General features: G+C 69.1%; 57 protein-coding genes and 4 pseudogenes (2 of these 61 only partly in view). 28 read left to right on the forward strand and 33 right to left on the reverse strand.

Annotation, left to right across the window (positions count from 1 at the left end; translation table 11 throughout):
* The 3 genes and pseudogenes from AB0L33_RS29110 to AB0L33_RS29120 form a co-directional block, all read left to right on the forward strand.
* Window positions 1–417 (forward strand): annotated as a pseudogene (locus AB0L33_RS29110) (SpaA isopeptide-forming pilin-related protein) (it extends 608 nt beyond the left edge of the window).
* Between the two features lie 240 nt (window positions 418–657).
* Window positions 658–1,239 carry a M14 family zinc carboxypeptidase gene (locus AB0L33_RS29115; RefSeq protein ID WP_365686172.1) on the forward strand — a complete coding sequence of 194 codons (582 nt, stop codon included), beginning with the start codon at window positions 658–660 and terminating at the stop codon, window positions 1,237–1,239.
* A 2-nt stretch (window positions 1,240–1,241) separates the two neighbouring features.
* Window positions 1,242–1,907 (forward strand): hypothetical protein, encoded by a 666-nt coding sequence (locus AB0L33_RS29120; protein WP_365686174.1) that lies wholly within the window; start codon window positions 1,242–1,244, stop codon window positions 1,905–1,907.
* Window positions 1,908–2,266: 359 nt separating this feature from the next.
* On the opposite strand, the gene AB0L33_RS29125 is transcribed toward AB0L33_RS29120, so the two are convergent.
* Complete coding sequence (locus AB0L33_RS29125) at window positions 2,267–3,151, reverse strand: ETEC_3214 domain-containing protein (RefSeq protein WP_365686176.1); 885 nt, start codon at window positions 3,149–3,151, stop codon at window positions 2,267–2,269.
* A 460-nt stretch (window positions 3,152–3,611) separates the two neighbouring features.
* Here AB0L33_RS29125 and AB0L33_RS29130 point away from each other — a divergent pair, with 460 nt between their 5' ends.
* The 4 genes from AB0L33_RS29130 to AB0L33_RS29145 all read left to right on the forward strand — a co-directional run bounded on the left by AB0L33_RS29130 (window position 3,612) and on the right by AB0L33_RS29145 (window position 6,603).
* Window positions 3,612–3,965, forward strand: coding sequence for a DUF317 domain-containing protein (locus AB0L33_RS29130; protein ID WP_365686177.1), 354 nt, complete (start codon window positions 3,612–3,614; stop codon window positions 3,963–3,965).
* Window positions 3,966–4,041: 76 nt separating this feature from the next.
* On the forward strand, window positions 4,042–4,332 hold the full coding sequence (locus AB0L33_RS29135) for a hypothetical protein (RefSeq protein ID WP_365686179.1): 291 nt from the start codon (window positions 4,042–4,044) through the stop codon (window positions 4,330–4,332).
* Window positions 4,333–4,347: 15 nt separating this feature from the next.
* A complete protein-coding gene (locus AB0L33_RS29140; RefSeq protein WP_365686181.1) occupies window positions 4,348–5,169 on the forward strand; it encodes a DUF317 domain-containing protein in 822 nt (273 codons plus the stop codon).
* Window positions 5,170–5,220: 51 nt separating this feature from the next.
* The gene (locus AB0L33_RS29145) at window positions 5,221–6,603 is read left to right on the forward strand and encodes a transposase (RefSeq protein WP_365686182.1); all 1,383 of its coding nucleotides are present in this window, start codon (window positions 5,221–5,223) and stop codon (window positions 6,601–6,603) included.
* A gap of 332 nt (window positions 6,604–6,935) precedes the next feature.
* Here the strand turns inward: AB0L33_RS29145 and AB0L33_RS29150 are convergent, their stop codons facing one another.
* The 9 genes and pseudogenes from AB0L33_RS29150 to AB0L33_RS29190 form a co-directional block, all read right to left on the reverse strand.
* Window positions 6,936–7,619 (reverse strand): hypothetical protein, encoded by a 684-nt coding sequence (locus tag AB0L33_RS29150; protein ID WP_365686183.1) that lies wholly within the window; start codon window positions 7,617–7,619, stop codon window positions 6,936–6,938.
* A gap of 76 nt (window positions 7,620–7,695) precedes the next feature.
* Window positions 7,696–8,139, reverse strand: coding sequence for a hypothetical protein (locus AB0L33_RS29155; protein WP_365686184.1), 444 nt, complete (start codon window positions 8,137–8,139; stop codon window positions 7,696–7,698).
* A 151-nt stretch (window positions 8,140–8,290) separates the two neighbouring features.
* Window positions 8,291–10,021 carry a relaxase/mobilization nuclease domain-containing protein gene (locus AB0L33_RS29160; RefSeq protein WP_365686186.1) on the reverse strand — a complete coding sequence of 577 codons (1,731 nt, stop codon included), beginning with the start codon at window positions 10,019–10,021 and terminating at the stop codon, window positions 8,291–8,293.
* Entirely contained in the window at window positions 10,018–10,644 is a 627-nt protein-coding gene (locus tag AB0L33_RS29165; protein ID WP_365686187.1) for a hypothetical protein, read from the reverse strand. The genes AB0L33_RS29160 and AB0L33_RS29165 overlap by 4 nt, the downstream gene beginning before the upstream one ends.
* Window positions 10,645–10,946: 302 nt before the next feature.
* Entirely contained in the window at window positions 10,947–11,138 is a 192-nt protein-coding gene (locus AB0L33_RS29170; RefSeq protein ID WP_365686295.1) for a hypothetical protein, read from the reverse strand.
* Between the two features lie 935 nt (window positions 11,139–12,073).
* Window positions 12,074–12,505: pseudogene (locus tag AB0L33_RS29175) on the reverse strand (DUF2637 domain-containing protein); the annotation flags it as partial.
* Window positions 12,502–13,131 carry a WhiB family transcriptional regulator gene (locus AB0L33_RS29180; RefSeq protein WP_365686189.1) on the reverse strand — a complete coding sequence of 210 codons (630 nt, stop codon included), beginning with the start codon at window positions 13,129–13,131 and terminating at the stop codon, window positions 12,502–12,504. The gene AB0L33_RS29180 and the pseudogene AB0L33_RS29175, both read right to left, overlap by 4 nt.
* A gap of 164 nt (window positions 13,132–13,295) precedes the next feature.
* A complete protein-coding gene (locus AB0L33_RS29185) occupies window positions 13,296–14,009 on the reverse strand; it encodes a hypothetical protein (protein WP_365686190.1) in 714 nt (237 codons plus the stop codon).
* Window positions 14,010–14,011: 2 nt separating this feature from the next.
* Window positions 14,012–14,908, reverse strand: a complete 897-nt coding sequence (locus AB0L33_RS29190) for a helix-turn-helix domain-containing protein (RefSeq protein WP_365686192.1) — start codon at window positions 14,906–14,908, stop codon at window positions 14,012–14,014.
* Window positions 14,909–15,610: 702 nt separating this feature from the next.
* Here AB0L33_RS29190 and AB0L33_RS29195 point away from each other — a divergent pair.
* A complete protein-coding gene (locus tag AB0L33_RS29195) occupies window positions 15,611–16,156 on the forward strand; it encodes a hypothetical protein (protein ID WP_365686194.1) in 546 nt (181 codons plus the stop codon).
* 56 nt (window positions 16,157–16,212) lie between these two features.
* Here AB0L33_RS29195 and AB0L33_RS29200 read toward each other — a convergent pair whose 3' ends face one another.
* Window positions 16,213–17,052 carry a helix-turn-helix domain-containing protein gene (locus AB0L33_RS29200; RefSeq protein ID WP_365686195.1) on the reverse strand — a complete coding sequence of 280 codons (840 nt, stop codon included), beginning with the start codon at window positions 17,050–17,052 and terminating at the stop codon, window positions 16,213–16,215.
* Window positions 17,053–17,363: 311 nt separating this feature from the next.
* On the opposite strand from AB0L33_RS29200, the gene AB0L33_RS29205 reads away from it, so the two are divergent.
* Complete coding sequence (locus AB0L33_RS29205; protein WP_365686197.1) at window positions 17,364–17,879, forward strand: regulator component; 516 nt, start codon at window positions 17,364–17,366, stop codon at window positions 17,877–17,879.
* A gap of 297 nt (window positions 17,880–18,176) precedes the next feature.
* Entirely contained in the window at window positions 18,177–19,367 is a 1,191-nt protein-coding gene (locus AB0L33_RS29210) for an MAB_1171c family putative transporter (RefSeq protein ID WP_365686199.1), read from the forward strand.
* 18 nt (window positions 19,368–19,385) lie between these two features.
* Here AB0L33_RS29210 and AB0L33_RS29215 read toward each other — a convergent pair.
* Window positions 19,386–19,565, reverse strand: a pseudogene (locus tag AB0L33_RS29215) (ATP phosphoribosyltransferase); the annotation flags it as partial.
* A 112-nt stretch (window positions 19,566–19,677) separates the two neighbouring features.
* Between AB0L33_RS29215 and AB0L33_RS29220 the strand changes: the two are divergent.
* Both AB0L33_RS29220 and AB0L33_RS29225 read left to right on the forward strand, forming a co-directional pair.
* Entirely contained in the window at window positions 19,678–19,926 is a 249-nt protein-coding gene (locus tag AB0L33_RS29220; RefSeq protein WP_365686201.1) for a hypothetical protein, read from the forward strand.
* Complete coding sequence (locus AB0L33_RS29225) at window positions 19,923–20,147, forward strand: hypothetical protein (RefSeq protein WP_365686202.1); 225 nt, start codon at window positions 19,923–19,925, stop codon at window positions 20,145–20,147. Before AB0L33_RS29220 ends, AB0L33_RS29225 begins: the two co-directional genes overlap by 4 nt.
* Before the next feature lie 90 nt (window positions 20,148–20,237).
* Here AB0L33_RS29225 and AB0L33_RS29230 read toward each other — a convergent pair whose 3' ends face one another.
* Window positions 20,238–20,432, reverse strand: a complete 195-nt coding sequence (locus AB0L33_RS29230; protein WP_365686204.1) for a hypothetical protein — start codon at window positions 20,430–20,432, stop codon at window positions 20,238–20,240.
* Between the two features lie 269 nt (window positions 20,433–20,701).
* On the opposite strand from AB0L33_RS29230, the gene AB0L33_RS29235 reads away from it, so the two are divergent.
* Window positions 20,702–21,424 carry a hypothetical protein gene (locus AB0L33_RS29235; protein WP_365686206.1) on the forward strand — a complete coding sequence of 241 codons (723 nt, stop codon included), beginning with the start codon at window positions 20,702–20,704 and terminating at the stop codon, window positions 21,422–21,424.
* On the opposite strand, the pseudogene AB0L33_RS29240 reads toward AB0L33_RS29235, so the two are convergent.
* Window positions 21,425–21,669 (reverse strand): annotated as a pseudogene (locus AB0L33_RS29240) (hypothetical protein); the annotation flags it as partial.
* A 290-nt stretch (window positions 21,670–21,959) separates the two neighbouring features.
* On the opposite strand from AB0L33_RS29240, the gene AB0L33_RS29245 reads away from it, so the two are divergent.
* From AB0L33_RS29245 to AB0L33_RS29275, 7 genes are all read left to right on the forward strand, one after another.
* Window positions 21,960–23,237, forward strand: coding sequence for a transcriptional regulator (locus tag AB0L33_RS29245; RefSeq protein WP_365686207.1), 1,278 nt, complete (start codon window positions 21,960–21,962; stop codon window positions 23,235–23,237).
* Window positions 23,238–23,562: 325 nt separating this feature from the next.
* Entirely contained in the window at window positions 23,563–23,742 is a 180-nt protein-coding gene (gene fxlA / locus AB0L33_RS29250) for an FxLD family lanthipeptide (RefSeq protein WP_365686209.1), read from the forward strand.
* A 108-nt stretch (window positions 23,743–23,850) separates the two neighbouring features.
* Window positions 23,851–23,982: an FxLD family lanthipeptide gene (locus AB0L33_RS29255; protein ID WP_365686211.1), complete on the forward strand. Its 132-nt coding sequence runs from the start codon at window positions 23,851–23,853 to the stop codon at window positions 23,980–23,982.
* 82 nt (window positions 23,983–24,064) lie between these two features.
* Window positions 24,065–27,163: a lantibiotic dehydratase gene (locus tag AB0L33_RS29260; protein ID WP_365686213.1), complete on the forward strand. Its 3,099-nt coding sequence runs from the start codon at window positions 24,065–24,067 to the stop codon at window positions 27,161–27,163.
* Window positions 27,150–28,406, forward strand: coding sequence for a lanthionine synthetase C family protein (locus tag AB0L33_RS29265; RefSeq protein ID WP_365686214.1), 1,257 nt, complete (start codon window positions 27,150–27,152; stop codon window positions 28,404–28,406). Before AB0L33_RS29260 ends, AB0L33_RS29265 begins: the two co-directional genes overlap by 14 nt.
* Window positions 28,407–28,424: 18 nt before the next feature.
* The gene (fxlM, locus tag AB0L33_RS29270; RefSeq protein WP_365686215.1) at window positions 28,425–30,512 is read left to right on the forward strand and encodes a methyltransferase, FxLD system; all 2,088 of its coding nucleotides are present in this window, start codon (window positions 28,425–28,427) and stop codon (window positions 30,510–30,512) included.
* Window position 30,513: 1 nt separating this feature from the next.
* Window positions 30,514–31,620, forward strand: coding sequence for a hypothetical protein (locus AB0L33_RS29275; RefSeq protein ID WP_365686216.1), 1,107 nt, complete (start codon window positions 30,514–30,516; stop codon window positions 31,618–31,620).
* A 222-nt stretch (window positions 31,621–31,842) separates the two neighbouring features.
* Here the strand turns inward: AB0L33_RS29275 and AB0L33_RS29280 are convergent, their stop codons facing one another.
* The 15 genes from AB0L33_RS29280 to AB0L33_RS29350 all read right to left on the reverse strand — a co-directional run bounded on the left by AB0L33_RS29280 (window position 31,843) and on the right by AB0L33_RS29350 (window position 43,963).
* Window positions 31,843–32,487, reverse strand: coding sequence for a response regulator transcription factor (locus AB0L33_RS29280; RefSeq protein ID WP_365686217.1), 645 nt, complete (start codon window positions 32,485–32,487; stop codon window positions 31,843–31,845).
* 13 nt (window positions 32,488–32,500) lie between these two features.
* A complete protein-coding gene (locus tag AB0L33_RS29285; RefSeq protein WP_365686219.1) occupies window positions 32,501–32,773 on the reverse strand; it encodes a hypothetical protein in 273 nt (90 codons plus the stop codon).
* A complete protein-coding gene (locus AB0L33_RS29290) occupies window positions 32,770–34,107 on the reverse strand; it encodes an aminotransferase class III-fold pyridoxal phosphate-dependent enzyme (protein ID WP_365686220.1) in 1,338 nt (445 codons plus the stop codon). The genes AB0L33_RS29285 and AB0L33_RS29290 overlap by 4 nt, the downstream gene beginning before the upstream one ends.
* Before the next feature lie 183 nt (window positions 34,108–34,290).
* Entirely contained in the window at window positions 34,291–34,758 is a 468-nt protein-coding gene (locus tag AB0L33_RS29295; protein WP_365686222.1) for a DUF6082 family protein, read from the reverse strand.
* A 71-nt stretch (window positions 34,759–34,829) separates the two neighbouring features.
* The gene (locus AB0L33_RS29300; RefSeq protein ID WP_365686223.1) at window positions 34,830–35,405 is read right to left on the reverse strand and encodes a DUF6624 domain-containing protein; all 576 of its coding nucleotides are present in this window, start codon (window positions 35,403–35,405) and stop codon (window positions 34,830–34,832) included.
* On the reverse strand, window positions 35,402–36,037 hold the full coding sequence (locus AB0L33_RS29305) for a hypothetical protein (RefSeq protein WP_365686225.1): 636 nt from the start codon (window positions 36,035–36,037) through the stop codon (window positions 35,402–35,404). Before AB0L33_RS29305 ends, AB0L33_RS29300 begins: the two co-directional genes overlap by 4 nt.
* Window positions 36,034–36,525 (reverse strand): DNA-binding protein, encoded by a 492-nt coding sequence (locus AB0L33_RS29310; RefSeq protein WP_365686227.1) that lies wholly within the window; start codon window positions 36,523–36,525, stop codon window positions 36,034–36,036. Before AB0L33_RS29310 ends, AB0L33_RS29305 begins: the two co-directional genes overlap by 4 nt.
* Before the next feature lie 47 nt (window positions 36,526–36,572).
* Window positions 36,573–37,805: an acyl-CoA dehydrogenase family protein gene (locus tag AB0L33_RS29315; RefSeq protein WP_365686228.1), complete on the reverse strand. Its 1,233-nt coding sequence runs from the start codon at window positions 37,803–37,805 to the stop codon at window positions 36,573–36,575.
* Between the two features lie 34 nt (window positions 37,806–37,839).
* The gene (locus AB0L33_RS29320) at window positions 37,840–38,484 is read right to left on the reverse strand and encodes a GAF domain-containing protein (RefSeq protein ID WP_365686230.1); all 645 of its coding nucleotides are present in this window, start codon (window positions 38,482–38,484) and stop codon (window positions 37,840–37,842) included.
* Entirely contained in the window at window positions 38,484–39,044 is a 561-nt protein-coding gene (locus AB0L33_RS29325; RefSeq protein ID WP_365686297.1) for an ATP/GTP-binding protein, read from the reverse strand. Before AB0L33_RS29325 ends, AB0L33_RS29320 begins: the two co-directional genes overlap by 1 nt.
* A 46-nt stretch (window positions 39,045–39,090) precedes the next feature.
* Window positions 39,091–39,489 carry a DUF742 domain-containing protein gene (locus AB0L33_RS29330; protein WP_365686231.1) on the reverse strand — a complete coding sequence of 133 codons (399 nt, stop codon included), beginning with the start codon at window positions 39,487–39,489 and terminating at the stop codon, window positions 39,091–39,093.
* Window positions 39,486–39,992, reverse strand: coding sequence for a roadblock/LC7 domain-containing protein (locus AB0L33_RS29335; protein WP_365686233.1), 507 nt, complete (start codon window positions 39,990–39,992; stop codon window positions 39,486–39,488). Before AB0L33_RS29335 ends, AB0L33_RS29330 begins: the two co-directional genes overlap by 4 nt.
* Window positions 39,993–40,057: 65 nt before the next feature.
* Window positions 40,058–41,548 (reverse strand): ATP-binding protein, encoded by a 1,491-nt coding sequence (locus AB0L33_RS29340; protein ID WP_365686235.1) that lies wholly within the window; start codon window positions 41,546–41,548, stop codon window positions 40,058–40,060.
* Window positions 41,549–41,574: 26 nt separating this feature from the next.
* A complete protein-coding gene (locus AB0L33_RS29345) occupies window positions 41,575–43,461 on the reverse strand; it encodes a glycoside hydrolase family 15 protein (RefSeq protein WP_365686236.1) in 1,887 nt (628 codons plus the stop codon).
* A gap of 130 nt (window positions 43,462–43,591) precedes the next feature.
* Window positions 43,592–43,963, reverse strand: coding sequence for a DUF6415 family natural product biosynthesis protein (locus tag AB0L33_RS29350; protein WP_365686238.1), 372 nt, complete (start codon window positions 43,961–43,963; stop codon window positions 43,592–43,594).
* 309 nt (window positions 43,964–44,272) lie between these two features.
* Here AB0L33_RS29350 and AB0L33_RS29355 point away from each other — a divergent pair, with 309 nt between their 5' ends.
* Both AB0L33_RS29355 and AB0L33_RS29360 read left to right on the forward strand, forming a co-directional pair.
* Entirely contained in the window at window positions 44,273–45,661 is a 1,389-nt protein-coding gene (locus AB0L33_RS29355) for a Tat pathway signal protein (RefSeq protein WP_365686240.1), read from the forward strand.
* A 57-nt stretch (window positions 45,662–45,718) separates the two neighbouring features.
* Window positions 45,719–46,207 (forward strand): SAM-dependent methyltransferase, encoded by a 489-nt coding sequence (locus AB0L33_RS29360; protein ID WP_365686241.1) that lies wholly within the window; start codon window positions 45,719–45,721, stop codon window positions 46,205–46,207.
* Window positions 46,208–46,257: 50 nt separating this feature from the next.
* Here the strand turns inward: AB0L33_RS29360 and AB0L33_RS29365 are convergent, their stop codons facing one another.
* Window positions 46,258–46,710 (reverse strand): hypothetical protein, encoded by a 453-nt coding sequence (locus AB0L33_RS29365; RefSeq protein WP_365686244.1) that lies wholly within the window; start codon window positions 46,708–46,710, stop codon window positions 46,258–46,260.
* 259 nt (window positions 46,711–46,969) lie between these two features.
* On the opposite strand from AB0L33_RS29365, the gene AB0L33_RS29370 reads away from it, so the two are divergent.
* Window positions 46,970–47,842 (forward strand): helix-turn-helix transcriptional regulator, encoded by an 873-nt coding sequence (locus AB0L33_RS29370; protein WP_365686246.1) that lies wholly within the window; start codon window positions 46,970–46,972, stop codon window positions 47,840–47,842.
* Window positions 47,839–48,060 (forward strand): DUF397 domain-containing protein, encoded by a 222-nt coding sequence (locus AB0L33_RS29375; RefSeq protein WP_365686248.1) that lies wholly within the window; start codon window positions 47,839–47,841, stop codon window positions 48,058–48,060. The genes AB0L33_RS29370 and AB0L33_RS29375 overlap by 4 nt, the downstream gene beginning before the upstream one ends.
* Window positions 48,061–48,179: 119 nt before the next feature.
* Here the strand turns inward: AB0L33_RS29375 and AB0L33_RS29380 are convergent, their stop codons facing one another.
* The 3 genes from AB0L33_RS29380 to AB0L33_RS29390 form a co-directional block, all read right to left on the reverse strand.
* Complete coding sequence (locus AB0L33_RS29380) at window positions 48,180–49,295, reverse strand: XRE family transcriptional regulator (protein WP_365686250.1); 1,116 nt, start codon at window positions 49,293–49,295, stop codon at window positions 48,180–48,182.
* 88 nt (window positions 49,296–49,383) lie between these two features.
* Window positions 49,384–50,190, reverse strand: coding sequence for a hypothetical protein (locus AB0L33_RS29385; protein WP_365686252.1), 807 nt, complete (start codon window positions 50,188–50,190; stop codon window positions 49,384–49,386).
* Window positions 50,191–50,291: 101 nt separating this feature from the next.
* Window positions 50,292–51,191, reverse strand: a complete 900-nt coding sequence (locus AB0L33_RS29390; RefSeq protein WP_365686253.1) for a hypothetical protein — start codon at window positions 51,189–51,191, stop codon at window positions 50,292–50,294.
* 726 nt (window positions 51,192–51,917) lie between these two features.
* Here AB0L33_RS29390 and AB0L33_RS29395 point away from each other — a divergent pair.
* The 4 genes from AB0L33_RS29395 to AB0L33_RS29410 form a co-directional block, all read left to right on the forward strand.
* A complete protein-coding gene (locus AB0L33_RS29395) occupies window positions 51,918–53,051 on the forward strand; it encodes a tyrosine-type recombinase/integrase (RefSeq protein ID WP_365686254.1) in 1,134 nt (377 codons plus the stop codon).
* A gap of 344 nt (window positions 53,052–53,395) precedes the next feature.
* Entirely contained in the window at window positions 53,396–54,673 is a 1,278-nt protein-coding gene (locus AB0L33_RS29400; protein WP_365686255.1) for an alpha/beta fold hydrolase, read from the forward strand.
* Between the two features lie 12 nt (window positions 54,674–54,685).
* Complete coding sequence (locus AB0L33_RS29405) at window positions 54,686–55,345, forward strand: MBL fold metallo-hydrolase (protein WP_365686257.1); 660 nt, start codon at window positions 54,686–54,688, stop codon at window positions 55,343–55,345.
* A gap of 48 nt (window positions 55,346–55,393) precedes the next feature.
* Window positions 55,394–56,015, forward strand: the 5' portion of a protein-coding gene (locus AB0L33_RS29410) for an exodeoxyribonuclease III (protein ID WP_365686259.1). It continues 158 nt past the right edge of the window; only the first 622 of its 780 coding nucleotides appear in the window; the start codon lies at window positions 55,394–55,396; its stop codon lies beyond the right edge, outside the window.

Genomic DNA, 56,015 nt, shown 5'->3' on the forward strand with positions numbered 1-56,015 from the left:
TACAAGCCGATCAAGACGTTCACCGCAGGCCCCGGCTCCCCGGTGACCGTGACCGTCGCCAACGCTAAGACCGCCACCGTTCCGAAACCCAGCCCCTCGGACAAGCCGACGCATACGCCCACCCCCATCCCGTCCACCCCGGTCAAGCCGAGCAACGGGACCGGCGGCACCGTGCCCTCCGCGTCGAGCACCAGTACACCGGCTGCGGGTGCAGCGACGGCGGCGGCGGAGATCCCGGTCGATGCCCCCACGCCGAAGGGACCGACGGGCTCACTCGCCCACACCGGTGCCGACGCGACCCCGTGGATCGCCACCGGTGCCGGCCTCCTCGTCGCCGCAGGCGCGGCGGCTCTGGTCGTTGCCCGCCGCCGTACGGTCGGCGCGTCCGGGGCGCAGAGCGACGGCAAGCACAGCTAACCGAAGAGCGACCGCCCACGAGCAGGCCCCCAGGACACTTCCTGGGGGCCTGCTCGTACTTGCGGCCAGACCGAGTCATTCCTCGTGGCCCGGATAAAACGTCATGCAAATAGCGGCAAAATAGAGAGAACTGAGCAGTTGACCCTGCAAGCTTCTGCAACTCCCTCGCCTGCCTCCGTACTGCTGGACAGACTGCTGCAACCGAATGGTGCGAGAAGGGGGTGGGCAGTGCAGGGTGCGTTGAACAGCGGATACGTCGAGTCGGATCTCGTAGTGCCGGAGGCTCCCCCGCAGTGGGACGAGCTGCGGGAAGGCATCGGGAAGCTCGTCGCGGAGAACTCCGGGCTCTGCGAGTTGAGTACCGTCGGATCGTCGCGTGCGGGTGAGCCGCTGGAGATGCTGACGGTCCTCGGCGGCCCGCTGACCGTGCTGGTGGTGGCTGGACCTCACCCGAACGAGCCGGTGGGAGCCGCCACGGTGATGAGTTTGGCGCGGTACCTGTTGGCGCGGCCGGAGACACGCGACGTGATCAGTTGGCATCTGCTGCTGTCCAGCGATCCGGACGGGGGCCGGCTGAACGAAGACTGGTCGACGGCTTGGCCGACGGGGCTTGAGACCTATCACCGGGCGTTCTATCGGCCGCCGGTCGACGCACAGCCGGAGTGTGCCTTCCCCGTTGAGGGTTTCACTGGACAGCTGCCGGAGACGCTCGCACTGATGTCCGTGGTGGACGACCTGCGTCCAGCGCTCTCGGTTTCATTGCACAACTCCGATACAGGCGGTTCCTTCATCATGGCATCCCGTGCCGAGAGGGGACTCTAAGCGTGCTGGCAACGGCGGCCGACCGACACGGCATCCCCGTGGAGGCGCTGCCATCGGACTGCATCGGGCTCCCGTCGCCGGGTGCCGGCGTGTTCGTAATGCCCGAACCGGCAGCGGTTGCCGACAGGCCGACTCCCTTTCCGGGCGAGTGGGTGCCTGCGGGCGGGAGCAGCATGCACTACGTGGCACGGCACGGTGGGCTGGGCATCTCGCCAGAGGTACCGATGTGGCAGACACAGGCCATCACGCTGTCGGCGGCGGACGGAGCCGAGTACCGGCGCCAGGCGGTGCGGATCCTGGAAGGTGTGCTGGAGCGAGTACCGCCGACGCCGTCCGTGTTCCGGCCAGCGGTGGAGGAACAGATCGCGATCATGCGTCTGATGACGCGAATCGCCAGAGAGAACCCGCAGGACTGCGCCGACCAGGATCTTGCACTGCTGGTTCTGCTGCGGGGCGCTGGAATGCTCCTACGGCACCTTGACGTCCTGCTGACCGAGATGCCTCGCCACACTGCCGTGCTCACCGAGCGAACGGCGCTGGAGGAAGTATTCACGAAGTGGATCGGGACGGCGGAACGAGCGCTCCGGCCCGTTCCTTTCACTCTGGCGCAAACAGTCGGTTACCAGATGGACGTCATCCTCGGCGCTGCTTGCTTGGTTCAGGCGTAGGCCGGCCCGCGTTGTTATGCAAGGCGGATGGGGACCCGGAGATGGTCGCGTAGCGCGATCGGCAGTGCAGCACCCCGGCAGGGCCCGCGGCTGTGAGTTCTCGGCACCCACGCCATATGCCGACGCTGTGACCTGTTCTTTCTCCGGACCATCTCGCCGTGGTGTGCGGGAAATTCTCAACTGCGGGCCATCTGCAGCCTGGACCGGTGCTACAGCCGCTGGCGTTAGGCACTTGAGGTGCGAGAGCGAATCCGAGGGATGCGGCGGAAGGAGGCCACAGGGGAGCTGTCAGCCGCTGTTGGGTCCAACGGGCTCGACAGCGGCTGGTCTGTTTTGCGTCGATCGACCGGGCTTCCGGTTCAGCTGAGGGTGTCGACGGACCGCCTTTCCAAGCGGTTGAGGTGTCTGCGCGACCACCAGTGCCGCCAGTGGAGGCTAACCCGGTTGGACCAACTGTCGAGCACGTAGTACTCGCGCTCCGCGAGCCGAACCAGGTCCTGGTCTACTCCCAGTGAGATGCCGAAGAACTGGCCCTTCTGAAGCTCCTCGTACAGGGCGACACCGCTGACGACGATGGTGTTGATCGGCGCCTTGGCCCGGTACTCGTTCCTTTTCCGGTCCGGCATCCGATTGACCTCGGTCTCGGTGTCGTCCCAGTCGAGCGTGGGGGCAACCGCCTGATAGCCGATGTCGTTGACGCCGACGTACCAGCTGCGGTATCCCCCTGGGTTGCCGAAAAAGTGTTCCTCCAAGTACCCGAACCGGCGGTTTCCCAGCCATGCCCGGTGTTCGTCGGGCCGGCGGAGATCCGAGAGAAGGGACTTTCCGAGGCGGACGCGGGTGTCGCCAACAAGGACGCGGGGACGGAACCACCAGCTGGTGGTGGTGATCCCGTACATGACCAGGACGTTGTCTTCGGACCAGGTGACCAGGTAGGCCAGTCGGAAGAGTGACCAGGTCCGTATGGTGATCTCGATCTCCTGGTTCTTCTCCTCCGTGTCCATGATCTCTTCGGCGTCAGGGGCGACCATCCGTGTGCAGGTCATCTTGGACTGCCACTTCGGCTCACCGAGCAAAGCCTCCACGTAGTCATTCCGGACGCCCGGGGCGACCTTGCGGAGCTGGGCGATGAGGTATCGGCGGCGCCCGAGAGTGAGACGCCACCCCACCAGTACCGCTTTGCTCAGGGACATGACGGCGACGAGTATCCCTGCCAGTTGCCAGAGGTTGAGCGTAGTGTTCATCGCTGCAGAATGCCGCACCCGACCCTCTTTGGTTGAAGAGTTCGAGGCCCGGCCGGGATCAACGGCCCAGGCCCTGCAGGTTGCTTACGCGATCTTGCGGATCTCCGCCTGGTCGGACGCGGTCGGCCCGCACGGCGACGTCACGCCGAACCCAAGATCAAATATTTGGCGCCAACGCCCGCCGATGGTTCCCGTGGGGCATCTTCGCGCAGATCTCGGCGGCCAGCGAGAACCGTCGAGCCACTGACCAGTACATCCTTACGGCGACGTCGTAAATGCGGTCCATAAAGTGCCGCGTCTGAGAATTGGGCACGGATTTCGAGAACCTGCAGCGGCGGCCGAAAAGAGCAGTTCGCCGGGGGCAGACAGGAAAGATCGCGGAAAGACTGGCCAAGGTGCGTGAGGGCATGTCAACGTAGACGACCTTGCTAGAACTACCAGGTCAGAGAGGTGATTGCCTGTGGCCGTAGCTCCTGGCGGTCCTGGATTCTCGACCACCATCGACGCCCTGCGGCTGCACGATTGGCAGCTTGGCCCGGGCCAGCCCACGCTCGTGACAGCTCAGTTCTCCGCCGTCGACTTCCACTTGATCGTGGATGACCGCGGGGACGTGCACATCAGCTCGAAGGACGGCCGCTTCTACCTCGGCTGGTTCCCTGGTGGCCGTTCCGGCACTGATGGTGAGGGATGGACGGTCGCGGTCGCCGGTACGGCCGAGGTGCCCGGCTACCGCATGGCGTTCGACACCGAGACGCCGGCTGACATCGTCGCCGCCGCTGTGGCGTGCGTGCTGGCGACTTCACGTCGCATGTGACCGTGGCTGCCCCTGTCGGCGCCGCTGACGGCCGATCCGTATGACCTGTTCGTTTCCCTACCTCAGGAGGCTGTTCGTGACGTCCTCGGAGATGACCGTCGGTGATCTCATCGATCTGCTGTCCGCCCATGACCGGAGTGCTCCGGTCCGTCTGGCCATGAACCCGTTCTTCCCGATGGCACACCGCGTAGAGCAGGTGCTGGCGTCTGTGGACGAGACCGGTCGGGCCGTCGTCTATCTCGCCGAAGGACGGGACGAGGGCGCCCAGCTCGGCCATCTGCCGAGCGAGGTCGCAGTCGCCCTGACGTGGCAGGGTCCCGTTCAGGCGCCCCCGCGCCGTCCCCGCCGTCGTGCTGGCGGCAACTGAATCCGCACCGAGCCCTTGGAGGCGCGCCTGTACCCCGACTTTCCGACCGACTTCTCCGCTTCGCGCGGCGGCCAGCCCGCGTTTTGGGTCGGGCCCCGGCACCTGGCTGGTGACGATGGGCGTCTCTACGACGTCGTCGCCGACACGCTCTCCGGCCTGGGCTGGACGAGCCTGACGGTGGTCCGCGGCCGGCAGGTTCCGGATGAGGCGCCAGAGGACCGGCAGGTCGTGCGCAGCACCGTCTTGCACATCAGCCCCGACGCGCTTCGCTGGGCGCAATGGGCGCTTGCGGACGAGCCGTTCTTCCTCGGAGGGCTGCCGATCGCCTGGCAGGTCTCCGCCCGCGCCGAGTTGAGCAGCCCGCTTGCCCAGTGGTCGGCGTACTTCACCTGCGACGTCCCGGGCGAGGCGGTGGTCGACTTCCTCGTGGCGCTCGACGCGAGCGGCCAGCCCGCCGAGCAGCTCGCTGGACCCGAGGTGGTCCTTGACGCTGTTGCCGCCCACGGATGGCTCCGCGACGTCGACCGGCCTGAGGGTGAGGCGACGGACCCGACGTTCACCTCGCAGATCAGCCTCGGCGAGGTTCCCCCGCTCATCCAGGACTCCGACCCGCGCGTGCTCGCGGCCGAGTACGACGAGACGGGACCGGCTGGATGGCAGGCATGGGCCGAGCCCGCGCTCGGCGAACCGTGGCTGTGGGCGGCAAGTTTCGCCGCCAGCGTCCCGCACGATCTCGTTGCCGCCTTCGCCGCCTCCCTCAGCTCGACCGCACCGGTCCTGCGCCGGGTGCTCCCCGCAGCTACCCAGGACCGGCTGCTGCGGGCACCGGCCAGTTAGGACGCGCACGCGTCCCCTCCCCGTTTTTCTTCTACCTTTCGGAGGTGGTTTTTGCTCTTCGCAGGTTGCGACTGGTCGGACCAGTGGCTCGATGTCGCCGTGGTCGACCGGTCAGGTGCGCTCGTCGGCGAAACCCGGATCGTCTATGCCGAGACCCCGGACCCCGTCGCCAGCTACACGGAGTTCCTCGCCCCGCTGACCCGTAGGTGGCGAGCGACCGTCACGGGAATCGAGGACGTGGGGCTCCTGTTCGCCCGCGCGCTGGCGGCTTCCGGGCTGGAGGTCGTACATGTGGACCCGACGCGTGCCGCTCGTCACCGCGCGGCACAAGGGATCCCCAAAAGTGACCGCGCCGACGCCAGGCTGATCGCCTTAATGACTCTGGCGGGCGAGGCGCGACCTGTTGTCGCATCCTCTCCGGAGGCGGAGGCCCTGCGCGTCGTGGCGCACGCCCATCGGGCAGCCGTGGTGCGCCGTGCTGAGGCACTGCACGCCCTGAGGGCGGGGCTGATGCGGATCTGGCCGGCGGCCGTAGCGGCGTGGCCGGCGAATGTCGGCGGGCTGCGTAGCGCCCAGGCGCGAGCCGTGCTCGCCGTTGCCCCCACCCCGCGGGCAGCAGCAGGGCTGGACCGTACGGCTCTGGCTGTGCTGCTGTCTGCCGCGGGACGCACGCGCACGGTCCAGGACGAGGCCGAGCGTCTGCGCATGATCTTCCACCGCCCGGCGATGCTCCTCGATCCCCGGGTCGAAGGCGCCGAGGCTCTGCGCATCGGGCATCTTCTGGCGGTCCTTGACCATGCAGTGCGCAGGGTCGAGGACCTGGGGCGGGACTTGGAGCGGCACTACACCGGCCACCGGTTCCACCCGCTGATGGCCGGCGCTCCCGGTATCGGGACCGTCCTCGGTGCTTACCTCCTGGCGGAGATCGGCGACCGGCCCGTCGAGCGCTTCGGCAGCGGACGATCCCTCGCGGCGTACGCGGGTGTCGCTCCGGTCACCTGGGCCTCCGGCCAGACCGTACGGGTCGCCTTCCGGCGGGCGTCCTCCACGCTCCTGAGGAGCACGCTCCACGCGACGGCGTTCTCCCTGGTCGGCCACTCACCCGGCGCCCACGCGTACTACACGATGCGCCGCTCCGCAGGCGACGCGCACGCCACGGCCCTGCGGAAGGTGGGACGCAAGATCGTCCTCTGCCTCTACCACTGCATGGCCACCGGACTGCCGTACGACGACGGCATCGCCTTCGGCTACGACCCTGCCGCCGACGGCGCTCCCACCCGCTCCAGGCGCCCACCGCTCGACGAAGAGCAGATCGAGCAGGCCCGCAGCATGCTCGCCGCTCCCGGGAGTACGGTCACGGCCACGGCCCGGGCCTTCGGGGTCAGCACGCAGACGATCTATCGGCACGTTCTCGGCCGTCACCGGACCCGATGACACGGTGACGTGCTCGTTCGGTCCGAGGGAGGAGGCGTTCACCGTCCGGCGGTGAAGGCCCCCGCTCTCGGCCAGAGCGGGAGAGGCGGGCGGCCCGTGGTACGCCCGAAGGTATCCCCGGGCCCTGAGCCCCGACGTGGGAATGGCGCCCACGGTCCCGTCCGCCTCGCTAGACACCAGTGAAGCCCGGCCTCCCCGTACGGGGAGGCCGGGCTTCACGCATACGTCCGACACATGACGACCGCACGGCCCCGCCGCCCCTCACGGGCTGCGGGGCCGACCAGCAAGGGGCGCCGCTCGAAATGAGCGACGCCCCAGCGGACCGGTTCGCCTCACCTCGTGGCCGTGGCCTTGGTGAGAGCCTTGTCGAGGTGGCGGTCGACGAGGGCGGGGGAGCCGGAGACGACCAGCAGCACGTTGCCCGCGCGGATCGCGGTCTGCTTGACCACGGTGCTGTGTCCTCCAGTGGAGGCCGTCAGGAGCTGGCTCCACTGCTCGTCCCCAAGCCCGCGGGGCGGTGCCAGCTTCTGTGAGGCCATGTCGATGGGGGTACCGCCCGCGACGACCTGATACGTCGGGCACCCGGTCATCGCCGCGAAGATCTCGCCGGTGCCGTCGGACAACGCGTCCGGGTGGCCGCTGTACAGCTCCTCCGAAACTTCCGAGGAGCTGCCGTTGGTGAAGGAAACCTTCGCTTCGCGCGGGAAGGACAGGCTGCCGCCGATCGCGGCATCACCGCCCAGCTCGTTCAGGGCCGGGCAGCCGACGACGGTGACGTCGTCGTGCTGGGCGGAGCGCTCCGGCTTGCGCAGGTAGTCGGGGCCGAGATCGTTCTCGTCGAGCAGGCGCGTCTCCAGCGCGGCCGAGGAGAGGACAGGGGTGGTGCTGGCCGGCTTTCCGGTACGGGCGGACGGTGCGGTGGTGGGCTCGGTGCCGGCGGTGTCGGCGGAGCAGGCGGGCACGGCGAGGAGGGCGGCGGTGACGCCGAGGACGGTGGTGGCGACGCGAACGCGCATGACGGAACTGACCCCTTGGTGGACGACGGGTGGTCAGTACGGGCCCGTAGGCCCGGTGGGGTCGTAGGAGTGGTGGTCAGTGCCCGAAATGGCGCAGGCAGTCCTCGAACGTGGCATGCGTCGAGTCCGCAGGCCCCGCGTGCCGGTTGTACCAGGCGGTGTCGATGCGCGTCTCCCGCTGCTGGTGACCGGCCCGGCAACGCAGCCAGATCTCATCACGGGTGGAGAGGATGAGCCAGTCCCGGTACGCGCCGCACTCGGCGCAGGCGGCCAACTCGCCTTCGAGGACGAGCGGCTGCTTCCACGGCATCATCCTGCCGCCGAGCTGGTCATGGCTCGGCACCCGCAGCTCCGGCGGAAGGAAATCGTCGACCATCGCCGTCGGCTCGACTTGCTGCGGCTCCGCCGCCGGCACCCCGAGTACCGGGGGGACCAGGTCTGCCAGCCGCGCGTGCAGCTCGGCAAGCTGACGCTCCGCCTCGCTCGGTCCCTTGGCCCTGCGGCCTATTCGGTGAAACACCCTGACGTCCTCCTCTACCTCGTCCAACTCGCTGGATGATCGTGCCCTATGCCCCCGGCAGGTTCAATTAGCAAAGTCCACAGTGCTCGCCCTTGCCTCACTTTGCCGCCGGCGGTGTGTGCTGACGCCGCACGCCAGTGTTCAGCGGGGCTCATCGGGACCGGCCCGGTGCCTCATGCCCGTTGCGACGCCTGCCGGATGTGGAGGGCCGGGTCGTGGACCTGCGCCTGGTGTTCCGGTCGCTTGCCGTGCTCGTCTCGGGCGGGGCGGATGCGTCGGCGGGCAGGTCTGCGGTCCGCCGCAGACGCCACACCAGGACGTCGCTGACCTGGTCCGCGGTGTCGAGTTCCCGGCGCTCGACGGCCTCGGAGAGGAGAGCGGCCGGATCGTGGCCGGCGGCTTCGGCCTCCGCGATCGTCGCGGCCAGGGCGTACCAGCCGGGCTCGGCGAGGATCCGCTCCGCCAGGCCCGGCAGGGTCTCGCGCAGCAATGCGGTCTGCCGCTGGATCACCGGCCCGCTCAGACGCCGGCCACGCGCGTGGAGCACGCCGAGGGACTGGGCGGCGGCGGACTGGTAGGCGGTGCGCAGGTGCTCGGCGGCCCGGGCGGCAGCCTCCGCTTGCTGAGCGTGCCCCTTCCGAGCGTGCCAGTGCACGGCGACGGTGATCAGGAAGGTGAGCATGTCGATCGCCATCGCGGTGCTGGCACCGTCCTCACCCCGGCCCAGGGCACTGCCGCCGTGGACGAGGTCGCGTGCGGCCTGACGCAGGACCCGGTCGTGGCCCCGTACGGTGCGTACGTGGGACCGTGACGCCCGCTCGAAGGCGGTGGCGGCGGCGTGGAGTTCGCGGCGGGTGTGCGCGGCGGACGTGGCCGCGAGGGCGTCCAGGACCTCACCGGCGGCGGCGATGTGAGCGGCGACGACCGCGTCGTCACCGTGCTCGATGACGAGTACGGCCTGCCACGCTGCTGAAGCCGTGGCCCGCCGGGCAGCGGCCGGGGTGCTCGGCCTCGTACGGACCGGGGCCTCCTGGTCCGGGGTTGGGTGACCGGACCAGCGTTCCCGGATGCGGGGCAGCGAGAGGTCGGGGGCCAGGCGCGCGCCGGGGTAGAACACCGGTTCGCCGTCCTTGTTCAGGTCGTCGTGCAGAGCGACCTTGTATCCGAGCAGGTCGCCGGAGGGTGCTGTGCGCTTGCGGATGAGGAGGCCGGCGGCGGCGAGCCGTTCGAAGAACTCCTCGTCGCTCCTCGCGCCGGCCACGGCCCGCCGTACGGTCTCGCGCAGCGTTTCGCGGGCGGTGCGTTCGCGGCCCTGACGTTTCGCCTTGTGGCGTTCGGCGCTGGTGGGCCGCTGTGCGGCGGTGCCGTCACCGGGTGCGACCTGGTGGAGGCCGAGCTCCTTCTCGATGAGCCGGGCTTCGGCCTGGGCGCGGGCGCCGGAGCGGAAGTCGTCGGGGCGGTGGCCGTCCTCGGTGACGAGGGTGGCGACGATGTGGATGTGGTCGTCCGCGTGCCGTACGGCGACCCAGCGGCAGCCGGATTGCCCCTCGCCGGGGTCGATGCCCGTCGCGGCGACGATCCGGCGGGCGATGTCGGCCCACTCCTCGTCGGACAGCGTCCGGTCACCGGGTTCGGCGCGTACGGATGTGTGCCAGACATGCTTCGCCGGACGGGCATGTTCCGCGAGCGCCATCACGGGTTGGTCCAGGAGTTGGTGGAGTTCCTTGAGGGTGGCGTTTGGGTCGCGGCCGGGGTCGGGGGACATGCCGTCGAATGAGGCGACGAGGTGAGGGTCGACATGTTCCTCGTGCTTGCCGGGGCCGAAGAGATAGGCGAGGAGCCCGATGGTCCGGGAGCCTTCATTGTTGACGCTGGGGATCATGAGCTGCGGCGTTCGATCAGACGTGTGGCGGCTTCGTGAGCGGTGTCGGCGGCACGCCGTACGGCGATGATGGCCGCTTCGAGCTGGGGGGCGTCTGCGCCGGAGTTGAGTGCCTTGACCGCCTGGTTGAGGTTGCTGCCGGCCCAGCCGAGCCGGCGCCGGCTGTCGAAAAGGGCGGTGATCACTTCGCGTTCGTCGGCGATCTCGGCGCTGGTGCGGTCGAGGTCGCTCGCGGCTGCGAGTGCGGCACGGGCGAGGAACCCGGCGACCGACAGCTTGCAGCGGGCGGCGGCGGATTGGATGAGGACGTACTCGACTTCGTTGAGTCGTACGGCGGGCTGGCGCAGACGCTTCGTCTCGGGTGGTTGACGAGGTCGCTGACGAGCGCGAGGAGCACGCTGTCGGCTGGGGCGCGACTGCGGCTGCTTCTCCTCCTGCCCCGGCTTCGATCCGCCCCCGGTCGAAGCCTGAAGGACCTGCGCCCCCCGGTGCAGGTCCGGACCCGTCCCCTCGGGGGCGGGTCCGGCGGAAGCTATGCTTCCGCCCCAACTTGCTCGCCCCGAGACCGAGTTGATGTCAGGGCCAGGTTCCGGGGTGGTGGTGTTCTCGGGTGCGTGCGTCATCGCAGTTCGGGCCTCGCGGATCGGGTGTGGTGCTGGGGGGTCGCGGTCAGTGCGAGCACACCGGCCGGGTGCGTAGAGATGCGGAGCGGCCCGCTAGACCGGACCGGGCCGGGCCGCCGGCCGGTTGGCGTGAGGACAGCGGCGTGCAGAACATGTCCGCGCACCAGGGTGTGCGCCCTGGCGGCTGCCTCGGTGACCGATGAGAGCGGGGGAGTGCGGCGCTATCTCCCAAGCGGGACGGTGGCCCGGCACAGAGCCGGGCCATCTTTTGTGGATAGGGGCTTGAGCTGGGGTTTTGCCAGCTAGCCGCACTCGGGGCAGCGACCGACGTGGGTGGAGAGCGCGCGGGCCATCTGCTCCTTCGCGGAGGCGGCCCGCTTCGCGCTGGACTTCCCCGAGGGCCTGCCCTCGTATCGCTGGGAGTGGGCCAGCATGAAGTTGATCTCCCGTTCGAACTGTGCGCGTACGTTGATGAACCGGCGGCAGGTCTTCATCGTCATCGCGACCTCCTTGTGTCTCGGGGCAGGTGCGCGAGCGCAGGGTCGGCGTAGAGCTGGTCCTGGAGCTTGCGGAAGCCCTCGTTGCTGATGGTGATGTTGTTGCGCCGTAGGTGCGGTCGTATGACCCGGCGCGTCATGCGACCCGCCTCCAGAGCCGCCTCGCGGGCCACGTCGACCTTCACCTCCCAGGGGACCTCGTCGTTCTGGTCCGGAGGCATGGTCCGCGGCGTGCGCGAGGTTTCGTGGTCCGTGGTCGCAGCCCCCTGCAGTCCACCCGAGGGCTCGTCCTCGTCCTGGTCCGCCGGACCGTCCTGGTCCTGGTCCGCCGGACCGTCCTGGTCTTGGTCCGCCGGATCGTTCTGGTCCTGGTCCGCGGCGGGTTCGGCGGGCTGGTCCGTGGTCCGAGGGTGCTCGCGGTCCGGCATCTGGTCTGCCGGGGCGGCTTGGTCCGTGCTCGCCGTATCAGGATCCTGGGCCGGTCCACGCCCATGGTCCGCTCGGTCGTGCTCCACCGGACCGTGGGAGCTATCGGCCGGTTGACCTGGGGTTTTCCTGGTCCGTCCATGGATTTCGATGCCGCGCGGACCATCACTGGTCTGCTGGTCCGCACCCGTCGCGTTCTGGCTGGCAGCCTGCTCGGAAGCCGAGTCGCTCCGGTGGTCCGCAGCCGGATCCTCGTGGTCCGCCGGGACTGAACCCGCGGCGTGGTCCGTGGTCCGCGCAGGGCCGTGACCGTGCCGGTCGGGGTGGTCCGCGCCTGCTGGACCAGTCTCCGGTGCTGGTCCGAACCCGTGGTCCGCACCGCCTCCCGGACGGTCCGCAGGGCGGGTCCAGCCCGCCGCTGAGGCGAAGGAAGGCACTTGGTCCGCGTTCTGCTCCCCGGCTTCCGCCGCTGTCAGTGCCCCCGAGTGTCCGGCGCCCGGGTGGTGGCGGGTGATGAGGATGTACAGGTGGACCGCGCCGGCCAGGGCGAGCGGGGCCAGGGTGGACAGGACGGCGACGACCGTGTCGCCCAGGCGCAGGCCGGTGGTGTGCGCGGTCTGCTGGTTGAGGCGGACCGCGTGCAGGGAGTTGGCCCAGATGCTTGCCGCGGTGGCTGTACCGAAGAGCGTCCAGACATAGAGCCGGGCCCCCAGCGGAGCCTCGGAGAGGACCAGCAGCGCGCGTACCCCGTAGGCGATGAAGCCGTCGACCACGAGGGGGAAGAGATAGGTCAAGTGCCCGCGGATGTGGATCGCGACGGCCATCTGCTGCAGCGCGTCGTAGCTCAGGGCGCATCCGGCGAGGCCGAGGATGACGATGGCGAGCCGGTCCCACACCCCGATGGGCGCGACGGCGGGGTGTGCGGAAGGGGAGGTCATGCGGCCTTTCCGAGAGGGGCGGACGCCGAGCCCAGCGGCGCCGCAGGACGAGTACCGGGCTCGATGGTCGTGGGCGCAACCGTGGCCGGAGCGGTCTTCTTCCGCTTCTTCTTGGGGCGCGGCACGCCAAGGTGGCGGTCGCGGTCGAAGACCTTGTTGGCTGCCTGTCGGAGCAGGTCCCGGGCATGCTTCCGGCTGATCCGCAAAGCGGCGGCGAGCCGGACGGGCAGCCAGCCGCGGACGTAGGCGTGGTCGATGACGACCTGCCGCTCGGCCTCCGTCAGGTGCACGTCACGTCCCTGGAAGAAGGCGGCCACGCGCAGGTAATCAAGGCGCTTGTCGAACTTGTCGTGCAGAGGACTCCGCTCCGCTTCAGTCAGACCACCCCACACGCCATCCTTGAGGGCGTTCTCCAGGGCGAAGTTCAGGCACTCGCGGCGTACGGGGCACCAGCCGCACAGCTCTTTCGCCTCCGCGATCTCCTCGTGGTTGCGAGGGCCGGGGAAGAACACGGCCTCCGCGTCCTCCCAGTCCATGCCGTGGCATGCGCCGCGGGGGTGCCAGCTGGTGTCTCCGATGCCGCGCATGCCGGTGGCCGGCGCGTCGTGGGTGGTGATGTGGCGCAACGTGGGTCTCCGATGTGCTGCCGCACCGCCCGGCGGGCACGATGCTCGGCGGGTGCGGCGTCGGGTGCCGGCTGCGGCGCGACGGCGTGCGCCGCAGCCGGTGCGGGACAGGGGGGTGCCGGGGTGGCCGTGCAGCGGACGGGTTGCACGTGCCGGAGGGCCGGTCAGGCGAGGGCAGGCTGCTGGGGCTGCTCGGTGAGCAGTGCCTGCTGGGCGGTGGCGAGGTCGAGACGGCTGGGGTGCGTGGCGCAGGGAGCGGTTCCGCGGGCTCCGCCGTCGGGACCGATCCTCCGGCGACGGCATGACTCGCCGGGCTGGGCCAGGCACCAGGTGCACCGCACGCTCAGGGCGTCGGGCCGCCCCTGCGCGACAGCGGCCTCTCGGGCCGCGCGGGCGGGCCGGTAAGGCACGAGGGCCGCTCGGGCGGCGGGCGGTATGCAGGACCCGATCTCCCGCAGCCTCGCTTCCAGCCTTGGGCTGACTTCTGCGCGGCCGGTGGTGATGCCCCGGGCCTGTGCGGGTTGGGCGGTGCCGGTGGCGACGGCACGGCGGGTGCCGACCAGTTCGGCTGTCCAGGCGGCCTGGTCGTCCGGGTCGACGGAGGGCGTTGGGTCGGAGTGCCTGGCCAGGCGGTCGCTTCGGTAGCTCTCCCAGGGGCGGGCGATGTCCGCCGGGAGGATCGGGTACGGCGAGGTGCGGACGTGCCGACGGGCCACGGCGAGGGCATCCCAGCCGTGCGGGGTTGCTGTTGGAACGTCGTCGAGCAGTTCGTGCCACTGGGCGAGCTGGTCGGCCGCCTCGCGGTGGTCGGTGCGGATGGTGCGGGGGTCGATTCGGCCGATGTAGGCCAGCAGGGCTGCGATTTCGCGGCGGTCCACGGTCAGCCCTCCGTTCCGGTCTGCTCGTCGAGGGCGGCCAGCAGGGCGGCGGTGTGGGCCTCGGCCCGTGTCATGCCTCCCGGCGCGGCGGGGTTCTTGCCCGGCACGGCGTACAGGTTCGGGCGTCCGGAGGCGTGCTCCCGGGCTACCCAGGAGCGCCAGTCGGCAGCCCAGGCATTCGCCGACCGCGGTTCGAAGCTGGCCCGGTGGGCACGCCACTTCGCGTCAGCGGCCAGGAGACCCTGCTCGCCGAGTCGGTCGAGGTGTCCCTGCTGGCGGGCCCAGGTGTGGGAGGCAGGGTCGATCTTCCACTCGGCAGCCGAGAGGACGGCAGCACCACTACTGCTGTACCTCCGGTTCCAATCAGGTTCACTACGGTTCTGGGTGCCGGTTTCCGGTACACCGTTGTGCCGGTTTCCGCTACGTCGGCGTGCCGGTTTCCGTCGGGACCTGCCGGTTTCCGGTGCTGCCGGATTCCGGACCCTCGCGGGGGATTCCGGCACCTCACGCGGGCGGATGCCGTACTGCCGCAGAGCCGAGAGCCGGAGCTTCGTAGGGCCGGGCGGATCGTCGGCCACTGCCGTGCCGTCGTCCTCCTGCAGCTGCTCGCGCCGAGCCTGTACGAGGGCCTCGGCGGCCAGGGGCAGGCGGTAGACGGTGCTGCGCTGCGGTCCGACGAGGTCGTCGAGCTGTTCCAGCTCCTCGGCGAGGACCAGGCGCTCGATGGCTTCACGCACCGTGGAGATCGAGGCGCGGGTGCGCTTGGCCAGGCTGGACTGCGAGGCCCAGGAGATGCACTGGTCGTCGGCCACCCGGTCGGCGATCGACAGCAGGACCAGGCGTGCGGTGCCTCGGCTGGAGCTGTGCTCCCACACCCACTCGCGGGCTTCGCTGCTCATCGGCCGCTCCCGGCGAACCCACGAGAGAGGCCTGTCTGACTCGGGATGGTTGAGCCCGTCTCGGGGCGCCGGGGCACCGAGACAGAGCGAGCTGCGACACAGGCCGGACGGAAGGGCCTTTTGCGCAGGGCGGAGCGCATGTAAGAATCTCCTTTGGTATTGCCACGCTGAGACGCCCCGTGGAAGGGATCAGCGTGGTGATGGTGGCGACCTCCGCCCTTGCAGGGGCGGGTACAGCCGTTAGGCGTCCGGCGTCCGGGAGGTTCCAGCTCCCGGGCGCCGTCGCTGTATGCGAGGACCTATGGGGCCCGAAGGTTGTGCACGTCAGCGTTCCTGTGTTCGTCCACGTGGGCGGTCTGCCCGGCGGGGGACGACGAACATCGCACCGATCGGCGTCAAGGTCCAGAGTTGGTTCTTAAACCCTGTACTGGTTGCAGAGAGTCACCATTGCTGAGATGGGCCTGGGGTCGCCGGTAGGTGCCAGTACGGCAAGCGAGCCGCATAGTCCCCCCTTCGCCCTTCAAACGACGGCGAGACAGCGGCCCGCCATGACCCTCCGACCAGGAGCGATCCACTCCGGTGGTCGAATGTGGAGGCAAGTACATCCCGACGCCCGCTCCCCGTCAACTGCAGTTTTGCTCCTTGAGACGCGGGGAATCCACTGCAGTGGATAGACTGACACCCGCGACGAAAGGGTCACGGATGACGCAGAGTGATGGAGAGCCAGCCTTCTCAGAGCTGCTCGAGCGCCTCTGGCAGAGCAAGAGGCACCCCACGGGGCGCGTGTTTACGTACCCGGAAGTTTCCCAGGGCATTCTCGACTGCACAGGCTTCAAGATCACCACGAGCGGCCTTCAGCAGCTGCGCACGGGCGTCAACCTGAACCCCAAGTGGTACACGGTCAAGGGCTTGGCGATCTTCTTCGGGGTGGAAACGGACTACTTTCTCGGTGTCGACGAGCCCGGTGACGACGAGCCCGGTGACGACGAGTCCGGCGTCGACGAGCCCGGCGTCGACGAGTCCGGCACCGACGAGCCCGGCGACGACGTGGACCAGGACGGCGAGCTGACGGGTGCCGAGGAGCGGGTGCTCGCGGCCATGCGTGACCGAGGGGTACTTCGCGTGGCCCTGCGAGCGAGCGGCCTGGACGAGCCGAGCCTGCGGATGGTGGAGGTTGTGCTCGACCAGACGCGCCGGCTGCAGGGGCTGCCGGAAGCAGACCTCTCGGACCTCCTGGACGACGAGTGAAATGCAGCCCCCGCAGCGCGGCGCGTGGCTCCCTTCCCGGCAGGGTGGCGCGGTGGTTATGCGTCGGCTGATCCCTCGGGGGAGCCGTACTCCACCAGCAGATTCACGCAGAGCGATACGGTGCGAATCGGCCACATCGTGACGATGCGCACGGCCACTTCCCTGCCCTGGTGATACGGGAGCCTGAGACGACGGATTTCTCCGTGGGAATGCTCAACCAGTTCCGGCCGGCCCCAAAATGCCCGCGCGGCCGGGGAACCCGTGAGAATGTCGTGTTCGAGCTGGGCCAGCGCGAGGTCTTCCGGGTGACGGGCCCGCGCATAGCGGAGCTGTCCCAGAAAAGGACGCGCCCAGTCCTCCGGCCAGTTCACCAACTGCTCCCGCGCCGAGGGGTCGAGAAATACCCAGCGCATCTGGTTGCCGCCGTGCTCTACCCAGGGAAACCAGCGCCGCAGGCTGGAGTTGTGCGCAACCACATCCCAGCACAGGTCTGTGGCAAAGGCCGGAACTGGTTCCTGGTTGTCCAGGAGCCACTGGAGCAGGTCCTGGTCCCACTCCCCAGGTGCTCTGCTCCCGGACGGTGTTGAGGGGGCCGGTGGCCGGCCTACGGCCTTCAGATACAGCGTGGTGCGCTCGGCGGGACTCAGGTCCAGTGCGGTTGCGACGCGGTCAAGGAGGTCGGCCGCGTAGTTGGCCGCGACGCCGTTCTCCAACTGTCGATACCAGCGCACGCTCACCCCTGCCAGGTGGGCCATGTCTTGTTGGGTCAGTCCCGTCCCACGCCGCACCGTCTGCGGGAGGCTGGGGATATCTCGGGGATTCCGTCTTGCCCGCCAGTACCGCATCAGGATCGGCAGTGGCTCGCCCACTTCGCCGTGTCGGTTCCCGGAAACCATGATCGGGAGGTATGCCCCGCCTCGGTGATCTGTGCCACAAATCGCGAATCATTCCGTCATTTAGCGTAACCGGCTCCGGCGTGGGCGCGCCGCGCCGCGTGCTTCTCACGCTGACGACATGACCGAAATGGTGCTTATGGGTGCTCGAATGCGCACCTGGAGGTCGCGGGTCGCCCCACTTGGGCCCCGGTGGAGGTTACGTTCCGTATGCGGAAGTCTCAGTGCCGGTCATTCCGGTTCGGCCTACGATTTTGGCGTTCTTGCTACCTCGTGGGCACCCGCAATGCGAAAGATGGGAGTTTGCCGTGTGCATGTCCGAAGTTGCTGAACGTCGTCTGCGGGAGCAGTGCGAGAAGAAGATCGACGAACTCGGCCTCCCGTACCGATTCACGACGCGCCAATTCTGTGATGCGATAGCGGATCGACGGGGGAAGGGGATTATTTTCAACCCGCTGCCCGACTTCGCTCTTTCCGGTGGGGCCTGTGGTATGCGGATTGAAACGCAGACTTCAGACATGATCTTTTATGCGCAAGGTATATCGGTGCATCACCAGCGACATATTCTCGCGCACGAGCTGAGCCACGTGTACTGCGACCATCCTGGCCGCCTGGTGGTCGACTCGGACACAGGAGAGGTGGTCCGGGCATCGGGCCGCACGGGGTACTCCACCAGCGAGGAGCGAGAGGCCGAAATCATGGCCAGCTTGGTTCGGCGACGCATCTACCAGGACCGGGACGCTCCGCCCCGCCACCTGGAGACCAGCCCAGCCAGGTGGGACGCCCTCTTTGCGCAGCCATTCCCGACTTCCTGGGGCCGGGGACGATGAGCACCGTCTCTCTCAGCACCTCTTTCGTCTCGTTTCCGCCACTGGTGCCGCAGAGGCCCGCATTCTCGGCAATACATCCTCGCCAGCGGTAGTTACGCCGCCCTCACGGCCTCCTCTTAGCGCGACCGGCCCTCAGAGTCAGCCGTGTCGCCCACCCGAAGGCGTTTCGCCCTGCGTGCCGCAGCAGCGTTTCCCCGCAGCACACCTGTCAACAAGGCAAATCCCCTACCCATCCAAGGCTGGGCCTGAAGCACCGGGGCTCCGGGCCCAGTCCTCTAGAAGGCGTCAAGTCGACCCGTGAGCATCTTTTTTCTCGGCCTGGCCACCCTGCTCGCAGGGGCGGGAGTTTTCTGGGTCCTCGGCAGGAGGAGGCCCCGGCCTCCCGGCACGTGGGCCATGAGTGCGCTCCTGGGCGCCTTCGCCCTTTTCCTTGCCTCGTACGCGCCACTGGTCGAGGGTGCCCTTGATGCGGCCGTTCCCCACGGAAGTCGAATTCTCGGCGACTGTGCATCGCTGGGAGCGACCGCAGCGATCCTGGCCGTTTCGCTCCAGCTCAATCTGGGCCCTGCAGAAGCTAAGCGGCTCATCAGGGCACGACTGAAATGGATGATCGCTGCCCTCGCTGCCCTCGCTGGCGTCGTTGCCCTGTTCGCATACGAGCAGGCCATCCGTCACTCGGCAGGCGCGTACGACGTCTACATGCTCGTGTACATCTGCGTCATCGGCGCCACGGACGTGAATTTCGTCGTCCAGGCGCTGCGCCAGGTGGCGAGTACGCGACGGACCGCCGTGCGTATCGGCCTGCGTACCGCGGCGGCGGGCACAGGCGTCGCGCTGATCCACCTCGCCTACATAACCTGCAGATTCCTAGACCTGGGGCTGGGCCCGGCGCCCGTCAGCCAGGGGGACAGGTGCACCTCGCTGAGCGCCGTGCGCTGCGCAGTCGGTGTGACGTCTCCAGCGCTTGCCGTCGCGCTGATCTGCGTCGGTCTGACCCTGCCCGCCGTGGTCTATCCGATCCGGCACATGCGCCAGCGCCGCTGGGAAAAGGCTTCTTTCGAAGCTCTCACCCCTCTGTGGCGGGACCTTGCGGAGGCTATGCCGCATATCGTTCTCTCGCCCGCCAGGCCGATCGCGGGCAGCGCACCCGATTCCGACACTTCCTATCACCTGCAGCGACGCGTCATCGAAATCAGCGACGGCATCCTCGCCCTACGGCCGTACCGATCCCGCAGTACTCAGGATGCTGCCGGCCGGGTATTCACATCGGGCACCGATCGCGCCGCCGCCGCGATCGAAGCAGCCGTAGTGAAGGCGGCACTCGCAAACCTGGCCGTCGGCCACCTCGCCCACGACGTGGCCCCTCCACCGAAGAAGACATCCGCACGCAAAGACCTGCGCGCCGACACGGAGTGGCTCCTCCAAGTAGCTCACGCCTACAGCAGACCCGCCGATGTCCGCCAGCCGTCCCAGCGTGGTGAAGGGTGAAACGACGAACAACGCGATTCGCAGCGTCGGCTCGCCGATCACCTCAGGGCCGAGGTGCCGAAGCGCGGTGCCGGTCTCGACGACGTCGGCGATGACCTCCGCGACACCGAGCTTGAGCCACGTTTCGACCGCGCCGTCCAGGCGCACGATCTCGTCGGCCTCGACGCCCTGCTCAGCCAAGTACTTGGCGACGACGCCGGGGCAGAAAGTGACGATCGTCAGCCGGGCGAGTCCATCCACGGGGCAGTCGAACCGATCCCACGGGCGGGCCGGTGAAGCCTGGCATTCGAACTGGTGCTCTAATTGGTGTATGGATCCCTTCGGCTTCCCTGATGACCTCGTCCGTGCTCAGCAGGCATGGAACGCTGCCTACCGGGCGCTAGCCGTACCTCACCCCCGCCGTGCCACCGTGCTGCGCCGGCGGCTGCTGCGATTGTCGGTTCGGCTTCAGGAGCATCCGTTCTGGGCGACTCCCTACGGCCGGGGGCCGTCAGCCAGGGTGGAGTTGCGCCGTCGCGCCCGTGTCGTTGCCCGACAACGGGAGGAGGGGTCGGCGTGAGCTGCCCGGTCGGGGCCGGGTTGTCGCCGAGGCAGGAGATGGTACTGCGGGTCGTTCGGGAGTGGATCGCCGAGTACGGTGAGGGGCCCTCGATCCGGCAGATCGGTGCCAGGGTGGGCCTTTCCAGTGCGAGCTCGGTCGCCTACCAGCTCGGGCGGCTGGAGGACCTCGGGTATCTCAGCCGCACTGGCCAGCGTTGGCGGACCTGTCGCCTGCGCTGACAGGGGGGCAGGCGAGGGCGCCGGGGGCGGTGTTCCTGTGAACGGTCGGGGCGGCGATCTGTCCGGGGCTGTTCGCCAAGTCAGAGTCAGCTACCTCGTCACGGGCCACCCGTAGGACTGGGCTTGGGTCCGCCACATGGTCGCGTACTCCCCATCCTCGTCGAGGAGGGACTCGTGGGTGCCTTCCTCGATGAGCCGGCCGTGGTCGAGTACGACGATGCGGTCAGCACTGCGAGTCGAGCCCAGCCGGTGGGTGATGAGGAATGCGGTCCGCCCGGCCGCCACTGCACCGAGGGGAACGTGAGGCGGTGGGGCCGGAGACGAGATTGCCGACGCCGGTGTGGTATCCCGCGATCGTGTCGGTCTACGGGCTCGGGGAAGAAACGTCAACGTGCTCGGCCGGTACTCCTTCCAGCTCCCCGACCTGCCCGGCGGACGTGGCCCCTGCGGGACGAGGGCGCAGCCGACGACGAAGCAGCCTGACCAGGCCGTTAACGCCGGAGTAACGCTTGGCGTTTGCCCGCTTCAGGGCCGGGGCGACAGACTCCTTCGGCATGACGACGACTCAGTGCGCACGGGGGGTCACCGCCGCGGCGGCCACCCGGCGGGGAACCCGGGACCACAACGCCGACGGATGGGCCATCCACGCGTATCCGGTGGCGGAGCTGACGGCCGCGGCGGTGGTGGACGGCATCGGGAACTCCACCGAGGTGGCTGAACTCTCCCGGCTCGCGGCCCAGGTCGCCGCCCGGATCGGGGCCCGCAGGGGCCGGATGGCCGGTCTCCTCGCCGCGGCGGAGCTGTACGGCGACCCGGGCGCCACGGACGTCGAGCCGGACGCGGTCGCCGTCCTCGTCCTGGCCGAACCGGGCGAGGACACGCGCCTCGCGTGGATCGGCGACTGCCGAGCCTGGGGCTTCGACGGTCAGCGGCTGCGGCAGTACACCACCGACCACTCCATGGGCGAACACCTGCGTTACAACGGCGGCAAGCGGATCGACCTGGAGCAGGCACGGCTGCACGACAACTGGGTGCTGACGAGCCTGGGCAGCGCGGTCGTGGCCAGCGTCTGCCAGGCGTCCATCCCCGACCCGCTGGTGATCCTCACCTCCGACGGCGTGCACGACAGCCTCGACGAGGACGAACTCGACGGCCTGGTCCACGACCACCCCGACGACCCTCAAGCCCTGGCCGACGCCCTCACCGCCGCCGCACGGGCCGACAAGAAGGGGTACCGGGACGACGCCACCGCCGTGGTCCTGCGGCACCATCGCTGATCAGCGCCTGCTGTCTCCGGGCGCGAGCAGGCTGGTGACCTCGGCGATCGCCTCCGCCGAGGGGGGAAGTACTTCCGTACGTTCTCCGGCTTCTTGTGCCGCGACTTCGCTATCAGCATCGGCAGGCTGGCGCCCTGCTCGCCGAGGTGGGTGAGGCCGGAGTGCCGGTACTCGTGAAGGTCCCAGCCCGTGCCCGGCACCCCGCTGAGGGCTGTGTGGGCGTTCAAGAGGGCGCGGGCCTGCCCCTCCGGCGGCGTGTGCTCGGTTGCGGCAGGTGCCCACGCTGGCCGATGCGATGGCCGCTCCAACAGGTCCTGTGGCGTTGCTGGAAGTTGCGCCTGAGAGCAACAACGAGCAACGACGAACACGCGCCGAACTGACCCCGGCGCGACTAAAGTTCGATCACCAGTGGTATTCAGACGTGCGCACAGGGGAGTCAAGGATGGGGTCCGGATTACCGTCCGCCGACGTCGGCAAGCCTCGGGGATACCTCCTGGCTCAAGCTCGGCGGGTCCGGGGCTGGAGCCAGGGCGAGATGGCCCGGCAGTTGCGCGCCCTTGGGGTCGAGCGGGGCCACCCGATCTATACGCGGCGCGACGGCGTCTGGTACTGGGAGCACGATCGCATCCCCGATGGCCCCACTCAGCTACTCATCGCCGATCTGCTCGGTATTCCGCCGAACCTCGTGGATGAGCGACCATGGCCGGAATGGCTGTCCGAGGACCCCGCCCAGAGGCCAACACCACGCCCGTGGACGGTACTTGGCGCCACCGAGGCTCTGGCCGACCTAGCAAAGGGTGCCGCAATGGACGTCACACGCAGGGAACTGGTCCTGATCACCGGCTCAACTCTCACCGCCTCCCTTCTGGCCTGGCTGACCGCGGACCCCGCCGCCGCCGGCCAACTCACCACCGGCCAGCGCATCGGGGAGGGGGCCGTAGCGAAGGTCGAGGCCATGGCCCGGAGACTCCGCCAGGCCGATGACGCAGACGGCGGCGGCACCGTTCTCGCCGACGCTTCCAGCGGCCTGCTTCTCGTTGAACGGCTGATCCGTACCCGCACCTACTCCGACCAGCACCGCTCTCGCCTGTACGCCGCCGCTTCCGACCTCGCCCGCCAGCGCGCCGCCGCGCTGTTCGACCTCCGGGGCGAGTGCGCCGACGGAACCTACGACACCGCCTTGCGAACCTCGCAGGTCGCCGGGGATTCCGCCCTCGGCGCCAATGTCCTCTCCTTCTGGTCCATGAGCGCCTACAACACCGGCCGCCTCCACGATGCCGTGGCGATGGCGAACACGGCCCTGGCCTCGGTCCGGGGACGCACGACCCCGCGAGTCGAAGCCCAACTGACCACGCGCCGCGGCCGTGCCCGCGCTCACCTTGGTGACCCCCGCTGCTGGGCCGACTTCGACCGCGCCGAAGAACTCCTCGATCGTGCCGCCGGTCACGAAGACCCCGCATGGGTGTACTGGTTCGACCAAGCCGAGATCATGGGCGCCCGTGCCTCCAGCCACCGCGACCTGGGCCAGCACGACCGAGCCGAAGCCGTCTTCGTCCAGGCCAATGCCCAATTCAGCACCACCACGGTGCGCACCCACGCCCTGTACCTATCCAGGCAGGCCGACGCCCAGCTCGAACAGGGGAAGGTTGATCAGGCGTGCGCAACGGCGAGCGCAGCACTCGACCTGACCGAGACGATCAGCTCGCACCGAACGAGGGGGCCGCTGCGCGACTTCGCCCAGCGTCTCATCTCCTACTCGCAGCCCTGCGCCCGGGACTTTTACGAGCGAGCTCGATTGTCACTGGCTTCATAGCAGCCCGGCTCGGCAGGACCTGCTGCCCACGGCGCGCATCCCCGCCGTCGTCATCGCGCTGCAGCCTTCGACCGTGTCGCTCGGGAAGGCCAGACCCCGGCGACTACCGCCACGACCGACGCCTGAGGCACACCTCGGATACTGCGCCTCTCAAGTGCAGTGTCCGTCGCCAACTCCTCTCGCAGGTACCGAGTTGCGTCACGCGAGAGGTTGCCGAGAACAGCTCGACCGGGGCAGCCGCACGGCTACCGTCCGGCGGGCGGAACCGGCCGTACTGCAACACATCGAATCCCGCAGATCTACGTATCGAATCAGGAGGGTCCACATGGCTCCCAGAGCGAGCGACCAGAGCGCGAAGACGGTTCCCGCCTTCGCCGCGCAAGACCCGTTCGACCTCGACATCAGCGTCGTCGTGTCGGGGGGCACCGTGACGGCGAGCGCCGCCTCCGCCGGCGGCTGCGCCGCGACCTGCGGTAGCAGCGCCTGCGTCTCCAGCGGTTCCTGACCGCGCACCAGTCCACCGGCACGACGCCCATGTCGTGCCGGCGCCGCCCCTGCGGCATGCACCCCGCGGCTCGACCGAGGCCGCGTTCGACCAGGGAGGAAGCAACACATGGAGAGCGAGCAGTTCGACCTCGACATCAGCGTCCTGGAGTCCGGCGACGGACAGGCCACGCTGATCAACCTCACTGACGACGGCTGCGGCAGCACCTGCTCCAGCCCGTGCGCCACCAACGTGGCCTGACCGACAGGACACCGATGTGTCAGCCCGCGTGGCCTCCCGCCGCGCGGGCTGGCACCCCAACACCCACCGCCGGGAAGGGCGCATGGATTCCAGGACGATCAGGCCGCTCTACCGGTGCGCGGACATGGCGCTGGTGCGCGCTGCCCGCTTTACGAGGCTGCCGTTGCCCGCGTGGCCGGATCTCGCTGATGACAGCCCGGTCCGAGAGCGCCAGTGGCAGGCGTGGTTACGCGATGTCTGGTCGGACACCGTGGTCGCCGACACCATCGGGCAGGCCAGTCCCCTACTCGCGCGGCAGGTCGAGGCCCTGTGTTCGACGGCCAGTCCCGAGACCCGTCAGCTCCGTCGTGCAGTGGTGTCGGTCATGCGGTACGTGCTGCGGATGACGGGGCGAGCGACCCCGAACGGTCTGTTCGCCGGCGTCGCGCCCGCTTCGTTCGGCGCGCGGCCAGGATGGACCTGGGGCGAGTGGCACCGGTCCGTCGTGCGCGCAGACGGCGACTGGGTGGCGGACGTGATCGCTCGCCTGGAAGCAAGCCCTGACCTCCTGCGGCACCTGCGTGTGATGGCCAACAACACCATCTTCGTACGGGGCGATCGGCTGATCGTGCCCTATCCGCCCCGCTCACGACGCACCGAGGAGAGCCCGGCGGCCGAAGTGTCCCTCCGGTATACCGACGCCGTACGTATAGCCGTCGGCGCCGCTGCGTCGCCTGCCCCCGTCCATGCGGTCGTGGAACTGGTGAAGACAGAGTTCCCCGACGCTCCCGGTCACCGAGTGGAGGGGCTGATCAGCAGCCTGGTCGAGCGCGGTGTGCTCATCAGTAGCCTGCATGCGCCCTCCGCCACCGTCGATGCCCTCGACCACCTGGTTGGGCAGGCCGAGGCCGCCGACGTGCCGGCGACGGCCGACCTCGTGGCCGATCTGCGGGCGGTCCGCGACGCCATTGCCCAGCACAACCTGGTTGCCCCGGAGGATGGTCGGCGTCTGCGTACCGCCTTACGCCAGAAGATGACCACCTTGAGCAGCATCAAGGCTCAGCCGCTCACGCTGGACCTGCGTATGGACTGCTCCCTCACTCTGCCCCCGCAGGTCGCCCGCGAGGCGGAGGAGGCCGCCACGGCGCTGGCCCGGCTGAGCGCCTACCCCTTCGGCACCCCAGCGTGGAAGGACTTCCACAACCGGTTCTTCGAGCGGTACGGCATCAACTCGCTGGTCCCGGTCCGAGATCTGGTGGACCCGGACGTCGGCCTCGGCTACCCGACCGGATACCGCGACGCGGAGCCGGAACAGCGTGAGGCCCTGACCTCCCGTGAACAGCGGTTGCTCGCCCTCGCCCAGGCGTCCGTCCTCGACGGTCGCGACGAGATCAGCCTGGACGAGGATCTGATCCGCACGCTGACCGTCGGTGACGCGGACACGATGCAGGTACCGGCCCACACGGAGCTGCGCTTCCAGATCCGCGCCGCGTCACAGAAGGCCCTGGAGAAAGGCGACTTCGCTCTCCACGGCTTCGCCCCTTCCCGCGGGATCGGCACCACGATCGGCCGAAGCCTGGCCCTGCTCGCACCAGAAGACCAGGCCCGCGCGTCCACCATGCTGGAGAAGCTGCCGGTCAATGCCACCGGCGCGGTGCCAACGCAGGTCTCCTTCGCTCCGCTCGACCGGGGTGACACCAACGTCACCCGCGTCGCCGAACTCCTGCCGGCCGTCATCAGCCTGGCGGAGCACCGTGAGGCCGATGCGCGCACCATCACGCTCGACGACCTCGCCGTGGGCTGCGACCGCCGCAGGCTCTACCTTGTCTCCCTCTCCCGCGCGTGCCTGCTGGACCCCATGACCCTGCACGCGCTGGACCTGCGTGGCCACACGCCGCCGCTCGCGCGGTTCCTCACCGAGATCAGCCGCTCCCAGACGGCGGTCCTGACCGTCTTCCCCTGGGCGTCCGCCAGCGCCCTGCCGTATCTGCCGCGGGTGCGCTACGGGCGCGCGATCCTCTCTCCGGCGCGGTGGCAACTGGACCGGTCGGAACTGCCCGACCGCCACGCCCCTTGGGATGAGTGGCACAAGGCGGCCGATGAGTGGCGCACGCGCCGCCGAGTTCCGGACGACGTCGCGCTGGCCGAGGGCGACCAGCTCCTGCCGCTGGATCTCTCCGAACGCGCGCACCTCGCCCTGCTGCGCGCCCACCTGGACACCCACGAGTCGGCCGTCCTGACGGAAGCGGGATCCGACGGGGACTGGTTCGACGGACGGGCCCACGAGATCATCGCCCCGATGACGGCCGTCCGCCCGCCTCAGTGGCCGACCGTCCCGCCCGTGACCGCCGACCAGCTCGTCACGCGCGAGCACGGTCACCTTCCGGGCACCGCCTCCTGGCTGCTGGTCAAGCTGTACGGGCACGTCGAACGACAGCCCGAGATCCTGGCCGACCACCTTCCCGCGCTGCTTGGCCAGTGGGACGTGCCGCCGACCTGGTGGTATATGCGCTACCGCGATCCCCGCTGGCACCTGCGCCTGCGCATCGAGGTCCCCAGCGAGCAGGACTTCGCCCTCACCGCGCAGCGGGTGAGTGCCTGGGCGAACGGGTTGCGCCGTGCCGGGCTCCTCACCGACATGCAGTTCGCGACCTCCTACCCGGAGACCGGCCGGTGGGGTACCGGGCGGCTGATGAGGTTGGCCGAGGAGGTGTTCGCCGCCGACTCCCGAGCCCTGGCTGTCCAGTTCGCCCAGAGCCCCCGCCCGCACCGGCAGGTCCTCGCCGCGGCGAACTTCATCTCGCTCGCCGCCGCCTTCACCGGCAGTACCACGGCTGGCATGGACTGGCTCATCACTCACGGCCGGATCACCGACCCGCGCCCCCTGGACCGGTCCGTGCGCGGTCAGGCGGTACGCCTGGCCGATCCGACCGACGACTGGGCGGCGCTGAGTGCGGCCCCCGGCGGGGCGGCCATCGCCAGGGCCTGGAGCGAGCGTGACGCGGTCGTCGCCCGCTACCGGCAGAAGCTGGTCGAGGCCGGCGGCGGCATCGACCCGGACCTCGTTCTTGACTCGCTGCTGCACGCCCACCACATCCGCGCCGTCGGCATCGACAAGAACGACGAGCGGACGTGCATACGGCTGGCGCATGCCGCCGCTATGGCCTGGACTCACCGAGGGAACGACCATGAACCTGCGTGACAGCGCGCGGACCGCCGCCGACACGATCGCCGAGCGGCTCGCCTCGCCGGAGGACGTACGAGGGTTGCCTCACCGCCAAGGGTGGTGGCCGCAGTCGCTTGCGCACGGCGCGGTCGGTGTCGCGCTCCTGCACATCGAGCGGGCCCGTACCGAACAGGGGCCGTGGCAGCGCGCCCACGACTGGCTCGCGTGCGCCGCAGCCGAACCCGCAGTCGGCGGCCCGGACAGCCACCTCTACTACGGGGCGCCCGCGCTCGCCTTCGCCCTGCACGCCGCCGCCGACCGCCCCGGGCGCTACGCCCGCGCCCTGGACACCCTCGACCTGTACGTCACGAAGGCGATCCAGGACCGGCTCGCGTGCGCCCATGCGCGCATGGACCGTGGCGAGATCCCCGCCATGGCCGAGTTCGATGCGATCCGCGGCCTGAGCGGGATGGGTGGGCTCCTGCTGCACCGGGACGTGCACACCGACCTGCTCCGCGAGATCCTGACCTACCTGGTCCGACTGACCGAGCCGGTCAAGTACGGCGGGGAACTCCTGCCGGGCTGGTGGAGCCACCTTGCCCCCTCGGGCACGATCTCCCCGGAGTATCCGGAAGGGCACGCCAACAACGGCGTTGCCCACGGCATCGGCGGCCCCCTCGCCGTGCTCTCCCTCGCGGCCCGCCGCGGCGTCACCGTCGAAGGCCAGCTCGACGCGATCACCCGCATCCTGACCTGGCTCGACCACTGGCAGCAGGACGGCCCCGCCGGACCGTGGTGGCCGTACTGGATCACCCGCGAGCAGCTACGCTCCGGCACGACCGGCCCTGGACCCTCCCGGCCGTCCTGGTGCTACGGCACCGCCGGATTCGCCCGCGCCCAACAGCTCGCCGCCCTGGCCCTCAAGGACCCGGAGCGCCAACACGCCGCCGAATTCGCCCTACTGCGTGCCATGACCGACCCCGGCCAACTCGGCGCGACCGTGGACGTGTCCCTGTGCCACGGCTTCGCGGGCCTGGCGCACATCACGCAACTCGCTGCCGCCGACGCCCTCACCCCCGGCCTCACCGAATGCCTGCCCCGGCTCCTGGCCCCGATCACCGACACCGCGCCCACCACCCTGGCGGACTCCCTGATCAACCCTCCCGGCGGCGACATAGGACTCCTCGAAGGTGCCGCAGGCACCGCCCTCGCCCTGAACGCCTTCCACTCCGGAACGCCGTCCGCGTCCGGGTGGGACACCTGCTTCCTGACCAACTAGCCTGTGAAGAGAGGGAACATGGTCGCGGACGAATGGCCGCAACGCCTCATCCGGTTCACTGACTGGAGCGGCGCGGAGGCCACCGCCGTGGAGCATCTGCTCCCGGTGCTGATCGCGCAGGAGACCGAACTGGCCCAGTGGTCCTTCCTGCGGAAGCACCCCTGGTGGCGGTTGCGGTACCGCCCCCTGGGCCCGGACTCCGCGAAGGCCCTGGACGCTGCCCTGGACGAGCTGGTCGACGCCGGCGTCCTCGCCTCCTGGACGCCGGGCATCTACGAACCGGAAGAGACGGCCTTCGGCGGTCCGGCGGGCATGAAGGTCGCCCACGCCCTGTTCCACTACGACAGCCGTCACCTGCTGGAGGAGGCAGTCCGCCAGCTGGAAGCCAGCGGTCCCCATCTCGGCCGCCGCGAGCTGGCGGTCCTTCTGCTCAGCGTCGCGATGCGAGCGGCCGGACTCGACTGGTACGAGCAGGGCGACGTCTGGGCGAGGATCGCGGCCGAACGCCCCGGCGACGAGGTCCGCCCTCCGCAACGGCACCGGGCCGCTGTCCATCGGTTGATGACCGTCGACGTCAGCACCAGCCGCAGCGTCGCCCACGGCCGGCTCGCGCCGCTGGCCGAGTGGATAGCCACGTTCGAGTGGTTCGGCCAGCAGCTCGCTGACCTCAACCGCCAGGGCCGCCTGGAGCGAGGGCTGCGGGCCGTGATCGCCCACCACGGCATCTTCCACTGGAACCGCCTGGGCCTTTCTGCGGAGGACCAGCACATCTTGTCAACGCTCGCGAAAGAGGTAGTCATGGGAACGAGCGACAACGCCGCGTCCACCCGCGGTGAGGGTCCGGCGAGCACTACGGTGAACGGGGTGAATAGTGACACCATCGAAGCCCCGTCCGCCGACCGTCTGCGCACCCAGTTGATCGACCATCTGGTCGAAACGGGGTGCGTGCGCACGCCCCGCGTGGAGGAGGCCATGCGGACCGTTCCCCGCCACCTCTTCGTCCCGAACGCCCCGCTGGTGAAGGCGTACGGCAACGCCCCCGTGGACACGAAGTTCGACGGATCCGGGCGCTCGATCAGCTGCGCCTCCCAGCCCGACATCGTCGGCATGATGCTGGAACAACTCGACGTCCAGCCCGGCCAGAAGATCCTGGAGCTGGGCGCCGGCACCGGCTTCAACGCCGGACTCCTCGGTTACCTCGTCGGCGAGACGGGCCACGTCACCACAATCGACGTGGACGAGGACATCGTGGACGGAGCACGAAGCGGACTGGCCGCTGCCGACATCCACAACGTGGAGGTGATCCTCGGAGACGGAGCTGTGGGTCACGCCCCCAACGCGCCGTACGACCGGATCGAAGCCACCGTCGGCGCCCACGGCGTCCCGCACGCCTGGCTCGACCAGCTCGCCCCCGGCGGGCGGCTCCTCACGCCGCTGCGCCTGCGCGGCAGCGTTTCCCGCTCGATCGCGTTCGAGAATAGGGACGGAGCCTGGCGCAGCGTCGGCAGCCAGATGAACACGTTCATGCCGCTGCGCCGGGGCATCGCCGACGACCCACGCGTCTTCGTTCCCCTGGACCCCGACAACACCGTCACCCTCGTCACCAACGGAGACCAGAAGGTCGACGCGGACGCCCTGAGCGACATCTTCCGCCAGCCGCGCGCCGAGGTGTGGACGGACGTCACCTTCCGGGGCCCGGAGTCTGCGGAGTACCTGGAGCTGTGGCTCACCTGCGCCATGCCGAACGGCCTGAGCCGGATGCCCGCCAAGTCCGAAGCCATCGAGAAGGGGCTGGTCACCGCGCCATACCCCTCCTCGACCGCGGTCTTCGAGGGCGGCACGCTCACCTACCTCACCCGGCGCCCGTACGCGAAGAGGGCCCCCGACGGTGCCACGTTGTACGAGTTCGGCGTCATCGGCCACGGTCCCGACGCCGAAGCCCTCGCCGGAGACGTCGCGGACCAGGTCCGCACCTGGGACCAGGACTTCCGGGCGCTCGACATCGAATTCGAGATCCAGCCGCTCGACGCGGCCCCGCTCGCGCCGAAGCCCGGCCGCTTCGCCTTCGACAACCCGCTGAACCGCATCGTCATCGAATGGCAGTGACATGGACGTCAGCCAGATAGCGAAGCGGTTTCCGCTCGTTGCCCGTCCACGTCCAGCGTGCCCGTCCCTCGCTGAACGGGTCCGCGAGATCACCGATCTCGCAGCCGCCGCCGAGCGCGACGGCAACGTGACCTCCGCGACCGTCGCTCTGAACAAGGCGGCGTTGATCGCGAGCGACTGCGGTATGCCGGACCTGGCGGGCGCTCTGTGCTGGCGTCACGCCGAGGTCTTCCTGCGCGCTCAGCCCCTGGGCGCGCAGGAAGCCCGGTACGCCCTGGAACCCCTGGTCAACCTGGCCCGGCTACGCATCCGCGACGGCGACGGGCCCGGCGCGTACCACCTGCTCGACTCCTTGAACCGAGCCGTGAGATCGCAGACGGAGGCGGTCATCGACGGCCGCGCCACGTCCTTCCAGCACCTCACGATGTCGGCAGCCGATCACCAACAGGTGTGCCAGTGGCTTTGGGCCGTCCTCCTCGGCGACGGAACCCGCGCGCTCGTCGCAGCAGGCCAATGGGATCGTGCACGCGCTCACGGCGAGCAGCTCCGCAGCGTGGGCCAACGTCTCTTCGACGGGCGGCAGGTGGAAGTACTCAACCGCTGTCTAGGCGGGCAGCCCCTCGAAGCACTGGGGTTCCTGAACAAGACGACCCTTGCGGAGAGCTGGGAACACCCGGTCGCCGCCTGCCTCGCCGTGCTCTGTCTCACCTCCGCCGGAAGATGCCCGGACGAACCCGTCCAGAGGATGGTCAAGCAATATCTCGAACTCGATGCGGCTCCCGAGCTCGTCGTCTTCCGCACCCGCGTCGGGTTGGCCACCCTCGACCTCGCCCCACATACACGGCAGACCGAAGCACTGCGCCGCCTCACCCACGAGGCAACGACGTCCGGCGACGGATACGTCGCGCGTGACCTCCTCGCTCATCCCGTGTGCCTGCAAGAGATGAGTCACGAGGAGCACCAGTCCTTGTCCGCCGTCGTCGCCGCGGCCGGCCTCGGCCTCGGGCACATTCCGGGACTCCTGGAGGGAGAACTCCTCAACGCGGTCATGGCCAGCGTGAACGTGACTGACCACCACGTAGCTCAACAGCTCACCGGCGACTCGTGATGGCCGACGGCCTGTCAGGCACCGGCCATCGCGTCCGCTGAATGGAACACGACGACAACTTCCAGCACCATGCGAACACCTACGTGATGCGCCGACAGCTCGTTGACCACGTCACGTTGCCTTTGATCGCGGCCAACTGACTTACAGGCACGATAGGGCTGCGACCGAGATCGAGTGGCTTGCGTCGGCCAGCCGCCATCAAGGCGTTGAATCCCAGATCGGCTATATGAGTCCCTGGCGCAGCGCGTACGCCACGGCGTGGGACCGGTTACGAAGCTGGAGTCGGGTCATCACGCTATGGAGCACGTTCTTGATGGTGCGTTCGGAGAAGGCCAGTCTGGTCGCGATCTCCGCCGTGTCGTGGCCTTCGGCCACGAGGCGCAGCACGTCGACTTCACGGCCTGAGAGTCCCGAGAAGTGCAGGCCCCTCGGGCTGAGTACCTGGCTCTGCAGGCGGGCGACCTCTCCCAGAAGGCTGCCGATTAGGTCCGGCGGAAGGTGACCGGCGCCCTGAGCCACCGTGCCGATGACATCCACGAGGTGCTCCGGGGTCGCGGACGAACGCCGTACGAGCCCGGCGACCCCGCACTCGGCGGCATTCGCGAGCTTCTGCTCGTCGATCTCCGTCACCACCAACACGGGCCGGGCCGTGGTGGACCGCTGGATGTGCCGTAGTAGCCGCAGAACCTCGTCATCGACCGTGTCCGCGACCAACAACACGACCTCCGGTGCCTCGTTGGCGCCCTCTTCCCAGTCCTCCAGCGTGACCTCCGGGCGGGGGCGCAGCTGACTGACGACTCCAGCGCGCGAGATAGGGTCCCGCGCATGCACTGCAACGGACGGTCTTCCCGCAGGGGTTTTCGTCATATGGGCTGAGTCCTCAGTGTCCGCGCTTCGAAGCCTTTGCGATCGGCTCGGCAGATCGGCCCAGGCCAGGGTGCTGATGGGTGGGACGAGGCCAAGGGAGTTCGCGGTCCGGTCCGAGGACCGCGACGTGCCGGAGTCGGTCGGTGTGCGGGGCCAGCAGGTCCAGGGTGTCGTCCAGCGCGACGCGGCCCGGCCCGATCGGCAGGAGTTCCTTCGGGGTGGGCAGCTCCAGCCGCCTTCCGCGCACGGACAGGGGGAGGACAACAGTGTCGCGGAGCCTGTTCATCGCGCACCGCCTGCGGTGACGGCGCCGATGGCGTCCGACAGGACGAGGGCTCCGTCCTCGACCTCCTCCTCGCTGATGACCAGCGGAGGGGCCAACGTCAGGACCGGACCGAATGCGCGGATTAGGACACCCTGCTCCTGCGCCGCCCGGGCGACGGAGCAGGCCAGTTCCCTGGAGGCCATCTCGACGCCGATCAGCAGGCCCCGCCCGCGCACGTCGCGCACGGCCAGCCGCTCCTTCAACGGAGCCAGTGCGTCCAAGAGTTGTTCGCCCCGGTCGGCGGCAGCGGCGACGAGCATGTCGCCCTCGACGATGTCCAGGACGGTGAGGGCAACGGCGCAGGCGGTCGTGTGACCGCCGGTGGTGTGACCGTGCCGCAGCCCGCCGAGCAGCGGGTCGCGGGCAAAGGCGGCGTAGATGTCCGCACGGACGGTCACGGCGGCCAGCGGCGCGTACCCGCCGGTCAGGCCCTTGGCCGTGGTGATGATGTCCGGGGCCGTCCCGCCAGAGCCGAGGTCGTGCTCGAACCCGAAATACGCGCCCGTACGGCCGAGACCGGTCGTCACCTCGTCCGCGATCAGCAAGATGCCGTACCGGTCGCACAGCGCTCGCAGTTCGGCCAGCCGGCCGGGCGGGGGGACGATGACGCCTCCGACGCTCAGGATCGGCTCTACGAGGACGGCGGCGACCGACTCCGCGCCGATGGCCAGGATCTGCGCCTCCCACTCCTCGGCTCCGGGGATGCGGCACTCACCGTGTTCCGTTCCCTCAGCGCACGCCGTACAGCGTGGGGTGGCCAGGTGGGTGTAACCGTCGGGCAGAGGCCCGACACCCTCGCGCCGGAAAGCCGAGGCGGTCGCGGCGATTGCCGCCGTGGTCGCTCCGTGGCACCCGTCGGCGAACGACAGCACCACCGTGCGCTCGGGGCGTCCCTCGATCCAGTGCCACATCCGCGCGACCTTCACTGCTGCCTCGGTCGCCTCCGACCCCGAGTTGCAGAACAGCGTGTACTCGAGCGGCGCGGGCAGGAGTCCGGCGATCCGGTCGGCCAGGTCTCTCGCCGGCAGGGTGGACACCTCGGCCAGGTCCCAGGTCATCAGCTTCGACGCCTGAGCGTGCATCGCCTCCACCACCGCCGGGTGGCTGTAGCCGACCGTGGCGTTCAGGGTCCCCGAGCGCATGTCCAGGTAGCTGCGCCCCTGGGCGTCGCTCACGTGGCAGCCGCGTCCGGAGACGAGTGTCAGCCGCTCCGCCTGCTGGATCGGCGTCCAGGGGTGCCAGGTGCGGTCGGTACCGGACGGTGACGTGGCCGGCGGCGGGTCAAGAGCAATCACTACTCGCTCCTTTGGATGACAGTGGTTGAGGGCCTCACGGTTTGGCACTGGCCCGGCCGGTACCGCGTCATTGGTGCTCTCCCTCTCATTTGCCCACGGATCGGACGGAGTGCCCCGTCCGATCCGCGCGACAGCGGGCTTTAAAGGCGATCCAGGAGTCGTTCCGTGGCGACTCCTGTGGTGTCACGCTGCTGCGGGCTGGGCTTCCCGACTGGCCCGGGCGGCCTGGTCCAGCACCCTGGTGAAGCGCTCGGCGCGCGCGTCGCCCGCAGCTTCCTCGGCCCGGAGTTGTCCGTACTTGTCCCAATAGCGCTGGCAGACCTTGTAGGACATGGCCATCTCAGCAAGGAACGGCAGGCATCCCTCGCGAACGAGGCCGAGGCGGTCACGCAGGCTGAGCGCGCAGATCAGTTGGTTGGCCGCGAGGAGCGACATGTACTCCTCGACCTCCATGTCCTCTGGCTTCCACAGCTCCGCGAGGTCGGGGTTGGTTGCCGCCTTCTCCAGCCAGTCGATCTGGTTCCGCGCGGCAGCAACCTCATTCCGCTCGACCTGATGCCGTGCGTCCTGCCGGAGCCGGGCGACTCCAACCACGGTGGTCGCGATGGAGACGGCGGCGCCGGCCGCGAGGACAGCGGTGGTGAGCTTCATAGCAAAGTCCTTCTCGTGTAGAGGTGATCGATGGGTGCGTCTGACCGTTGGTTTGGGCGGGGCTCGTTGGATCAGGCCACCTCCGCGAGCACGACCGTTGCGACGTCGTCGACGAGGTACGCCGAGGCCAGCCGACGGCGCACCCTCTCCAACGCGTCGGCGATCGGCGGTAGCCCGACGGAGGACCTCCGCTCGTCCAGGGAGTCGGGATCGCGCACCGGACACAGTTCAACTCCCGCCGCGTTGAGCACCTGCTGAGTCCCGAACTCTTGCGAGAGACCGCTGTTGGCAAGGGTGCGGTCTTGGAGGTGAGCCCAGTGCGGGACGGGCGCGTCGCCCTCCTGGACCGCGCGCTTCAGCAGGGTGGTGGCCGCCCGCTGCAAGTCGGGGTCTTCGTCGGCATGCAGGGCAAGGCTCCACGCGGCCCGCGCCGCGTCGAGGCCGACGAGGCGATGGCCGGGCCAGTCGTGTTCCGCCAGGATGCGGCGCAACACCTTGGCGTCGACATGATCGGCGTGACGGTCGTGGCTGACCTCGACGCCGTTGAGCCGGTTGCGTATGCGCCGGGTCCGGCGGCCTGCCGCCTGGGAGGCGCGGGCGATGAGTTCGCGGGCGAGGTCCGGCCGCTGGGGCTCGATGGCGTTCATTCGCTGGCCTGCCTGGTTGAGGTCGGGTGCAGCTCGACGTGGCAGCCGATCAGTGCGCTCAGGCCGGATCGGTGCTCGGCTCGGAGGTCGAGGCGGGCGGCTCGGTCACCATTTCGTCCGGGGCCCGTACCGCGCAGGTCCCAGCCGAGGTCGACGAGCCGACGCAGCAGACCGGCAAGGGGCTCGGCCAGGAGGTCACCGACGACCAGCATCTCTGCCCGGACGAGCGGCACGTCGAGGCGGGCGGCACAGTCGGAGGCCCAGAGGGTGATCAGCCGGTTGAGGTCGTCAGGGTGGCCCGGGAGGGTGTGGATGCGGTGCAGGAAGAGGCACGGCCCCGTGCCCCAGCAGAGGTTGTCCAGGACCTGCGGGATCATGCAGGCCAGCAGCAGCCCGTCCTCGAACAGCCCGGTGGCCGGCGTCTGCGGGTCTCGGAACATGGCCGGGACATTGACAAGGGTGGGGACCGCCAGGCCGCGCTGCGTGAGCCAGCGCTGACGATCCTGGACGAGGGCCGCGGCCTCGGAACGTTCGGCGTCGGTGCGCAGAGGACGCATCTCGTACACGGGCCGTACCCCGCGATCGTCCCTGGAGCAGGGCGCCTCGGTGGCGGGCGATGCGGATGCTGTCACTGGTCTGCCTCGCCTTTCACCTTGCTGGCCTGCTGGCCGCCCAGCAGGCCCCAGGCGTGCCCGAGGACGACGAGCTCCATGACGTGGGCGGCGCCAGTGTCGCGGAGCAGCGCGTCGACCGCGGGCTCAAGGTCCACGGGGGCGATCTTGGCGGCGAGCGCCACTTCATACCGGGTGCTGTGCGTCGCGACCGCGAACAGCAGCAGCTTCTGCTGGGCGTCGAGGTCGGGCACCCGCCGACGTGTCGCGGGCGGAGCGATCTGCCCAGCGGTCAGTGCCATATGCACGACGACGTGCAGCTTGCAGCGAGGCGGGCAGTGGAGGGCCGCACGCACCTCCCGGACGTACCCGCGAACGGTCTCGTACGCCATGGCGCTGGGCGCGGCGATCTCCCGCAGAGTCAGGTTCTCCATGAGGTGCTCGACGACGTTCTTCAGTGCCGGCCGCAGCGGTGTGATCGGCGCGTTGTCCTTCATGGGCAAGGTCACGGATGTCTCTTTCTCGGATGGGTTGGCTAGGTGCAGCGCGCCGCGGTTCACAGGGCGGCCGGGCCCGGCGGGGTGGCGAAGCGCTCTGACCACTGCTGTTGGTATTCGTCCAGGGCTTCCTCGGCGAGGCGTATGCGTTGGACCTCGCCGGTTCCGGCGGGCGGGTAGAGGTGCTGGGTATCGCGCCACATGCGCTGCAGGGGGTAGCCCGTGTCCAAGGCGTGGGCGCCGTGCAGCTCCATCGCATCCTGAACGGACTGGGCAGCCCACTCGTGGCCGAGGAGTTTGGCGGTGATGAGGTCGGGGTCGCAGGGCAGTCCCCGGTCAAGGCAGCGCGCGGCCTGGTAGGCGAGCGTCCGCGCCGCGCGCAGGCGCGCTTCCATGCCGCCGACCCGGCCTCGCAGCACGGGGAGGTCGGACAGTGTGCTTCCGTACCGGGGCCGCGCCTTGAGGTACGCGGTCGTGGTCGCCAGGGCGGCCTCGTGGAGGCCGAGGCTGAGCGCGGCCAGGTTGAGCCGGCCGTACAGGATGCTGCTGCTCTGCGCCACGTCGAGCCCTTGCCCGACGTCGCCCAGGCGGTTGTCGTCGGGGACGCGAACGCCGTCGAGGTCTAGGCGCCCGGCGGAGAAGCCGCGCAGGCCCAGGCCGGGGCTGTGGGCCGCGACGGACACGCCTGGGCGGCTGGATTCGACCATGAAGGCGGTCAGGGCCTTGTCCGCGCGTACCCCGTCGTCAGTCCGTGCGACGACGAGGTGGGTCTTCGCGAGGTGGCTGTTGCCGATGTGCGCCTTGGCACCGGTGATGACCCACTCGCTGCCGTCGCGTTCGGCGAAGGTCTCGATGCCGCCGATGTGCCCGCCGGCGGACGGTTCCGTCACGGCGATCGAGAGCAGCCCGGACCCGTCCGCGACCTGTGGCAGCCAGTGCTGCTTCTGCCCGTCGGTGCCGAAGTTCATGATCGCGCCGACGGGGATCAGGGTGGCCTGCAGGATGGCCGCCGCGGCTCCGGAAACCCGGGCGATGCGGTGGATGAGGATCGTCCTGGCGACGTGGTCGTACCCCATCCCTCCGAAGGCAGCCGGGACGGTGACGGCGAACCACTGCCGGCCGGCCATCAGGCTGGCGATCTTGCGCTCCACCCTTCCCGGGGCAGCCTCCATCCGTGCGGTACGAGGTGCGACGTGGTCGGCCGCGAAGGCGTCCGCCTCGATCCACAACTGTTCGTGGCGGTCGCTGAGGAACGGGCGCAACGTCGGCGGAGGCGTGGTGGTCGCGGTCATGGTCCTCTCCAATCCCCGGTGAAGTGGCGGTGGCCTACGGTCTGTGAAGGGTGTGGAAGCGACCGGCGGGCGGGCGGGTCATGGCCTCCATCACCTGGGCACCGGTGTCGACGACGATGTCCCTGATCCGCGTCGCGTCGCTCAGAGACCGCCGTTCGGGGTCGATGACGCAGACCGTGCCGAGCACGACGCCGCTCTCGTGGATGAGCGGTGCTCCGAAGTAGGCGCGGATGCCGACCGCGTCGGCGACCTGGTTGCCGCTGAAACGGGGGGAGGCGTGCACGTCCGGGAGCGGGAGGGCCTTCTTGCGGTACATCACGTCGGGGCACCAACCGTGGTCGCGGCTCATCGTGCGGCCGACAATCACGTACCCGCTGCCCGGGTCCGGCTGGTGCAGGCCGATGAACGTCTGTTCGTCCAGGAACAAGTTGACGAACCCGTACGCGAACCCTGTTCGACGGGCCATGCCGCGGGCGATGGCGTCGTAGTCGTCGCTTCCCGCGAGGGGTACGCCCAGGCGGTCCAACAGTGTGTAGCGCTGCGCCAGTTCGGCGTGTGCACTCGGCGGAGCGGGTGCGCCGGTGGCGGGCGGGGTGAACGGTCCGCGTCCGGCGTCGCCCGTGGCGCGGCGGGGCAGTGAAGGGGGCGTGAGGAGGGGGTCGGTGGGGTGAGGTGACATCAGGCATCCTGCCTCGTGGGTGTGGACCGCATGGCGTGGTCGATGAGGGTCAGCAGGACACCGGCGACGTGCGCGGGGGTGCGGGCATCGCAGGTGACCACGGGTACGTGGGGGGCGAGGCGGAGCGCAGCGCGGACCTGGTCGGGCTGGTAGCGGTGCGCTCCGTCGAACTCGTTGACAGCTACGACGAAGGGCAGGCCAAGGTGCTCGAAGAAGTCGATGGGGGCGAAGCTGGTTTCGAGGCGTCGGGTGTCGACGAGGACGATCGCGCCGACGGCGCCGCGGGAGAGGTCGTGCCACAGGGCACCGAACCGGTCCTGGCCGGGTGTGCCGAACAGGAACAGCTCCATGGGCATGGGCGGGTCGGGCAGGGTGAGCCGGCCGAAGTCGAAGGCCACCGTGGTGGTCACCTTCGACTCGATGCCGGCCAGGCTGTCCACGTCCGCGCTCGCCTGGGTCAGGTACTCCTCGGTGCTCAGCGGGGTGATCTCGCTCACCGCTCCGACGGCGGTTGTTTTGCCTGCGCCGAAGCCTCCGGCGATCACGATCTTCACCACCACCGGCTCGCTTGCGCGGCTGGGCAACTCCTGTTGATGCATGGTCGGTTCACCCGGCTCGTCGGTAGTTGTCAGCAGTCGGCCACCTGCGTTTCAGGCCGGCGGCGAGGGCCACCAGCAGTTGAGTGGAGGGGGCCTGCGACTCGCTGCCGGCTGCGTCGTACGGTGTGGTCACGGGGAGCGTCAGTGCTTCGCCGTCCAGGAGGTCCGACACGAGGATCTTTACGACCGTGACCGGGCGGGCCAGCACGCCCGCCAGCTCCGCCACCGAGCGTCGGCGCTCCCGGCACAGAGCGAGGATCTCCTCGTACTCGTGACCGTGGGCGGGCCCGGGGCGGCCCGGCCCCGCGACCACCACGGTCTCCAGAGCGAGAACGTGCCGGGGCAGGGTGCGCCCGCCTGTCAGGGCGTACGCCCGCACGTACTCCTCACGGCCGTCCTCGGTCACTGGACCTCAGCCCCCACGTCGGCGCGGACGGGAATCAACATGTACGAAGCGAACTTGGTGATCAGGCGGCCCATGGCGAACCCGATGGCACCGACCTCGGCGTTCGGCGCGGCGACGACGGCCAGGATGGTGTCCACGGCGCCGCCGGGCAGGGATTCGAAGAGTGCGCTGCGTCCGGCACTCTGCACGAAGAGGAGGCAGTCGCCCCGCTCGACGATGATCTGACCGGCGGGGCTCCTCGTGGTGTTCGGGCCGGGGATGCTCGCCGCGAGGGAGGCAAGGCCGCCGACCGCGGCCGACAGCTGGTCCGCCCAGTCCTTTTCGATGCCGCTGTCCAGCAGCCGAAGCGCGTCTCGTGACAGCAGGACGGCGTGCGTGACTCCTGCGGTTTCGGCGACGAACTGTTGCAGCATCCAGGCCATGTCGTCCTGCTGTTCGTAAGCCGCGGCCTTGTGAGGGGAGGGCGTGCGACTCACGTCATTCATCGCGGGGCGGGTGTTCATAGGAATCACTCCAGGGGGACGGGCGGACATTGGTGGGTGGCAGGGGCGGGGCGAGGGCGCGCGTTTCAGGGGCCGGTCTGCTGCGTCGACGCGGGAGGGGAGTCAGCTTCCGTGCCGGCCTTCAGGCCGGCATGGAAGGCTCCTGCGATCCCTGGCGACGGTGGGGGCGCCGTGACACGCTCCCGCTCGGGCGGGAGGCCCGACGTCTCGGCCGCACGCTTTCGAGTGGGCAGCGGGGGCGGATCTTCCGCGGGTTCTGTCCCTTGGGGTATCCGCGCCTGTGCGACGGCGTGAGCGGGAGTGTGCGTTGCCGGCGGCGGGACCACGGAGGGGCGAGCAACGCTCGATGACACGCCTGGGTCCTGGACGGAGGGGAAGGGGACCAGAAGTCGGTCCGGTACGACGACCAGCGCGTTCGTGCTGCCCAGGACGTTCTCCTGCAGGCGTACGGTCATGCCGTGCGCCTGGGCGATCTTCGCGGCGACCAGGAGGCCGAGCTGTCCGGCCCGGACCTGGTTGCTGACGTCCACCCGGTCCGGTGCTGCGAGCAGGCGGTTCATCTGTTCGCGGACCTGCGGATGTATGGGGACGGCCCGGTCCTCGACCTCGATCGCCAGCCCGGCGGCGACCCGCTGCGCGCGCACCGTCACCTTCGTCGCCGGATCGGAGCACTCCAGCGCGTTCTCGATCAGCTCGGCCAGCAGGTGCGTGAGGTCTGGCCCGACGTGGCCGGGCAGACCGATCTCGGCGCCGGCGGAACCGGCAGCGACGCTCACGCGCGGGTACTGGAGCACCTCGCACACCGCGCCGCGCAGCACGGTTGCGAGCGGCACGGGCTGGCGTGCGCTACGCAGGGACTGTCCGCCCAGTACGGCGGTGCTCTCGACGTGGCGGCGTATCCGCGTCACGAGGTGATCGATCTGGAAGCTCGTGTGCAGCAGTTCCGGGTCGTCGGTCAGCTTCTCCAGCTGAGTCAGCGCCTCAAGCGCCTTGCCGACCAGAGCGTGCTCGCGCTGGGCGAGGCGGCGCAGAACTTCCAGCAGCAGGAAGGACTGCGACTCGTCGTGCACACGCACGAGCGAGATGATCGCCTGGACCTGCAGCGCGTTCAGAATGTCGAGGACTCCGGCGTTCGGGTCGTCACGGCGGGGCGAGTGCATCTCCGGGACGGGCGGGCGCCCTCCTCGGCACAGCTCCTCCACCGACCAACGCAGCGACTTCTCCACGGCCGCCGCCGCCGTTTCGACCGCCGCGAGTGTCTCGGTCCGTGCCTCGGTCACCGTGGTGTCTACGAAGGCCGCGACGGTGCGGGTCGCGCGGGCAGCCACCAGTGCCACCACGACCAGCCCGACGCCCAGGCCCACCACGACCCAACCGGGTCCCACCGCGGAGACCGAGCGGAGGGATAAGGCGGCTGCCAGCACGGCGGCCAGGAGCACCAGAGGCACCGAAACGGCGCGGCGGGCGCGGCGCAGCGTGTGCGGGTCGAGGCGGGGAGGACGGCCCCGGCGGTGGCCGACGACCGCCGGCCTCGCCGGGAGGGCGCTATCAGTCATGGAAGTCCTCGTCAGGGTCGGTGTGGTCAGGCGTGTTGCGGCGTCCGACCCGCACGGTCCTGGGCCGAGCCCGGGGCCGGGAGCGCGGGGGCACTGGTGCTGGTCGCCGACTCCGCAGCGAAGCGTTCCAGGAGCAGAGCGCTGTGGACCATGCCCATGTGGGGGAACGCCTGGGGGAAGTTGCCGAGCTGTCGCCGCTGTACGGGGTCGTATTCTTCGGCCAAGAGACCGAGGTCAGTGCGCAGGGCCAGCAGGCGCTCGAACAGAGCGGTCGCCTCTTCGACGCGGCCGGTCAGCGCGAGAGCATCGACGAGCCAGAAGCTGCATAGGACGAACGCCCCCTCGTCACCAGCCAAACCGTCGACCCCGGCGGAGGTGCCGGACGTTCGGTATCGGGCGACGAGCCCGTCGACCGTGGCCAGTTCCTGCTGGATCGCGTCCACGGTGCCGATGACGCGAGGGTCGTCGGGCGGCAGGAATCCGGTGGCGGCGATCAGGAGAGTGGCGGCGTCCAGCTCCGTGGAGCCGTAGGACTGGGTGAAGGTGTTGCGTACGGGGTCGAAGCCCTTCTCGCACACCTCGTGGTGGATCGCGTCGCGCAGTTCGATGAGGGCGACGAGGTCCATGTCGAGCGCACCGGCTTCGACCAGGCGGATGGTGCGGTCCACCGCCACCCAGGCCATGACCTTGGAGTGCACGAAGTGCCGGCGCGGTCCGCGGATCTCCCAGATGCCTTCGTCGGGCTCCTGCCACCGCCGGGCCAGGATCTCGATGAGCCGCTGGTGGAGCACCGCCGTGTCGGCACAGCGTGCGACACCGCTCAGGTGTGCGAGATACAGCAAGTCGATCGCTTCGCCGTACACGTCGAGCTGAAGCTGACCGGCGGCCCCGTTGCCGACCCGTACGGGGGCGGAGCCCTCGTACCCGGGCAGCCACGGCAGCTCAAACTCCGGAAGATCGCGCTCGGCCGTGATCCCGTACATGATCTGCAGGTTCTCCGGATCGCCGGCCACGGCACGCAGCAGCCACCGCCGCCACGCCTGAGCTTCCTCTACGTGCCCGGTCCCCAGGAGCGCGCCCAGGGTTGTCGCGGCGTCTCGCAGCCAGGTGTAGCGGTAGTCCCAGTTCCGGATGCCGCCGATCTCCTCGGGCAGCGACGTGGTCGGCGCCGCGACTATCCCACCGCTGGGCGCGTACGTCATCGCCTTCAACGTGATCAGCGACCGGACCACGGCATCCCGATACTGTCCCTCGTAGGAGCCCTTCCGTGCCCAATCCGCCCAGTAGCCGAGCGCCGCGGCGAGGGCTTCCTTCGGGTCCGGCGCGTTCGGAGCGGGGGAGTGCGACGGGCACCAGGTCAGCACGAACGTCTGGGTCTGCCCGGCGGAGAGGGTGAAGGCGCTGACGATCACGCCGTCCTTCTCCACCTGCTCAGCACCGGTGTCCACCCACACTGCGTCCGCTCCGGCTTCGGCAACCATGCGTCCGCCGACCTCATGGATCCAGGGATGGACACGGCCGTAACCGAAACGGGGGCGCATGGTCGAGCGCATCTCCACCGTGCCCGTCAGTCCCCTGACGATCCGGATTACCTGCGGCTCGCCCTCACGCGGCGGCATGAAGTCCGTGACCTGCACCACGCCCGTCGCCGTGCGCCAGACCGACTCCAGGACGAGGGAGTCGCCGACGTAGCGGCGTTCGGCGGCGATCTCGCAGCCGGGGTCATCGGCCGACGCCGCCGGCGCGATCCGCCAACTGCCGTGCTGCTCCTCACCGACCAGTCGTGCGAAGACAGCCGACGAGTCGAAGCGGGGCAGACACAGCCAATCCACCGAACCGTCGTCGCAGACGTGCGCACTGGTCTGCGAGTCGCCGATCAGGCCGTACCGCTCAATACGTGGATGACGTGTCATCGTAAAAATCTCCGTAAGCCCCGCGAGGGGCATCGCTTCGGGGAATGGTGGCTGCGCGCACGGCCATCGCGAACGACGAGCCAGGCCATCGGGCCGAGGATGAGCGCAATGAGAGCAGCGCCGGTAGCGGTCACCTGCGCGGCACCGAGGCGGCAAGCACCAGGGCAGCGAGGGCCAGGGCGAAGACGGCGCCGCGCATGACGTTCAGCGGCGGCCTCCGCCACCGTCGCCGCGGCGACTTCACGCCGACTGCGCTGTCGGTCCTCGCCGCGGCGAGGAGCTGCTGGGTGGCCGAGGCCAGTTTGACGAGATGAACGCGGCCGGGCAGATAGCCGTCGGGAAGGCCCACCGAGCAGAGCTCCTGCGCCCGAAGGAGGGCCGGCTCGGTCGGCGACGCCAGAGGGCCGAGGCGCTGGACGTGGCCTCGCAGCCGCAGGACGAGATCCTCCACATCGGCGGCGCTCTCGGGCACGGGCGAGTCCTCGCCCAGCACCAGCAGCACCGTCTCCGCAGCAGCGGCCCTTTGATCCCGCCCCAGTTCCGGCCCGTTGAAGGGCTGTCTACCCCGCGTGCGGTAACTGGTACTTGAGGAAGCCTGTCGCGAGGCCAATAAGGAACGCATGACCCAACCCCTGTTCAAATCAGGCCAACTTGCACCGACGGAGGTACGTACGACAGCCGGTCCCAGAGCATCGCGAGTGATACAGCCGCTACGTTGAGCGAACCGCGAAACCCCGACGAGGGGTACGTCTGCGAGGCGGTCGAGGCCGTCAAAGGCGTCAAAGATCATTTCGGAACCGGGGGGCAGCCCATGGCCCGTGAGCGAAACAAAGCTCTGGCCGGACTTTTGCGCGAAGCGGGCTGGTCCCAGCCTCAAGCCGCCGCCGGAGTCGCTCGCGTAGCCGCAGAGGTCGGAGCACGCGAACTGGAGGCCGTCTCCCGCTCTCACATCGCGATGTGGGTCCAGGGCACGAAACCGTCCGGGCGAGCGCCTCATATCCTGGCCGAGACGCTGTCCCGCAGGCTCGGCCGCCGCCTCACCCTCGCCGACCTCGGACTGGAAGACGGGCCAACCGGCACGGCTGACAACGGTTACGACTGGAGCGTCGACTCTCTGACCGTGCTGGCCGAGCTGGGAAGCGACGACCTGGACATGCACCGACGCAAGCTGCTGGCGACCACCGCCTACTCGGCCGCCGGCCTCGCACTGCCCTCCGCCGCGTGGTGGGCAGCCGCCCCGGCCGAAGCCTCCTCCCGCCCAGCGACCTCGCCGCGGCGCGTCACACAAGGCGACATCGACGACGTACGCGGGCTGACCGCCTTCTACTCCGCCCGGGACCAGCAACGCGGCGGAGCCTCGGGCCGTTCGGCCCTGGCCGGTCATCTCCGCGACGAAGCCGTCCCCCTGCTGGGCAGCACCTTCCGAACCGAACAGCACCGCCGGGACACGTACTCGGCCGTGGCGGAGATGACGTACCTCGCCGGATGGATGGCGTTCGACGCGTCCGAACACCGCACCGCCCAGCGCTACCTCACCCTCGCCGCACGCCTTGCGGCCGAAGCCGCCGACGGCCCACTCGGCGGCCATATCCTTCGCGCCCTCGCCCACCAGGCCGTCGACCTCGGACATCCCCGCCGAGCCTTCGACCTGGCCGACGCCTCGATGTCCCGCACGCACTACGCTCAGGCCAGCTCCCGCGAGAAGGCCCTCCTCGCTATCGTGCATGCCCGCGCCCTGGCCGCCGACGGCGACCGCCGTGGCACCCTCGCAGCCATCCGCCGCGCCGAGAGGGACCTCGCACGCGCCGATACCGAGACCGCTCCCGACCGCGTCGGGTTCTTCCAGGAAGCCTCGCTCGCTCACGAAACCGCTTGCGCCCTGCGTGATCTGGGCGACTCCAAGGACGCCGAAGCCCACTTCAAGCACAGCGTCGCCACCCGTCGAAGGCAGCAGTACGCCCGCACCCACAGCGTGACCCTCGGATACCTCGGAGCGGTCCAGGTCCGCCAGGGACACCTCGATGAGGCATGCGCCACCTGGGAACAAGCCCTCGACGCCATGGCCGGCATCCAGTCGGGCCGCGCCCGCGACGTCATCATCCGTATGCAGAGCGACCTCTCCCCGGTACGGCAACGCGGAGGCCGCCGCGTCGCCGAACTCGACCGCCGTGCCACGGAGATGCTGCGCGCCATAGGGTGACCACAAGACGGGCCAGCCCACGGCACACACCACTCCGGAGATGAGGGAAGAGCGTCGATGGACACGTACGAGGTCGAACCGGTCGCCACAGTCGTCGGGGGCCATACCCGCGTTCAGGACGACTACCAGGGCGGTGTCCAAGCCATCATCAGGCTCAACGACGCATACCCTCTCGAAACCCTTCAGGGCCTCGAGGAGTTCTCCCATCTGACGGTGACCTGGACCTTTCACCTGGCCCGGCCGGGCGATGTCCAGCTCCACGCGAGGAGCCCACGGGGCAATGCGCAGTGGCCGGCGACCGGCACCTTCGTCCACCGGAATCACCGCAGGCCCAACCAGCTGGCCATCAGCTATCCGAGACTGCTCGGCGTGGAAGGCCGTGACCTCCTGGTGACGGACCTCGACGCCGTCGATGGAACGCCGGTCCTGGACCTGGCGCCGTACTTCCAGGAAATGGGGCCCCGCGGCCCCGTACGCCAGCCTGCGTGGCCCGGGGAGATGCTCGCCGAGTACTGGCGCAACGCCGCCGAGCGTTCTGGGCGCTGAACGCGCGTCCACGAACGTGCTGTCGAGGCTCCTAGGGGCGGCCCTCGTAGTCATACGGCGGCGCCTTCCCCGGTGGTTACAGGGGTGGTGGTTCGGCCGCGAGTGCCCGCCCAGCCATCGGCGGTCAGGTGAGCATCCCGTCCATCGCTCGACAGCTGCAGACCCCTGCTCGAATTGCGCTCGGTGTACTGCTCGATGTGCCGACGGAGCGCTCGTGCCATAGCTCGTACTCGAGTCCAGGAAGCGACCGCGACGTCGGTGCCCCCGGGCACGCTGCTGAGCAGTGCCTGGACCTCCCGGCGCTGCTCAGCAGCCTTTTCCTCATCCTCGGGAACCCCGGCACCTAAGAACAGGCGGAGCTGGACCTCCAGGGCGGTGGCCTCGGCATCCATCTCCGAAAGCGTTGTGGTACCGAGTTGCAGCGAGAGACCTCTGTTGGCGATCGAGGTCGCGGTGGCCGGGTCAAGAAGGAAGTCGCCCTGATCGCTCGGGGGGTGGGTCATAGCTTCTCCTGTGCCTGTTTCGTGCGAAACGTGCATGTCAGAGTGCCGACATCTCCGACGCCTGGATGCGAGTGGCGGGACGTGGTGTCCCGGACGCGAGACGCCGAGTGGCTGGGGGCGCGAGCCCCTCCAGCAAGAGCAACGATGGAGTATGAGAAACGTTTCTCACAAGCAGTAGTTGCCAATTCGACGCGGTTGCGCGGCAATTGGCATATGCCGGTACCGTCCACCGGTACTCTGCGAGCCAGGGAGGTATGTCGTGAGCGAAGGGCGCACCAACATCCACCGTCGCCGGTTCGGATCGGCGCTGACGTCGCTCCGTAAGAGTGCGGGGCTGACGGGAGAGGAAGCTGCGGAGCGGCTCGGACTCGCCGGCAAGTCGGCACTGTCCAAGATCGAGAGCGGCAAACAAAAGGTCACCGGCTTGGGTCTCACCGCATTCTTCGCCGTGTACGGCGTGACGAGCGAGGCGACCATGGCCAAGGTGAGGTACATGGCCACTCTCGCGGCCCCAGCGAAGCGCACGAACTTGCTGGATGGTTACCAGGACACGATCACGGATGCGTTCGAGGACTATCTAGACCTTGAAGGCATGGCGACCAGCGCGGACGTCTTCTTCGTCCAGGTCATACCAGGTCTGCTGCAAACCGAGCGCTACGCGACGTCCGTCGTGGGCGGAAGCGGGATGTGGGACTCTGAGCAGAAGGTCGAGGCGTTCGTGAAGCTGCGCCTGGCGCGGCAGGCGGCCCTGAAACGGGACGAGAGCCCACTGAGTCTGAAGTGCGTGATCGACGAGGCGGCGCTGCGACGTGTTGTAGGCGGCCTCGCGGTGATGCGCGAGCAGCTCCAGTGGCTACAGCAGGTGACGAAACAGTGGGAGCATGTCACCATCCAAGTGCTCCCCTTCAGTACAGGTGCGCATGCGGCTCCGGATGGCTCGTTTCAGATCCTGAAATTCGCGATGGGCTCGCCCGTCTGTGTGGTTGAGACGAAGACAACCAGCCTCTACCTGGAGGAAGATGAGCACGTCGAGCTCTACGGTCGCGCCTTCGCCGACCTCTGCAAGCAAGCGCTCGATCCCACGGCCACTTGCCGCTACATCGAGAACATGATCAAGGACCTTGAGACATGAAGAGCACTGTCGATCTGACCAATGCCACCTGGGCGAAAAGCGCGCTGAGCAGCGGCGGCAACAACTGCTTGGAGGTTGCCATCGTCGGCGACGTAGTCGCACTACGTGACTCCGTGGACGTCGGTGACCCCGACGCCAAGATCCTTTTCGTGTCCCGCACCGACTACGACCTCTTCACCCAAAGTGTGCGGGCCGGCCAGAGCGACCTGCTGCCGTAGCCCGCGCATCCGTACGCAGCAGGACGCCCTTTTTGCTTCGGCCGGGGGCGTCCTGTCGCGTGGACCAGCCGCAACGCCACGTATCTGCTGATAACAAGCCCATAGGCTCGAGATGGCATTTAGGGGGCGCTTCCGACCAGCCGCAAGGCCGGCCGGTCCTCCTCTGTACCGAGTATCCGGCGGACCTGGGGCACGCTCCAGGCCAGTTCACGTGCAAGCTCTGTGATCGTCAGTCCGTGGTCACAGGCAAGCGCGAACGCCTTGGACAGCAAGGCGGGTTGCTCGCCGGGGTAGCTGGCTAGCGGGTCGGGAGCGAAGCCGGGCTGCCCCTTGAGGCTGTGCAGGCGCTGGTAGGCGCGGCTTGCTGCGGAGTCCGACAGGAGTCCGAGTTCTCGGCAGCGATACAGCAGGGAGTGCACCGAGACCCCCCACACGTCGCGCAGCTGCGACAGCTTGTGCAGGTCGGCTCGTGCGGGCAGTTCGGGCAGGATCGAGTCGCGGGGGGTGAGGAACTCCGCTGCGAAGGTGTCGGCCTCACGCTCCTGGGCGACGTCACCAGGGCTGGCGTCACCGTGCAGGACCAGATGGCCCAGCTCGTGGGCCGCGCTGAAGCGGTGCCGATAGACGTCGTCGGTCCTGTTTGGAGTCAACACAACCAGGGGCCGGGGAAGCCGCGATGTGGAGAAGGCGTCGACGGATCGCAGATCCTCGTCGCGCTGGGGGGTGATCACCACGATGCCGCGTGCTTCCAACCGTCGGATCAGGTGGGTGACCGGGCCGGCACCTAGACCCCACTCGATACGCAGCGCTCGGGCGGCAGCAGCCGGATCGCTGGGCAGTTCGGTTCCCGAGAGGACCTCCCCACCGGCGAAGCCGGGCAGGTCGACCAGCGGGAGCCGGACGCGCTTCTCCAGTGCGTAAGCCAGTTCCCAGACCTGTTCCGTGAACGCGATGGCCTTGGCGCGCTGGTAGGACCGCGTGCTGCGCAGGCTGCGGAAATGCGCGGCCGAGGGGTCCAGCCGTGCGTGGGGGCGCCCTGACAGGAAGTACGCCAACGGCACCTCCAGCACTTCGGCCAGCTGCGGGAGGATTTCAGGGCGGGGCCGGTTGGTCCCCATCTCGTACTGACTCACTGCGGCCGGGGTCACTCCCAGTTCGTCGGCCAGGCGCCTCTTCGTCATCCCTAGCAGGCAGCGCGCCTGGGCAAGCCGGGCGGGGTCGAATACCTCATGCACGGCGGCAGGGGAGGGCTGTTCCAACCCGGCGCGGCCTTTGCGGGCGCTGCGGCTGCCGGGCGTAGTGAACAACGATGGTTGCGTTTCTTTACTCATTGCCGTCTTCGGTCTCGGGGGTTGTCGGTTCCTGTTCGGCGGACGGGTCCTTGACGGGCTCGACGCGCGGCGCGACATCCAGCGAGGGCACCTCGCCCCCGGCCCAGCCCTGCGTGGGGATGGCGGCGCTCGAATCCTGCAGATCGCGGCGAGGGCTACCTGAGTCCTGCGCGGTGGCGATGCTCATGTCGAGTCGCTCGGGCTCCCACAGCATGGTGCCGTCGTCTTCGAGTGAGTGGGGCGTGCCCCACCAGGCGGCCAGAATCTCGTCGCTGTCGGCGTTGGCCGCATACGCGACGTAGATCACTGTCAACTTTTCCGCGTTGGCCGCCGCAGCGGCTTCGGCCACTGTGGGGTCCAGCTCCGCGCCGGCGATCTCGGGAGTGTCGAACAGGGTCGGAGCGGGGTCGACGCCGTTGTCACGGGACACCTGCTGCGGGATCTTCGTGCTCAGCTTGGCCCGGGAGATCGGCTCCGTCAGCGTGGTGGCATGCCGGAAGGGAATCAGTACCCGTCCGTCGACCACCGCCAGGCTGTACGAGGCCCCTGTAGGCTTATGGGGCTTGTAGCCGGGCAGCGAAGCCAAGTCGAACTGCGAGACGACAAGTTGGTAGCGCGTGGCCCACATGCTGCCGTAAGGACGCTTGTCCTGGGCCCCAGCGCCTTCCGCCGCCACCTGAACCAGACGTGCCGCCTTCTGGCCGCGGGCCAACCCTGTGACCACATGCCGCATCACTTCTGCGGCATGCTCGCCGAATTGCTCGACGGCCCACCGCGACGGCGTGACCTCACCAGCCATGATTCCCCCCAAGGGGCTTGGCGCTTACCGAACGACCGACAATCTAGCACCCTTGCTTAATATTTCAGCGTCAACTTCCCATAGGTGTCGGGGAGGAGCGCTTACGTGGCAGTCCGCCGACGCTCCGCCTCTGCCGCGCGCCGCAGCCGCTCCAGCTTGAGGGGCAGCAGCTGGCGCAGCCCGTCGTATCGCAGCCGGCCGACCCGGTACGAGGTGATCAGGCCGTTCTCCTCCAGCGGCATCCCGGGCGGGCGGATCACTGTGTTCCCCTGGTCGTCGAGGACGCCGTCATGGTTCATCCAGAGCGACACCCACAGCTTCGAGGTGCCGTGGGCACGCTGCATCAGGTCCTTGCGCACGCCCAGCCAGCGCTCCAGCGCGGCCCGGGTCAGTGCTGAGGTCTCGACCCACTCCCCCTCGCTGACGCCGCCGCCCTGGGGACGCCGCTCGACGTACACCGCGCCGTTGTCCTCGCCCAGGTCTGTGGTACGCAGCTCGACCAGCTCCCCGCTGCGCGCCGCGGTGTCCAACTCGACGGCGAGCAGGGCCGTCAGCCGCGTCTGCCCCGGGGACATCGCGCCGCCGAGGTACCGGTCGAGCTGACGGGCCAGCGCGGACAGCGTTGCCGCCTCCGGCGCGGGCTGCAGTGGGATCTCCCCGCCGCCCAGGCGCAGCGGAGGCATCCCAAGCGCCTCGCGCAGCAGGTCGATGCACTTACGGCGGATCTCATTAGTCGCCTCCGACGTGGGCGGGAAGCCACCACCCACCAGCCGGTGCCGCAGGGCCCCCGATTCCGCAATCCGTACATACGGGCGGAGCGACTCTTCCTCCAGGAGCCGCCGCAGGCTGCGCCGTGCCGGGACCGGCAGTGCGCCCCGCTCCAGCGCCCGCTGCAACTCCCCGCGCATCATGTCCAGCTGACGCCGACGGGCCGCGCCGGCGCCTAGGCCGTCGAGCAGTTGGTCGAGCGCCTGAACCGAGAGAAACTTCGACGTCTGCACGCCGCGATTGTCGCGTACCAGCGCCGGCCCGTTCGGGGATACGGAGGGATTCTCGATTGGCGGCGCCTGCGCGCCGACCGCCCAACCCGGCTGCACTGAGGTACCCACGGTCCGAGCCAGCCATCGGATGCGTGAGTCGACGTCGTCCAGTATGGCGCACCTACCCTCGCCGAGCCTGAGCGCCCTTTTGACTCGCGCGCCGGCCAAATGCCGGCGGGAGATGCGCCAGGTGCAATGCCTGCTATTCCTCATTCGCTCACGGCAGACGAGAAAGGAGCTGCAAAGGCTGGAAGTCTCCGCAGAGGTATGTCAACGTACAACACCCTGCACCGCATGGCTGGTCAACTCATCCCCGACGTATCCCTGTTTGCGAGCGTTGTCGCTTTGTCCGCCTATTTGTCGCGCCACCAGCGTATGCGCCACGTTGAAAGCGTGGGTCGCGCGCAGTCGGCGAGCGCAATATAAACAACGATCGCCGGTTGGCCAAACCGGCGATCCTGACGATCCTCGAAGCATGTCGCGTATACAGCTGTGCTTGGCGGTGGATCTGCGTGAACCGTCAGATGTCGCTCTGCACCTTGGCGTGGAGCGACGCTGGTCCGTCGTCAACCGTTTGAGCCGGTGCCTAGTCGGCGTAGGCCAACCATAGAAGGAGTGTGAGTAGCCCTGTCCGATCCGATCAAGAAGCTCCCCCCAAACTCTAAGGGTCAGGTGCGATACCGGTTCGTGGTCGACGCGGGAGTCGACCCTGCAACCGGAAGGCGTAGGCAGTTGACTCGTACGTTCCCCACGCTCAAGGAGGCGAAGGTTGAGTACGCCCGCATCACCAACCGTCGCCAGGAGGGGACGTTCGTCCCTCCCAATAAGATCACTCTCAACGAGTGGCTAGATCGGTGGCTGGAGATGAAGGCGGATGATCTGGAAGAAACGACTATCTATAACTACCGGGTTACCTTGGATCGGGTTCGTGGGAGATTGGGTCCTATGCAACTTCAGGAGCTCGCGGAGGAGGACGTGGAAGAGTGGATGCACTGGGCGTTGAAGTATGGGCGCGTGCGCGGTGGAAGGGCTGGAACTCCGCTTGGGGTGACCAGTGTGGAAATGAGTCTCGCGCGATTGAAGGATGCCTTGAGTCGTGCGGTGACGCGCAGGCTGCTAACCGTTAATGTGGCCCAGCACGTTACAATTCCGCGTAGAGCGCGTAAGGAGGAGCGGAAGAGAAAGCAGGAGTTGAAGCCGTGGAACGTGCAGGAAGTCCAGACGTTCATTCACGGCATCAAGGCGGAACGGCTTTATGCCCCCCTCCTGCTGTCCCTTATGGGGCTGCGCCCCGCTGAAGTCTGCGGACTTCGGTGGGAGGACGTCGACCTGGAAGATGCCACGATCATCATAGCCAACACCCGAACAATGATGGGGAATCGGTACGTCGTGGAAAAGGACACCAAATCTATGGCCGGGGAACGTGATCTTCCCTTGCCCGGTCTAGTGTTGCTGGCCCTCAGGATGTTCAAGACCCTCCAGGCTAAAGAACGGTTGGCCCTCGGCGAGGCTTACTCGGACTCCGGCTACGTCGTGGTGCACGAGACCGGGGAGGCTTTCACGATCAAGCAGCTCCGTAGGCGCGCGTATAGGCTGATGGAGGTCCTTGGCCTGCGCAGAGTGCGTCTCTACGACGCTCGTGCCTCCTGCTTCACCTTCCTTGCTAACAACGGTGTGCCGGATCACATCCTCGCCCGCTGGGCCGGGCACACGAACGTGAAGACCACGAAGAAGTGGTACGTGAAGCCCGATGTTGAAGACCTGCGCGAAGCCGCCAGCACGTGGGATGGTCTGCACGGTGACCTGAACGGTCGCATGTGAGGCCGGCGACGTATCTCAGAGGGTGGCCATCAGGTGCTGATCGGAGTGCCCTGTACGGTTTCCCGCCTGGTCGTCCCGGCCTTCAGGACGGCGCCACACGCTTTGCAGCAAAGTGCGAACAGTCGGCGGCTAACCTGATGAAGGAAGCAGCGCCTCGGCGCGTGGAGCAGGCGCGAGCGCGGCCAGCAGGACAGGCTGCGCCAAGGACGCCCGTGCACCCTGAGAGGCTCATCATCAGTCGGTTAGGCGTCGGCAGTGCTCGACGAGCCGAGCCGCTGGATGCATCGGGCCGGTCGGCTTCCCCGGCTGTGTGAGATTTTGTGAGACGTGAGAGGGTGCGGGGCGTGAGTGATACACCGCCGAACACCATGCAATACCGCTTTGACGGGCCGGAAGACGCCCCGGTCCTGGTCATCGGCCCCTCACTGGGTACCACATGGCACATGTGGGACCGCCAGATACCCGAGCTCACCCGGCACTGGAGAGTCTTCCGGTACGACCTCCCCGGTCACGGCGGCGCCCCCGCCCGGCCCGCGACCACCGTGGCCGAGCTGGGGGACCGGCTCCTCGCGACGCTCGACGGGGTCGGGGTCCAGCGGTTCGGGTACGTGGGGTGCTCCATCGGCGGGGCGATCGGCGCGGACCTGGCGCTGCGGCACCCGCACCGGGTCGCCGCGCTCGCCCTGGTGGCGTCCTCCGCCCGGTTCGGCAGCGCCGACGAGTTCCGGCAGCGCGGCGTCATCGTCCGTACGAACGGCCTGGAGCCCATGGCGCGCACCGCGCCCGAGCGCTGGTTCACGCCCGCCTTCGCCGCGGCGCAGCCCGCCATCGTGGAGTGGGCGGTCCAGATGGTGCGGACCACCGACCCGGGGTGCTACATCGCCGCCTGCGAGGCCCTGGCCGCGTTCGACGTCCGTACGGAACTGAGCCGCATCCCCGTCCCCACCCTCGTCGTGGTCGGCGCCGAGGACCGGGTGACCGGGCCGGGCGACGCCCGCACCCTGGTGGCGGGGATACCCGACGCCCGGCTCGCGCTGGTGCCCGCGGCCTCGCACCTGGCGCCCGTCGAGCAGCCCGGGGCGGTCACCGATCTGCTGCTCACCCACTTCTCCACCGCCTGGCAGGACACCCAGGCCGCCATCCCGATGCCCGACTCCGTGCCCCGGCTCTCCGCCCCCGTCCAGCCCGTCGCGGAGATCGCCCCCGCCCGGCCGGCCCCCGAGGCGGCGGCCGGCGGGCGCCCCGATCCGTACGCGCCGGGCATGCGGCTGCGGCGCGAGGTGCTGGGCGACGCGCAGGTGGACGGGGTCCTCGCCGCCGCCGACGACTTCACCGGGGACTTCCAGGAGCTGGTCACCCGATACGCCTGGGGCGAGGTGTGGAGCAGGGAGGGGCTGGACCGGCGCACCCGCTCCGTCGTCACGCTCACCGCGCTCGTCGCCTCCGGGCGGACGGAGAGCCTCGCCGCGCACACCAGGGCCGCCCTGCGCAACGGGCTCACGCCCACCGAGATCCGGGAGGTGCTGATGCAGACGGCCGTGTACTGCGGGGTTCCGGCCGCGAGCGCGGCCTTCACGATCGCCCAGTCGGTGATTCGGGCGGAAACGACGCCGCCCGCGTAGCAGGATGGACCCATGAGCAGCCACGCCGGGAACACCGCGCCGACCCTGACCAAGCAGTCGCACTCCTGCATCCGCCTGGAGAAGAACGGGCGCACGCTCGTCATCGATCCGGGCGGCTTCTCGGAGGGCGGCGCGGCGCTCGGCGCCGAGGCGATCCTCGTGACGCACGAGCACCCCGACCACTTCGACGAGGGACGGATCCGGGCCGGCCTCGAAGCCGACCCGGAGGCCCGGGTCTGGACCCTGCGCAGCGTCGCGGAGCAGCTGAGCGCGGCCTTTCCCGGGCGCGTCCACACGGTCGGCCACGGCGACACCTTCTCGGCCGCCGGATTCGACATCGAGGTGCACGGCGAGCTGCACGCGGTGATCCACCCGGACATCCCGCGCGTCACCAACATCGGCTTCCTGGCCGACGGGCACGTCTTCCACCCGGGCGACGCCCTGACGGTGCCCGGCAGGGCCGTCGACACGCTCCTGCTCCCGGTGATGGCCCCGTGGAACAAGATCTCCGAAGTGATCGACTACGTGCGCGAGGTGAAGCCGCGCCGCGCGATCGACATCCACGACGCGCTCCTCACCGACCTGGCCCGGCCGATCTACGACCGGCAGATCGGCGAGCTGGGCGGCTCCGACCACGGCCGGATGGCGCCGGGCGACTCGACGGGCCTGTGACGGCCGCCGCCCCGGCGGCTGTCAGTGGCAGGCGTTAGGTTTACGTACATGCGCATCGCCACCTGGAACGTCAACTCGATCACCGCCCGCCTGCCGAGGCTGCTGGCCTGGCTGGAGAGCAGCGGCACCGACGTGCTGTGCCTCCAGGAGACCAAGTGCACCGCCGAGCAGTTCCCCACCGACGCGCTCCGCGAGGCGGGCTACCATTCCGCGGTCAATGCCAACGGGCGGTGGAACGGGGTCGCGCTGATCTCCCGAGCCGGCCTGTCCGACATCGTGATGGGCCTGCCCGACGGCCCGGCCTACGAGACCGCGCAGGAGCCCCGCGCGATCAGCGCGACCTGCGGCCCGGTGCGCCTCTGGTCGGTGTACGTCCCCAACGGCCGCGAGGTCGCCCACGAGCACTACGCGTACAAGCTGCGCTGGCTGGAGGCGCTGCGCAAGGCGGTCGCCGCCGACGCCGCCGGAGCGACTCCCTTCGCCGTGCTCGGTGACTTCAACGTGGCCCCGACCGACGAGGACGTCTGGGACCCGGCCCTCTTCGAGGGGGCCACGCACGTCACGCCCGCCGAGCGCGAAGCCCTGGCCGCCCTGCGCGCCGAGGGCCTGTCCGACGTCATGCCCCGCCCCCTGAAGTACGACCGCCCGTACACCTTCTGGGACTACCGCG

Source organism: Streptomyces sp. NPDC052299, from assembly GCF_040679335.1.
In the GTDB taxonomy this organism is placed as follows: domain Bacteria; phylum Actinomycetota; class Actinomycetes; order Streptomycetales; family Streptomycetaceae; genus Streptomyces.

Coding starts and splice junctions, on each gene's coding strand:
- AB0L33_RS29125 (WP_365686176.1), bottom strand. CDS start 3,151: ATGAACACTACGCTCAACCTCTGGCAACTGGCAGGGATACTCGTCGCC.
- AB0L33_RS29150 (WP_365686183.1), bottom strand. CDS start 7,619: ATGCGCGTTCGCGTCGCCACCACCGTCCTCGGCGTCACCGCCGCCCTC.
- AB0L33_RS29160 (WP_365686186.1), bottom strand. CDS start 10,021: ATGATCCCCAGCGTCAACAATGAAGGCTCCCGGACCATCGGGCTCCTC.
- AB0L33_RS29165 (WP_365686187.1), bottom strand. CDS start 10,644: ATGACGCACGCACCCGAGAACACCACCACCCCGGAACCTGGCCCTGAC.
- AB0L33_RS29170 (WP_365686295.1), bottom strand. CDS start 11,138: ATGAAGACCTGCCGCCGGTTCATCAACGTACGCGCACAGTTCGAACGG.
- AB0L33_RS29190 (WP_365686192.1), bottom strand. CDS start 14,908: ATGAGCAGCGAAGCCCGCGAGTGGGTGTGGGAGCACAGCTCCAGCCGA.
- AB0L33_RS29195 (WP_365686194.1), top strand. CDS start 15,611: ATGACGCAGAGTGATGGAGAGCCAGCCTTCTCAGAGCTGCTCGAGCGC.
- AB0L33_RS29200 (WP_365686195.1), bottom strand. CDS start 17,052: ATGGTTTCCGGGAACCGACACGGCGAAGTGGGCGAGCCACTGCCGATC.
- AB0L33_RS29205 (WP_365686197.1), top strand. CDS start 17,364: ATGTCCGAAGTTGCTGAACGTCGTCTGCGGGAGCAGTGCGAGAAGAAG.
- AB0L33_RS29220 (WP_365686201.1), top strand. CDS start 19,678: ATGGATCCCTTCGGCTTCCCTGATGACCTCGTCCGTGCTCAGCAGGCA.
- AB0L33_RS29235 (WP_365686206.1), top strand. CDS start 20,702: ATGACGACGACTCAGTGCGCACGGGGGGTCACCGCCGCGGCGGCCACC.
- AB0L33_RS29245 (WP_365686207.1), top strand. CDS start 21,960: ATGGCCCGGCAGTTGCGCGCCCTTGGGGTCGAGCGGGGCCACCCGATC.
- fxlA (WP_365686209.1), top strand. CDS start 23,563: ATGGCTCCCAGAGCGAGCGACCAGAGCGCGAAGACGGTTCCCGCCTTC.
- AB0L33_RS29255 (WP_365686211.1), top strand. CDS start 23,851: ATGGAGAGCGAGCAGTTCGACCTCGACATCAGCGTCCTGGAGTCCGGC.
- AB0L33_RS29260 (WP_365686213.1), top strand. CDS start 24,065: ATGGATTCCAGGACGATCAGGCCGCTCTACCGGTGCGCGGACATGGCG.
- AB0L33_RS29265 (WP_365686214.1), top strand. CDS start 27,150: ATGAACCTGCGTGACAGCGCGCGGACCGCCGCCGACACGATCGCCGAG.
- fxlM (WP_365686215.1), top strand. CDS start 28,425: ATGGTCGCGGACGAATGGCCGCAACGCCTCATCCGGTTCACTGACTGG.
- AB0L33_RS29275 (WP_365686216.1), top strand. CDS start 30,514: ATGGACGTCAGCCAGATAGCGAAGCGGTTTCCGCTCGTTGCCCGTCCA.
- AB0L33_RS29280 (WP_365686217.1), bottom strand. CDS start 32,487: ATGACGAAAACCCCTGCGGGAAGACCGTCCGTTGCAGTGCATGCGCGG.
- AB0L33_RS29285 (WP_365686219.1), bottom strand. CDS start 32,773: ATGAACAGGCTCCGCGACACTGTTGTCCTCCCCCTGTCCGTGCGCGGA.
- AB0L33_RS29295 (WP_365686222.1), bottom strand. CDS start 34,758: ATGAAGCTCACCACCGCTGTCCTCGCGGCCGGCGCCGCCGTCTCCATC.
- AB0L33_RS29300 (WP_365686223.1), bottom strand. CDS start 35,405: ATGAACGCCATCGAGCCCCAGCGGCCGGACCTCGCCCGCGAACTCATC.
- AB0L33_RS29315 (WP_365686228.1), bottom strand. CDS start 37,805: ATGACCGCGACCACCACGCCTCCGCCGACGTTGCGCCCGTTCCTCAGC.
- AB0L33_RS29320 (WP_365686230.1), bottom strand. CDS start 38,484: ATGTCACCTCACCCCACCGACCCCCTCCTCACGCCCCCTTCACTGCCC.
- AB0L33_RS29335 (WP_365686233.1), bottom strand. CDS start 39,992: ATGAACACCCGCCCCGCGATGAATGACGTGAGTCGCACGCCCTCCCCT.
- AB0L33_RS29340 (WP_365686235.1), bottom strand. CDS start 41,548: ATGACTGATAGCGCCCTCCCGGCGAGGCCGGCGGTCGTCGGCCACCGC.
- AB0L33_RS29345 (WP_365686236.1), bottom strand. CDS start 43,461: ATGACACGTCATCCACGTATTGAGCGGTACGGCCTGATCGGCGACTCG.
- AB0L33_RS29355 (WP_365686240.1), top strand. CDS start 44,273: ATGGCCCGTGAGCGAAACAAAGCTCTGGCCGGACTTTTGCGCGAAGCG.
- AB0L33_RS29360 (WP_365686241.1), top strand. CDS start 45,719: ATGGACACGTACGAGGTCGAACCGGTCGCCACAGTCGTCGGGGGCCAT.
- AB0L33_RS29365 (WP_365686244.1), bottom strand. CDS start 46,710: ATGACCCACCCCCCGAGCGATCAGGGCGACTTCCTTCTTGACCCGGCC.
- AB0L33_RS29375 (WP_365686248.1), top strand. CDS start 47,839: ATGAAGAGCACTGTCGATCTGACCAATGCCACCTGGGCGAAAAGCGCG.
- AB0L33_RS29385 (WP_365686252.1), bottom strand. CDS start 50,190: ATGGCTGGTGAGGTCACGCCGTCGCGGTGGGCCGTCGAGCAATTCGGC.
- AB0L33_RS29405 (WP_365686257.1), top strand. CDS start 54,686: ATGAGCAGCCACGCCGGGAACACCGCGCCGACCCTGACCAAGCAGTCG.